General features: G+C 35.8%; 41 protein-coding genes and 1 pseudogene. 30 read left to right on the top strand and 12 right to left on the bottom strand.

Translation table 11 applies throughout. The features are described from left to right. Positions 1-1,194: hypothetical protein (locus C9E89_RS23330; RefSeq protein ID WP_171405168.1), on the top strand; the 1,194-nt coding region annotated here is incomplete at its 5' end. Between the two features lie 83 nt (positions 1,195-1,277). On the opposite strand, the gene gigC is transcribed toward C9E89_RS23330, so the two are convergent. Continuing rightward, positions 1,278-2,168 carry a LysR family transcriptional regulator GigC gene (gigC, locus tag C9E89_RS17475; RefSeq protein WP_107009647.1) on the bottom strand — a complete coding sequence of 297 codons (891 nt, stop codon included), beginning with the start codon at positions 2,166-2,168 and terminating at the stop codon, positions 1,278-1,280. Between the two features lie 168 nt (positions 2,169-2,336). Here gigC and C9E89_RS17480 point away from each other — a divergent pair, with 168 nt between their 5' ends. Next, positions 2,337-3,098, top strand: a complete 762-nt coding sequence (locus C9E89_RS17480; protein WP_107009646.1) for a ferredoxin--NADP reductase — start codon at positions 2,337-2,339, stop codon at positions 3,096-3,098. A gap of 59 nt (positions 3,099-3,157) precedes the next feature. On the opposite strand, the gene C9E89_RS17485 is transcribed toward C9E89_RS17480, so the two are convergent. Further along, the gene (locus C9E89_RS17485) at positions 3,158-3,580 is read right to left on the bottom strand and encodes a hypothetical protein (protein ID WP_107009654.1); all 423 of its coding nucleotides are present in this window, start codon (positions 3,578-3,580) and stop codon (positions 3,158-3,160) included. Positions 3,581-3,817: 237 nt separating this feature from the next. On the opposite strand from C9E89_RS17485, the gene C9E89_RS17490 reads away from it, so the two are divergent. The 3 genes from C9E89_RS17490 to C9E89_RS17500 all read left to right on the top strand — a co-directional run bounded on the left by C9E89_RS17490 (position 3,818) and on the right by C9E89_RS17500 (position 6,228). After that, a complete protein-coding gene (locus tag C9E89_RS17490) occupies positions 3,818-4,099 on the top strand; it encodes a hypothetical protein (RefSeq protein ID WP_107009645.1) in 282 nt (93 codons plus the stop codon). Between the two features lie 207 nt (positions 4,100-4,306). Next, the gene (locus C9E89_RS17495) at positions 4,307-5,950 is read left to right on the top strand and encodes a mechanosensitive ion channel (protein WP_107009644.1); all 1,644 of its coding nucleotides are present in this window, start codon (positions 4,307-4,309) and stop codon (positions 5,948-5,950) included. 86 nt (positions 5,951-6,036) lie between these two features. Further along, positions 6,037-6,228: a hypothetical protein gene (locus C9E89_RS17500; RefSeq protein WP_107009643.1), complete on the top strand. Its 192-nt coding sequence runs from the start codon at positions 6,037-6,039 to the stop codon at positions 6,226-6,228. A 34-nt stretch (positions 6,229-6,262) separates the two neighbouring features. On the opposite strand, the gene C9E89_RS17505 is transcribed toward C9E89_RS17500, so the two are convergent. Further along, positions 6,263-7,462 (bottom strand): BaiN/RdsA family NAD(P)/FAD-dependent oxidoreductase, encoded by a 1,200-nt coding sequence (locus tag C9E89_RS17505; RefSeq protein ID WP_107009642.1) that lies wholly within the window; start codon positions 7,460-7,462, stop codon positions 6,263-6,265. 188 nt (positions 7,463-7,650) lie between these two features. On the opposite strand from C9E89_RS17505, the gene C9E89_RS17510 reads away from it, so the two are divergent. Then, a complete protein-coding gene (locus C9E89_RS17510; RefSeq protein WP_107009641.1) occupies positions 7,651-7,989 on the top strand; it encodes a DUF4870 family protein in 339 nt (112 codons plus the stop codon). Between the two features lie 24 nt (positions 7,990-8,013). Here the strand turns inward: C9E89_RS17510 and C9E89_RS17515 are convergent, their stop codons facing one another. The 4 genes from C9E89_RS17515 to C9E89_RS17530 all read right to left on the bottom strand — a co-directional run bounded on the left by C9E89_RS17515 (position 8,014) and on the right by C9E89_RS17530 (position 12,352). Beyond that, positions 8,014-8,892, bottom strand: coding sequence for a 1-aminocyclopropane-1-carboxylate deaminase/D-cysteine desulfhydrase (locus C9E89_RS17515; protein WP_107009640.1), 879 nt, complete (start codon positions 8,890-8,892; stop codon positions 8,014-8,016). Positions 8,893-8,951: 59 nt separating this feature from the next. Further along, entirely contained in the window at positions 8,952-10,076 is a 1,125-nt protein-coding gene (locus C9E89_RS17520; protein WP_107009639.1) for an HlyD family secretion protein, read from the bottom strand. A gap of 71 nt (positions 10,077-10,147) precedes the next feature. Next, positions 10,148-11,797 carry an MFS transporter gene (locus C9E89_RS17525; RefSeq protein ID WP_107009638.1) on the bottom strand — a complete coding sequence of 550 codons (1,650 nt, stop codon included), beginning with the start codon at positions 11,795-11,797 and terminating at the stop codon, positions 10,148-10,150. Positions 11,798-11,803: 6 nt separating this feature from the next. Next, entirely contained in the window at positions 11,804-12,352 is a 549-nt protein-coding gene (locus C9E89_RS17530) for a TetR/AcrR family transcriptional regulator (protein WP_107009637.1), read from the bottom strand. A gap of 197 nt (positions 12,353-12,549) precedes the next feature. Here C9E89_RS17530 and C9E89_RS17535 point away from each other — a divergent pair, with 197 nt between their 5' ends. From C9E89_RS17535 to C9E89_RS23855, 6 genes are all read left to right on the top strand, one after another. Continuing rightward, a complete protein-coding gene (locus tag C9E89_RS17535) occupies positions 12,550-13,224 on the top strand; it encodes a D-Ala-D-Ala carboxypeptidase family metallohydrolase (RefSeq protein ID WP_228199061.1) in 675 nt (224 codons plus the stop codon). 6 nt (positions 13,225-13,230) lie between these two features. Continuing rightward, on the top strand, positions 13,231-13,863 hold the full coding sequence (locus tag C9E89_RS17540) for a hypothetical protein (RefSeq protein ID WP_107009636.1): 633 nt from the start codon (positions 13,231-13,233) through the stop codon (positions 13,861-13,863). 136 nt (positions 13,864-13,999) lie between these two features. Then, the gene (locus tag C9E89_RS17545) at positions 14,000-14,179 is read left to right on the top strand and encodes an NF038215 family lipoprotein (protein WP_107009635.1); all 180 of its coding nucleotides are present in this window, start codon (positions 14,000-14,002) and stop codon (positions 14,177-14,179) included. Between the two features lie 84 nt (positions 14,180-14,263). Next, complete coding sequence (locus C9E89_RS17550; protein ID WP_107009634.1) at positions 14,264-14,887, top strand: LysE family translocator; 624 nt, start codon at positions 14,264-14,266, stop codon at positions 14,885-14,887. A 60-nt stretch (positions 14,888-14,947) separates the two neighbouring features. Then, on the top strand, positions 14,948-15,085 hold the full coding sequence (locus tag C9E89_RS23335; protein WP_171405169.1) for a P-loop NTPase fold protein: 138 nt from the start codon (positions 14,948-14,950) through the stop codon (positions 15,083-15,085). A gap of 324 nt (positions 15,086-15,409) precedes the next feature. Next, positions 15,410-16,831 (top strand): hypothetical protein, encoded by a 1,422-nt coding sequence (locus C9E89_RS23855; RefSeq protein WP_228199062.1) that lies wholly within the window; start codon positions 15,410-15,412, stop codon positions 16,829-16,831. A 49-nt stretch (positions 16,832-16,880) separates the two neighbouring features. Here C9E89_RS23855 and metG read toward each other — a convergent pair whose 3' ends face one another. Further along, complete coding sequence (metG, locus tag C9E89_RS17560; RefSeq protein ID WP_107009633.1) at positions 16,881-18,938, bottom strand: methionine--tRNA ligase; 2,058 nt, start codon at positions 18,936-18,938, stop codon at positions 16,881-16,883. Between the two features lie 194 nt (positions 18,939-19,132). Between metG and C9E89_RS17565 the strand changes: the two genes are divergently transcribed. The 3 genes and pseudogenes from C9E89_RS17565 (at position 19,133) to C9E89_RS23860 (ending at position 20,927) form a co-directional block, all read left to right on the top strand. Beyond that, positions 19,133-19,948, top strand: coding sequence for a hypothetical protein (locus C9E89_RS17565; protein ID WP_378227408.1), 816 nt, complete (start codon positions 19,133-19,135; stop codon positions 19,946-19,948). A gap of 87 nt (positions 19,949-20,035) precedes the next feature. Beyond that, positions 20,036-20,551 (top strand): hypothetical protein, encoded by a 516-nt coding sequence (locus C9E89_RS17570; RefSeq protein ID WP_107009631.1) that lies wholly within the window; start codon positions 20,036-20,038, stop codon positions 20,549-20,551. 70 nt (positions 20,552-20,621) lie between these two features. After that, positions 20,622-20,927: pseudogene (locus tag C9E89_RS23860) on the top strand (putative quinol monooxygenase). A 3-nt stretch (positions 20,928-20,930) separates the two neighbouring features. Here the strand turns inward: C9E89_RS23860 and C9E89_RS17580 are convergent. Then, a complete protein-coding gene (locus tag C9E89_RS17580; RefSeq protein WP_107009629.1) occupies positions 20,931-21,149 on the bottom strand; it encodes a DUF6500 family protein in 219 nt (72 codons plus the stop codon). Positions 21,150-21,417: 268 nt separating this feature from the next. Between C9E89_RS17580 and C9E89_RS17585 the strand changes: the two genes are divergently transcribed. From C9E89_RS17585 to C9E89_RS17595, 3 genes are all read left to right on the top strand, one after another. Continuing rightward, a complete protein-coding gene (locus C9E89_RS17585; protein ID WP_107009628.1) occupies positions 21,418-21,915 on the top strand; it encodes a hypothetical protein in 498 nt (165 codons plus the stop codon). 241 nt (positions 21,916-22,156) lie between these two features. Further along, on the top strand, positions 22,157-23,434 hold the full coding sequence (gene apbC, locus C9E89_RS17590) for an iron-sulfur cluster carrier protein ApbC (RefSeq protein ID WP_107009627.1): 1,278 nt from the start codon (positions 22,157-22,159) through the stop codon (positions 23,432-23,434). A gap of 66 nt (positions 23,435-23,500) precedes the next feature. After that, a complete protein-coding gene (locus C9E89_RS17595) occupies positions 23,501-23,857 on the top strand; it encodes a hypothetical protein (RefSeq protein WP_107009626.1) in 357 nt (118 codons plus the stop codon). 8 nt (positions 23,858-23,865) lie between these two features. On the opposite strand, the gene C9E89_RS17600 is transcribed toward C9E89_RS17595, so the two are convergent. Continuing rightward, positions 23,866-24,405, bottom strand: a complete 540-nt coding sequence (locus tag C9E89_RS17600) for a DUF2062 domain-containing protein (RefSeq protein WP_107009651.1) — start codon at positions 24,403-24,405, stop codon at positions 23,866-23,868. 356 nt (positions 24,406-24,761) lie between these two features. Between C9E89_RS17600 and C9E89_RS17605 the strand changes: the two genes are divergently transcribed. The 8 genes from C9E89_RS17605 (at position 24,762) to C9E89_RS17640 (ending at position 35,313) form a co-directional block, all read left to right on the top strand. Then, positions 24,762-25,355, top strand: a complete 594-nt coding sequence (locus tag C9E89_RS17605) for a LysE family translocator (protein ID WP_107009625.1) — start codon at positions 24,762-24,764, stop codon at positions 25,353-25,355. A 110-nt stretch (positions 25,356-25,465) separates the two neighbouring features. Continuing rightward, positions 25,466-26,035 (top strand): dCTP deaminase, encoded by a 570-nt coding sequence (dcd, locus tag C9E89_RS17610; RefSeq protein WP_005008040.1) that lies wholly within the window; start codon positions 25,466-25,468, stop codon positions 26,033-26,035. A gap of 348 nt (positions 26,036-26,383) precedes the next feature. Further along, entirely contained in the window at positions 26,384-27,745 is a 1,362-nt protein-coding gene (locus tag C9E89_RS17615) for a hypothetical protein (RefSeq protein WP_107009650.1), read from the top strand. Positions 27,746-28,024: 279 nt separating this feature from the next. Then, entirely contained in the window at positions 28,025-29,386 is a 1,362-nt protein-coding gene (locus C9E89_RS17620) for a hypothetical protein (protein WP_107009624.1), read from the top strand. Between the two features lie 9 nt (positions 29,387-29,395). Beyond that, entirely contained in the window at positions 29,396-30,055 is a 660-nt protein-coding gene (locus C9E89_RS17625) for a hypothetical protein (protein WP_107009623.1), read from the top strand. Between the two features lie 51 nt (positions 30,056-30,106). Continuing rightward, entirely contained in the window at positions 30,107-32,425 is a 2,319-nt protein-coding gene (locus tag C9E89_RS17630) for a DUF6160 family protein (RefSeq protein WP_107009622.1), read from the top strand. Positions 32,426-32,641: 216 nt separating this feature from the next. Beyond that, positions 32,642-34,027, top strand: a complete 1,386-nt coding sequence (locus C9E89_RS17635; RefSeq protein ID WP_213069651.1) for a hypothetical protein — start codon at positions 32,642-32,644, stop codon at positions 34,025-34,027. A gap of 176 nt (positions 34,028-34,203) precedes the next feature. After that, complete coding sequence (locus C9E89_RS17640) at positions 34,204-35,313, top strand: hypothetical protein (protein WP_107009621.1); 1,110 nt, start codon at positions 34,204-34,206, stop codon at positions 35,311-35,313. A 56-nt stretch (positions 35,314-35,369) separates the two neighbouring features. Here the strand turns inward: C9E89_RS17640 and C9E89_RS17645 are convergent, their stop codons facing one another. After that, positions 35,370-37,085 (bottom strand): proline--tRNA ligase, encoded by a 1,716-nt coding sequence (locus C9E89_RS17645; RefSeq protein WP_107009620.1) that lies wholly within the window; start codon positions 37,083-37,085, stop codon positions 35,370-35,372. Between the two features lie 201 nt (positions 37,086-37,286). Next, complete coding sequence (locus C9E89_RS17650) at positions 37,287-37,931, bottom strand: hypothetical protein (RefSeq protein WP_373431847.1); 645 nt, start codon at positions 37,929-37,931, stop codon at positions 37,287-37,289. 285 nt (positions 37,932-38,216) lie between these two features. On the opposite strand from C9E89_RS17650, the gene pilG reads away from it, so the two are divergent. From pilG to C9E89_RS17670, 4 genes are read left to right on the top strand one after another with little or no spacing between them, the layout of a single operon-like run. Beyond that, complete coding sequence (gene pilG, locus C9E89_RS17655) at positions 38,217-38,594, top strand: twitching motility response regulator PilG (RefSeq protein WP_107009619.1); 378 nt, start codon at positions 38,217-38,219, stop codon at positions 38,592-38,594. A gap of 27 nt (positions 38,595-38,621) precedes the next feature. After that, positions 38,622-38,990: a response regulator gene (locus tag C9E89_RS17660; protein WP_107009618.1), complete on the top strand. Its 369-nt coding sequence runs from the start codon at positions 38,622-38,624 to the stop codon at positions 38,988-38,990. 2 nt (positions 38,991-38,992) lie between these two features. After that, entirely contained in the window at positions 38,993-39,526 is a 534-nt protein-coding gene (locus C9E89_RS17665) for a chemotaxis protein CheW (RefSeq protein WP_107009617.1), read from the top strand. A 48-nt stretch (positions 39,527-39,574) separates the two neighbouring features. Next, positions 39,575-41,647, top strand: a complete 2,073-nt coding sequence (locus C9E89_RS17670) for a methyl-accepting chemotaxis protein (protein WP_107009616.1) — start codon at positions 39,575-39,577, stop codon at positions 41,645-41,647. Positions 41,648-41,777 lie beyond the last annotated feature (130 nt).

Genomic DNA, 41,777 nt, shown 5'->3' on the forward strand with positions numbered 1-41,777 from the left:
TCTGTGGAATCTGTGGAATCTGTGGAATCTGTGGAATCTGTGGAATCTGTGGAATCTGTAGCTTTTACGTTATTAGAACTCGAAGATCAGCAACTTAATGCTCAAGAATTACAAGCTGACCCGATGGTGATTGAATGGGAGCTTGAGAAAAATGAAGAGCAACACGCTACAAATATAACACCTGAAGTTGTTGAATTTACTGATGTGAGTACGCAAGAAATTCATGAAAGCCAAAATGAGGAACTTGAAACCTCTTTTAATATGATCAATGATGTTGAGGACGCTAAATCAGAAGATCATTTTTCTTTAGCTACAGCACCTTTGCCTGAATTAGATCAAAATCAGTTGCAACAGCAGGAAATGAGTGAAACACTGCAAATTGATCATGAAAATGACTCAACTCTCATCGAAACTGCGATTTCATCTGATATTTTGACTTTGGATCAAACACAAGATGAAATTGCTCAACAAAAAAATCAGCAACAATCGGTTGTTTATGCAGATGATTCAGCAGATTTGCTTGAGCCACTCAGTCAAGAACATCAAAAGATAGATATAGAAGAACAACAAACATGTGATATTTCCGAAAAAATAGATTTAGTGACAACAGAACATCAAATATTCACAGAACCAGAAGATTTAATTGAACAAAAAAATAGCATTCCAGTATTGCCTGAATCTCAAGATATTGATGAAAAGTATAGTAATTTTTCATTAAATAAAGCGATTAATTTGCATGATCAATCAAGTGAAGATAAAGAGCAAAAACAGGAACATTTAGAAGAGAATGATCAAAAAATATCATCTACATCACAAAGCTCCCAAGCATTGGTGACTCATGAAAAAGTAGAGCAAGATTCACTTTTAGCAACTGAACCCGTAGATTCAAAAGTGGAGTTTCAAGAAGAGCGAGAAGGATCCAGTTTTAAAGAAAACTCGATGTATTTAAATTTAAAAACACAAATATTATATGGAAAATGGAAACCCGTAAAAGAAAAGAAAGAGCATAAATTTTATATTAATCCATTATATGTGATTGGTGTGATTATTTTGTTATTAGGTACAAATGTTGCCTATCTAGCTTATGGTAAATATAAGAAGTATCAGCAAGAACAAGAGGTTAAGCTACATTTGTATAAATTGGAACAAGAAAAGAAAAATGCTGCACAAAAAAATGCTGCTTTAAGGAAGTAATATTTTGGCAAAGTCTTTTAAATAAAAACCGTGTACTTGAAGCCACGGTTTTTATATTGAGCATGCTTATGATCGTAAGGTTTTTATTTACCTGTTTGATTTTCGCAAAACTGTAAAAAAGAACGTAAACCAGGACCTTGATATTTTTGTCGGTGTACGAGCATATAGAGTGGGCGTGTTAATGTCCAAAATGGAGTATCTAAGACAACGAGCTGCTGTTTTTCTAATAACGGATCAATCGCTAATTTAGAAATACATGATACACCTAAACCACCTGCTACAATTTTTAGAATAGCTTCATTATGCCCAAGCGTTAAACGTATATTGGCATCAGGAATATCTTGTAAGATGGCATTATCGAAGACTTCACGTGTACCTGAGCCTTCTTCACGTAAAATCCATTCTACATGATAAAAATCTTCAGGCGTTAATGGTCGCTTTAACTGAGCTAAAGGATGGCTAGGAGCACAACATACAGCTAATTCATCATCACGCCAGTGAATACATTGTAATTGTGGTAAATGACAAGAACCTTCGATCATCGCTAAATCAAGTTGGAATTGATTTACTGCTTCAATCATTTGGCGAGTATTACCTACTTGTAACTGTAAATGAGCTTGTGGGCGAATTTGTAAAAAATCAGCCATTAAATCTGGCATCAAGTAGTCACTGATGGTGAGCGTTGCCCCAATACGTAAATCTATACTTTGGAATTCACCTTTTGCAGCCTGTTCAAAAGCTTCGCAACGACCTAAAATTTCAAGTGCTTGCGGAAGAAGAAAACGACCTAAATCATTTAATTGTAATCTTTTTCCAAGACGGTCAAATAGGGGAGCTCCGAGTCCATCCTCTAAGTCTGCCAAAGCCATGCTTGCAGCACTTTGAGTCAATCGAACTGCATCGCTGGCTTTGGTCACAGTGCCTTCTTGAGCGACTGCTACGAAAACAGCCAATTGGCGTAAAGTCATGCGCATGTAGATAGCCTTAACATTAAACGTCTTTCATATAAACTTTAGACCTTTTAATTTTCTCTTTTTAGAGGAAAAAAAGGAGGAGGATGAAAGAGGTCTATTTAAAATAAATATTAATAAATTATGTTGACATGCTACCATGAGCATAGTCATTCATGCCACGTTCAAATCATGTCAATTGAAAAATTTAGCGTAGAAAAGGTTTTATCTGTACACCGTTGGACCAATACCTTATTTAGTTTTACCATGACAAGACCTGCTCATTTCAAATTTACCGCAGGGCAGTTCGCCCGTATTGGGTTAAAAGTTGGAGATGATCTTGTTGTACGAGCATATTCTGTTGTTTCTTCGCCTTTTGATGAAACCTTAGAATTTTTTTCTATTGTTGTGCCAGATGGTGCTTTTACCTCAAATTTACAGCATCTCGAAGTTGGGGATGAATTATATTTAGAAAAAGTTCCTTATGGTTTTTTAACCTTAGCACGTTATCAATTACCATTACCCAAAGATTTATGGTTATTAGGAACAGGAACAGGCTTAGCTCCATTTATTTCAATGTTACAAGACTTTGAAACTTGGTCAAAATATCAGTCAATTACCTTGGTATATAGTGTGCGTACAGCATCTGAACTTGCTTATGTAACACGTATTGAGGAAATTGCACAAACCTTTGGTGAAGGACATACAGGTTTTAAGTTTGTACCTATTATTACCCGTGACCCACAGGCAACTTTACATGATCGCTTACCGATTTTAATTGAAAATGGTGAATTAGAAAAAACGGTTGGTTTAGCATTAAATCCTGAAACAACACATGTGATGTTATGTGGAAATCCACAGATGGTTGATGATACTAAAGATGCTTTAAAAGCACGTGGTTTAACCATGAATCGTCGTGGTGAAGGAAATATTGCAGTAGAAAATTACTGGTAAGTTGTTTCAGTATCAACATTTTTGATTAAAAAAATCCTCTATTGATTAGAGGATTTTTCTTAATGAACAAACATATCCATAAATTCACGTAGCTCATAAATTGCTGAGTCTAGATCTGTGCTGAGCCATGTTGGTTCAAAAAAACCTGAGTAAAACTCAAGACGCTCTGACGGGACAATAATTCGAATCGGACATTCTTCTTCGACTAAGCGCCAAGGAATAATGGGAACTTCTTGATCTAAAAAAGGTTCAATATTTCGAATATCTATAATCATCGCATTAATACAGTCAGGAAAAGGCATGACTGACAATTCTTCTGTGCGACGACGAAAATACTCAAGGTCTCCCCATTTTAAAACATCACTAGGTTTATTGAATTCGATAATTCCAATGAAATGTTCATCACGAGTGGTATGCAAAAAGCATTGATGAGTGACATCTGTGTCTAAATCGAGTGAGACACTTTGCCGTTGATAAGCCATATTTTCCATAGCCCAATAAGAGGGTCGATATTATAGCTCAAATTAACTGCAAAAATTTTTAATTTCAAAATTTCATGATTCTCTATTTAATTCTCTTTATTTCAAAATAACAGTTATTAGTCTGATTAAATAATAAGCAAGACTAACTTACTAAGATATAAAATTTTTTACACAATACTACAATAGAGCTTGTTAGTATAAAAAAACACCAATCACGTTAATAAGGGGGAGAAAACCATGGTTCATGATTTTACTAAGCCACCCCATGTCGAGGGTGCAGAGGAAAAACAACAAAAAAGACGTTTACCCGTCTATATATTGATTATTGTTGGTATTTTTCTGGCAGCTCTGATTTTTTATATGTTTGCAGATATCAATCCTAAATCGGGAGAAATTCCTGCAAATCAGTCCATTCCTGCTGTAAGTGAACACGATTCAAATCGACAGCAAGATACTATTGCAACAGCAACCGATGAAACAGCAGAAGCAACTGCAACTGGAGCACGTGATTCTCAATAGAGTCGCGTGGGTTTTATGTTGAGATGAAAATTTTTTTCATTTCAACATAAGCCAATATGTTGTTTAAGCATACATCTAAAAGTATCTGATATATAAATCATTTTCATATATCTTAAATATTTTAGTCAGAAACATGACATAAAAAGATGACGCTATTCACAAGAAAATCATGATCTAAAACGAGCAAGATGAATAGAGGACATAACAATGAATGAATATCTAGGTTCACGTGGTGGTCGTTTTGATGCCATGTATTATTGGGAACAATTCCAACCCATTATTGCTGCAATTGTAATTTTGTTGGTGGGTTGGATCCTTGCGCTAATTATTGCAGCAGGAATTAAGAAAATACTGACTAAATTAGGCACAAATCAAAAATTGTCTAATGCAACAGGACATCGCTCAAATATTGAAAATATAGTATCCAGAGTTGTTTTTTGGGTGGTCATGGTTATTGCCGTGATTGGTGCATTAAATGTACTGAATTTGAGTAGTATCAGCAGTCCTTTTAGCAACATGATTCAGCAATTCCTGTTGTTTATTCCTCAGCTTCTTGCTGCTATTGCAATTGGTTTTATTGGATGGATTGTGGCAAATTTGGTCAAAGTTGGGCTTAAAAACTTATTAGACCGCACACAACTTGATGAAAAACTAAGTGCAGAAGTTGGCGTCAGTCCAATTAGTCATAATATCGCAGATATTGTTTACTGGCTGATTTTACTCTTATTTTTACCAATCGTATTGTCTATTTTAGGTTTGCAAGGGCTATTAATACCTGTGCAAAATATGCTGAATGAGGCAATATCTTATTTACCAAATATCTTCATTGCTGGTGTGATTATTTTCGTGGGTTATATTTTAGCGAAAATTGTCCGCGGTATTGTTGAAGGCTTAAGTAATAGTTTAAATTTACAAGCGCAAGCAGAAAAAGTCGGTTTATTTAAAAATTCAGAGCAAGGTTTACCTAAGTTTTTAGGCTCTTTTGTCTTTGCTGTGGTCATGATCACTTCATTGATTATTGCGTTTGAAGCGTTGGGAATTCAAGCAATTTCGCAACCTGCAACAGCTATGCTTGCTGAAATCATGTTTGCGATTCCACATATTATTGCAGCAGGGCTGATTTTAATCGTTGCTTATGTCGTTTCACGTTTTGTTGGACGTTTAGTAGCTGAACTGATTGCAGGTACAGGCGTTGACCAAATCCCCGCTAAACTTGATATACAGCGCTTTTTAGGGGAAACCAAAGTTTCGTGTGTTGTGGGTTATCTGATTGTATTCTTTACGATGCTTTTTGCTGTATCAGAAGCAGCAAACCGTTTAGGATTTGACCAAATTAGTGACCTTATTGCGATGTTTATCCAGTTTGGTGCTGACATTTTACTGGGTGCTGTGATTCTTGTGATCGGTTTCTGGCTTGCAAATGTTGTTGCAAATGTGGTGCAGCGTGGTGAATATAATAGTTCGCGTTGGCTTGGAAACTTAGTTCGTGTACTGATCATGGGCTTGGTGATTGCAATGGGACTTCGAGCAATGGGTATTGCTGATTCTATTGTGAATTTAGCATTTGGTTTAACTTTAGGTGCTGTTGCTGTTGCCTTTGCACTTGCCTTTGGTTTAGGTGGGCGTCAACCAGCAGAACGTGTATTGACAGACCTCATTGATAAAGCTAAAAAAGAAGGAAATCAACCCAATCCTTTAGCACAGAAAGCTGCGGAAAATGAGCATTCTGGATTAGTGACAGCAGATCAGGTGACTGCAGACTCTCCAATCGTTGAATCTGAATATCAAGCTCCTTTAGATCAGACATTTGATATAAAAACCGATCATCCGTTAAAAGATGACCCGAAATAACCTGTAATTTATGATAAAGATCGATCAGGATTTACTGGTCGATCTTTTTTATTTAAATAATGAAAACATGAATGAGGAGAACCCATATGACAAAAAAGCAACCCAATAAGTTTATAGCTCCTATAGTGATTGCAGGTATTACCATTGGATTTTTAGCCAGTGCTTATAAATTTGTTTTTGCAAAGCCAAAATCAGCAACAAAGCCAGATTTGGCAGCGCAAAAAGAGCTTTCTACAGAAACAGTAGAGCAAAATAGCTCAGATCATCAAACTCAGTAGTAAAATCGTGGGCTAATCTGCTTATGTAAAATGATTAAACATATTCAGACGCGGCATGTGCAGATGCCCATGCCCATTGAAAATTAAAACCGCCTAAATGTCCTGTGACATCTAAAATTTCACCAATAAAAAATAAGCCTTTTTGTTTCTTACTTTCCATTGTCTTAGATGAAACCTCTGTGGTATCTACACCACCAAGAGTGACTTCAGCAGTACGATAACCTTCAGTTCCAGAAGGTTTGACTTCAAATTGATGCAGTTTTTGTGCAATATTTTCCAGTTTTTCATCACTGAGCTGTGCAATTGCAGTTTCAGCGAATTCTGCCCAGATTAAGCTTTGTAATTCTAAAACAACACTTTTTGGCAGTAGTTCACTCAGCAAGGTACGAATGAGAACTTTTGGTTGACTTTGTTTCTTGGCTTTAAAAAATTCAAAAAGTTCTTTTGATGGTAAAAAGTCGATTTTGAAACTTTGCCCAACATCCCAATAATTCGATAATTGCAAAGAACTTGGACCACTTAAGCCTCGATGGGTAAATAATAAAGCTTCTGTGAAACTGTTTAATTCATTGGATAAGGTTGCTTCAACAGCATTGCCACTGAGGCGAGTTGTGACTTCTTTAAACTGGTCTGAAAATGTAAATGGCACTAAGCCTGCACGGGTTGGGTAAATGTGATGCCCAAATTGTTTCGCAATTTTATAGCCAATATCTGAACCACCTAAAGTTGGAATCGACAAACCACCTGACGCGACCACAACCGATGTTGCCTCAAAGTAGCCAAGATTGGTTGCCACTTGAAAATGTTGTTCATCGATTGCAGTGACTGCTTTGACTTCACAACTGGTTTTGATGTCAACCAATTGAGTTTTTTCACACTCATTGAGTAACATCGCTAAAATTTCTTTAGCACCATTTAAAGTAAACAATTGCCCATGTTTGCGCTCTTCATAGTCAATGCCATATTCACAGACCATTCCTATAAAGTCCCAATTGGTATAGCGCGTTAATGCTGAAATAACAAAATGGGGATTATGCGAAATGAAGTTTTCAGGCTCTACATAGAGGTTGGTAAAGTTACATTTACCACCGCCAGACATCAGGATTTTTTTACCGATTTTATTGGCTTTTTCCATGACCAAGACTTTACGACCACGTGCAGCCGCTTTTGCTGCTAGCATTAAACCAGAAGCACCAGCACCGAGAACAATGACATCGTATTGATTTGTAGACATGGGAAACTCGTGAGGAAGGAAAGCAGGGCATTATAGACAAAATGAGATGAAAATTCAGGTACTATAAGCAAGTAACTATAATTTAAATCGGTAAAGAAAAATTAAAAAATTGTATTTTGTAAGACAGCTTAAATGAAACTTAAAAAAGAAATATAGTATAAATAATAGACATAAATAGAGGTAATAAAATGAATAATTTAACAAAAACTGAAACCGAAATCGCAGCTTTAAAACAATATAATCAAATCACTTATATTTTATATCTTGCAGGTTATCTCGTTGGTTTTACATGGCTTATTGCAATTATTATGAACTATGTGAAACGTGATGATATGCGTGGTACATGGTTAGAAAGCCATGTTAATTATCAAATTAAAACTTTTTGGATTAGTTTTGTCGGCTATATCGTTGGTGCGCTTTTAGCGATTGTAGTGATTGGATTTGTTATTCTATTGGCAGTTTTTATTTGGGATGCTTATCGTCTCATTAAAGGTCTGATCGCATTAAATGATAATAAACTGGTATAAAGCTATAATCATAGACAGTTTGGGTTATGGGGTTGCGGTGTCTAAGCGACCTTGTAATCCACCGCTATGAATCACTAAAATTCGTGTGTTTTCTTCAAAACATTCTTTTTTAATCAGATCTAAAATTCCAAACAGCATTTTTCCTGTATAAATATGTTCAAGCGGAATTGGATGTTTTTGTTCAAATTTTTCAATAAACTGGAGTAATTCAATAGTCGTTTTTGCATAACCACCACAACAATAGGCATCCGTAATTTCCCAGTTTTTTTTATGAGTTTTTAAAGCAACTTCCTTTGCTAGAAAATCACCTTTTAATGCAGAAAAGCCTAAAATTTGTTGATGTTCTGCACTTGCTTCAATTAAGCCTGTAATTGTGCCACCTGTGCCTACAGCACAACAAATCACATCATAATGTTCTAAATCACTCTGAGAAAGAATTTCTTGGCAGCCTTGTATCGCCAAGGTATTTGTTCCTCCTTCAGGAATAATATAGCTCTCAGGATAAGTTTGTTTTAATGCTTGTATAAATTCCTCTGTCTCTTTTAATCTGTATTTTTCACGTGAAACGAACTCAAGCTGCATACCAAAATGTTGTGCGGTGGAAAGTGTATGATTCAGTGGACAATTGACGAGTTCTTCCCCACGAATGATTCCTATACTTTGAAACCCAAATAAATGTGCAGCATATGCCGTTGCAGCAATATGATTGGAATAGGCTCCACCAAAAGTGATGATGTGTTTACAGCCTCGTGCCTGAGCTTCTAGAAAGTTATATTTGAGTTTAAAAAACTTATTGCCTGAAATTTGTGGATGAATCTGGTCAAGACGTTTTATGGTCACATGTACAGGTGCTTTTAGGTCAAGCTTATGATATTGAACAGTTTCGGCAATACGATCAAACATTGGATAATTTTAAATACAAGGATTGATACGTATTGTACCTAAACGGATTTGATATTGAATTAATTTTGACTGGTATCTACCGAAGTAATAACAGACATCCCAGGTCTTAAAAACTCAAGTCCTTTTTGATTTGGGTCAATGGCAATCCGTACAGAGATCCGTTGCACCACTTTGGTAAAATTGCCTGTGGTATTGTCAGGTTTGAGTACACTAAATTCTGCACCCGCCGCAGGTGATATTTGTTCAACTCGTCCAGTAAATTTTTGATGTTTCATGGCATCAACAGTGAAAGAGGCTTTTTGCCCAATTTTCATGTCTGCAATTTGAGTTTCTTTAAAGTTTGCAATTACCCAAGTTTGCTTTGGAATGAGATACATCAGTTGTGTACCTGCTGCTACATATTGTCCAACACGGGGCGTAACTTCACCTAATTGTCCATCCATAGGCGCAGCGATAACGCTGTAATCTTTGGTCGTTACCGCTTGATCAAACTGTGCCTTGGCATTGGTCACTTGAGCTTTTAAACCTGACTCAGCCACTTGCGCAGTTTTTAATGCTTCTTGTGCTACAAGAACATTGGCTTCAGCTTGTTTGAGTAGAGCTAAATTATTTTTTGCATCTGCTGCGGCTTTATCTTGTTCTGTTTTTGAGGTTGCACCACTATTTCCTAATTGTTGATAGCGATTTAACTGTGCATTTGAAAGTTCGTAGCTGGCACGTGCTTGATCAACTTTGGCTTGTGCAGCAACAATATCAGCTTTACGTTGCTCAATCGCTTGAGTTTGATTGGCTAAAGTCGTGTTGGCTTGATCGACACCAGATTCAGCTTGAGTGATTTTTTGATCATAGGTCGTCGTATCAATATGCATTAAAACTTGACCTTTTTTCACATGGTCAAAGTCAGTCACCATGACATCTTTGACATAACCATTGATCTGTGAAGAAAGAACAGTTGTTTTACCTTTGACATAACTATTTTCGGTAGATTGCAGCGTATTTTCAAAAGGTCCAATTTGCCAAGCCCACATCATCAGGCTAATGCCAAGTAATAAAACCAAGAACATGAAAACCAAAGTACGTTTCGCCGTTGGAATTAACTTACTGGATGGCGGCGGAGCAAGTGGTGTAATTGGCGTTGGTGTAGGTTCTGTTTTTGGTTCTGATGGTTTTGAATCTTGTGACATAGGATCATCTCAAATTTTTAATACATAAAGTAACTAGCCATAATTGTGTTGAACGTGCGTATTAAATGAGGCTAACTTGAATTCATCATCTGCTGTTTTCTAATTTGATATTTTGCCCAAAAAATATTCAACATACTCCAAATAAATAAAATAATCGCAAAAATGCCATTCATTGCAATAACATCATTGTAGGCACGAACCTGTGCCTCTTTGGTTACCCCTTGATTGAGGTTTTGCAGTGCTTGATTCTGTTGTAAATGCTGATCTAAAGTATATTTACTGGCACTTTGTTGGTAAGTGTGAATACGTTGATATACGATTGGGTCAGTTGGAGACAGGTCACTAATAATTTCAGCACGGTAATTCTGAGTTCGAACTTGCTGATAGGTAGAAAAGAATGAGTTACCTAATAAACCACCAAAACTTTGGGTTGCCGAAAATAAAACCACAAAAGTGACCATGTGTGATGGACCTTTTTGCAAGGCTTGAATAATGCCCGTAAGTAATAACGGACCAATAAACATACCACTGGCAAAACCGACAATAAATTGACTACGGTAAAAATTTTCAGGTCGAACATCACTAGTAAGATGATAATCAAGCGTACACGCAAATAAAATCAATACCACAGCACCAGCCAAATGCCATGGAATGCGCTCACGTTTAAAGGTTACAGCACTAAAGATTGTCCCAGATGCAATTCCTAAAAGTATCACAACATACAAAGGAACGAATTGGTCTGGTCCCATTCCCATGGTTTTGAGAAAATTGACTGCGGCATAACTTTGTTCTGACATGAGCAAACGAATTGCCAATGCTCCAAAGATAAAGTTCAACGTCGTTGCCGAACCAAGCCAACGCGTAATCAATAATGGATTGACCCGATAATGCTCATAGGTAAGCCCAAGAATAATTAAGCTAAAACCTGCAATGAGTGCATAGCCCAACCATTTCGCTTCAAACCACCATAAAATAGGACCTTGCGTGAGGACAATACAAATGAGGGCAAAACCGGGAGCAAGCAGTGCAAAAGTAAAAAAATCCTGCTTTTCAAACACAGCAATACGTAAGCTGCGAGGAAGTTTCAGAGAAACCACCATTGCCAAACAACAAAGTGCTAAACCTAGTTCAAAAGTATATAAAATTGACCAATCATTGACATCGACAATATAAGGCGAAATGATCCAAGCTAAAGGAATACCAAGTTGTTGAAAACCTAATGCCAAATAAATACCACGTCCAAAATTAGCACGTTTAAAGGCTTGCATAATATAATACATACCCAGTGAACTGAGTGGTGCAGCCACTAAGCCACTGATAATACGGACTAATAATGCCATTTCAAAGGTTTGCACAAAAATATGTAAAATGAGCACACAGATAAATAGGACTAAACCAATTTCTGAAAATAGTCTTAAACCATATTGCTGCCTTGCTTTAAATAACAATAAATTTGAACTGATATTTGCCATGACATAGGCTGCTGGAATCCAAGCTGCTTCAGCAGGAGTCAGTGAATATTCACCTTGAATTAATGGCAAGTTAGCCGTAATAAAACCGTTGCTCAGACTGCCTGAAATAGCCACCACTAGACCGATAAAAAAATAAATCAGTTTTTTGGGCGTAGAATGAGCGATTGCAGCAGGAGAGCCCGGCAAAGTAGGACGTTCTTCGGGAGTCCAATCTGGTGCAGGTTCAAGGAGGCGTGGTGTTTTATCCATTTTTAACTACGCTTTCATACCATCGATGAGTAAGTCAACTGCGCGCGTTGCTAAAGCAACTTGTTCCGCATCAGTCATACCTTGAAATGCGGCTCTTAAAATCCCTGTAATCAAAGCATAATCTTTCGTTGTTAAATCTGCACGGCAAATCTGATGAGTGATCGCTTGATCAATCAAGGGTTGTAAAATAGCATCACGACGTAAATAAATATCCACCATAATTGGGTCATCACGATCAATCACGCGCCAATATTCCATTAATGCGGTGAGAAGTGGAAGATTATCGACATGACTGCGTATCAGTCGAATCATGCCATCTGGATATTGTGCATAATCTTTTGCTTTTGCTTCTAAACGCGTTAAAGCTTGTTCCATCAGGGCGATCACCAGTTCACGACGATCTTTAAAATTTCGATAAAATGTTGCACGTCCAACACCTGCTTCACTGATAACTAACTGTAAGGGTGCACGTATGCCTTGTTGGCGAAATATTTTAAGTGCAGCAGAAAGTAAGTCTTCACGGTTTTGTGCAGCAAGTTGTTGGCGTTTACGCATGATATGAAAGCAAAATAGGACTTAATAATATTTAACGGACATTTTTGTCCGTTGTAAAATCCTGCGTTGTTGATTTTTTGTAATCTGCCATATTCTTTGTATAAATCTCGCTAAAATAACGAAACCATCACGCTATCATTCATCTTGATAGAGGACTGATAAAAAATAATGTTTTTTAATATGAAGAATAAAGGTTAATGCAAAATATTTTTAAAAAAATTAAACCAAGTTTTATGGGGATCTTGTGCACCCTGATTTTATTCAGTGGATGTGAAAAGTCTGAACAGAAAAAAGCACCAGAAAATAAAAATAAAGATCCACTGAAGCAGCAATTTGAACAGTGGAAATCTCAACAAGATCCGAAATTATTAAATGAATACTATGAATTTATGACACAGTATTTAAAACATCCACCAAGTTTGATGGAACTGACTACGACTCGAAACTATATGCCTGAGCAGTGTTATTCCAAGCGTTTTGCCATACCTCCCAAAAAGTATTGGGAAAATGTAGTCGGAAGTTTAAAGCTGGTTGAAAAACTCAATCAAAATGACTTTTATCAGCATTATACCATCACGGCAATTTATCGTAATCCTGAACTTAATCAATGTGTAAAAGGCGCTTTACGTAGTAAACATTTATATAATTATGCCGTCGATTTTCATGTGTTAGCACCGAAAGAGACAGATCAAAAAGCACGTGAGGGATTGGTCAAAAAAATGTGTCAGTTTTGGCAGAAGGAAGGGAAAATTTTTAAAATGGGTTTAGGTGTTTATGGTAATAATCGCTATCATATTGATACGCAAGGATATCGTACATGGGGTAAAGACTATAAATCGAGTAGTTCACCATGTTTGAAGACAACGAAGTAGAGCAACATGACATTCAATTCTTATTTTAAAATTTTACTGTTTTCAACAACTGCATTGCTGAGTATGTTGAGTTATGCAAATGATGACGAAGCTGATTTAAAAGATAAAATTCTTGGTTCAGCAGGAAAAATTAAAATCAAACAAGAGCGTTGTAATCGTGACAATGGTGAATGTGATTTTGTGCTTTATGATGCAAAAAATAAAAAGCAAACGCTGCTAAAACAATGGAATAAAACCGCAGTTGTGTATCAGTTTACGCCAAACCTAATGGGTTTTATGATTGGTGCAACAGGTACAGACCATAATTTGATGGTGGTTAATGATCAAAACCAACAGAAAAATTTTGGTAGTTTTTTAGCAATCAATCAAAATAAAACATGTATTGTAACTTATGAATCAAATGTGAAAAATATGCCTGATTCACTCGTGTTTTATAGCGTACCTGACTTTCGGGTTCGCCAAGTGATCAACCAAAAAGTACCTCAATTTAATCAATTCTCTTATCCAATGGATCAAGGTTTTGAAGATGATGGCAGTTATGCTTTTGGTTATATCGCAAAATTTGATGGTGAAATGGACATGCAAAGTGTGGTCATTCAAAACCCATGTCAGTCAAATTATCGGATTATTATGAATTAAGTTTAAATGTTTATTTACGTGAATTATTTTAGAGAATACCTAATATTGAGATGAAATAAATCGTCGCAAAATAATGCTGTTTTTTTAGGCAAAGCTGTTATGCTAAAAAGAATAAAAATAATGAAGAGGATATGCCATGAATTTTTTTTGCATAGGTCTCAGTCTCATCATATTGGGTACATTAGTAGGATGTGACCACAGTAAGCCTAAGCCCACGACGACAGAAGTTCGTACCATGATCATTGGTGGTATGCCTGTACATGAAAGAGATTATCGCTTAACAGCTCAAGATCATTTAAGAAATACAGTTGAGTAAAATATTGAACTTTGTTTAAAGTATTCGATTTCTTTTTTGATCTGATCAGTTAGAATGCCTGCAAACTTTGTTTAGGTATATATTGTGGAATCTTTATTGATTTTAGGCTCAATTGCTTTAGCGTTAATGCTCGGTGCAATCAGTCCAGGTCCTACATTTATTTATGTAGCGAAAAATTCAATTGCGATTTCACGTAAACACGGTTTGTTTACGGCTTTGGGAACGGGTACAGGTGCAGCCTTATTTGGCTTTCTGGCTGTCATGGGCTTACAGGCTGTTTTGTTGGCAGTGCCTTCAGCATATTTAGTTTTGAAAATCTGTGGTGGTCTGTATTTGCTGTGGCTCGCCTATAAAATTATTAAACATGCTAAAGACCCAATGGAACAAGCTGATGGGGAAACTCAGGTGATGAGTTATGCTCAGGCATATCGTTTGGGATTTATTACTCAAATGAGTAATCCGAAAATTGCCATTATTTTTGCCAGTGTTTTTACTGCACTTTTACCAAAAGAAATACCAAGTTATTTTTATGCAGTTTTACCGATGTTGTGCTTTTTTATTGATGCAGGTTGGTATTCGCTGGTGGCTGTTGCGTTGTCTGCGGAAAAGCCGCGCCGTGTGTATTTGAAGTTTAAAAAAGTGTTTGACCGTGTTGCAGGTGGGGTGATGACGGTGCTTGGCTTGAAATTAATTTTTGGGATGAAGTGATTTACAACTGAGTTATAAAGAAATATATTAAAATACAATTATTTATTTTTAAATTTTAAAATGTCACAAGTATATATTTCAGAACCTAATAAGCACATTGAAGAATATTTCGATTATTACTTTAATACTAAAAAGAATTTTGAATATGCTGTACTTTTAAATGGTGCATGGGGAAGTGGAAAAACTTGGTTTATTTAAAAATATATAAAAAAGATTGAGAGTATAGATAAAAAGGTAGCTTATGTAAGCTTAAATGGATTATCAAAAACCTCAGATATTGATGATGAAATTTTTCGATGCATTCATCCTAAGTTAGCAAGTAAAGGAGCTAAAATTTTAGGAAAGGTTGCTAAAGGAGCATTAAAAGCAGCTTTTCGCTTTGATTGGGATGGAGATTCTAAACCCGATGGTCAGCTAAGTGTCTCTGCTCCAGATATTAATATTCCCGAGTATTTAACAGTTTCTAATAAGTTTATTTTAATTTTTGATGATTTAGAACGTTGTGAGTTAAAGAAGGAAGAAGTGCTTGGCTATATTAATTATTTTGTAGAACAGGAAAATATTAAGACGCTGATCGTATCGAATGAAGAAGAAATTAAAGATAATGATGATTATGCTAGAAAGAAAGAGAAGTTAATTGGTGCGACTTTTAACTATACAGAAGATCAAAATTTAGCAATACAGAGTATTCTTGATGAAGTTGGTAAGGATGAATTGAAGGGGCGATTAATTGAGACTATTGATCTAATAACTCAAACATTTAATCAGGTCGGTTATAAAAACTTAAGATCATTTAAGCAGACAATTTTTTCTTTTGAAAGGTTTTATAAAAAAGAATATTTTGAGGGGAATGGTTTTTTTGACAAAGAAATTTTTGGAAGAATATTGAAATCTTTCATAATTTTATCACTTGAAAATAAGAAAGGATATTTTGAAAGAACAATATTAGAATTTAAAAAAGATGAGAAAGTAGACGATGGAGAAAAGGCAAATGCTCAATCTAGAATCTTAAAATCATTTCGTAGTATTAGTAGTACTGATTCTGAAAAGTTTATGAATAAATATAATTGCTCATTAAATGATTTCATATTTTCATCTAACTTATGGAATGAAATTTTAAGTTTAAATATTATTGAAGTTTCAAAAATTAAAGAAGAATTATATGAAAAATATTTTAGATTAAAAGGAGATCCACCTACTTGGTTTAAATTAATGGATTTTTGGGATTTAGATGAATTATCTTTTGATACTTTAATTAGGAAAGCACAAAATGAAATTGAAAATAATACCTTAATAGATGCTACGGATGTGCTTCATACAATAAGCATGCTAATTTATCTCAAAGAAAAAAACCTGATCTTCTTCTCAGTCAGTCCTTTATTACCAATAGCTAAAGCTCATTGGAAAAGTCTTACAACGGTTGATGAAAGAATGAAAAAAATAATAGATTTTAGCTTTATTGAATATTCTGGTTCATATGGCTTTTATGCAAACGGAATAGGGGAGTTTGATCAATTTATAAGGGAAGTAAGAGATTCATATGAGGATAAATATAAAGAAAATAATATAGAAAGAATAAAAGAGCTGTTAGATTTAATGGAAACAAATGGCATGCTTTTTGCTCAACGTATTAGCCTGACAAATAATGAAGAAAACTACTATTATGACTATCCAATTTTAAAAGAAATAGATTCTAAAATATTTGCAAAAAAACTTTGTGATATCAAAAGGAATCATTCGAATAGTATTCTTTATGGGCTTTCAAATAGATATACAGTACAAGCACCATTTAATATGTATAACGAAGAAAAAGAATGGTTCCATGCAGTAGAAAATTATATTAAATCAGAAATTTTATCTTCAGCTGATAGAATTTTGAAAGCTAAGATTAATCTAAAAATTTTACCAAAGATTTCAGAAATTAAAGAAGCAGTACAAGAGTAATAAAAAATCCGCTTCGAAAAGCGGATTTTTTTATTAAATATTTTAGAGATTAAGAAACCTTATCACCCGCTTTAGCTCCAGTTTCAGGTGAAATTACCCAAACACCTTCACCATTACCCGCAGCTAAAACCATACCATTTGAAATACCAAAACGCATTTTACGCGGTGCAAGATTAGCGACCATCACCACCAATTTACCTTTTAAATCTTCAGGTTGGTAGAACTCACGAATACCACTAAACACATTGCGAGGTTCAGCTTCACCGACATTTAAAGTCAATTGAAGAAGCTTGTCAGAACCTTCAACCGTTGCAGCATCTAAAACTTCAGCTACACGAAGATCAATTTTCATAAAATCTTCAATGCCGATGATCTCTGCTTCACCCACTTTAGGTTCAGGTTTTTTCTCAACTTTCTTTTCTTTCTTCTTCTCAACTTTTGCAGGTTCAGCCGCAGCCGCCAAAGAATCTTTAGAAGCATCGACCATTGCAGCAACCGCTTTCGGGTCTACACGTTGCATCAGTGGTTGGAACAAAGCAATTTCATGATCAAGTAAAGCCGTTTTGCTCGATACAAAATCAAAAGATTCAAGTTTTAAGAAGTCTTGAACTTGGCTTGCAAGTGTAGGCAGTACAGGCGCAAGATAAACTGCCAATTGACGGAACAGGTTAATACCAACAGAACAAACGTCATGAACTTGTTGTTCTTCGCCTTCAATTTTCGCAAGCGCCCAAGGTTTTTTCTCATCAATATATTGATTAGCTTTATCTGCAAGTGCCATAATTTCACGGATTGCAGTAGAGAACTCACGCGCTTCATAGGCTTTGGCAATCGAATCACCTGCATCAATAAAGCTTTGAACGAGTTCAGGTTCTGCACAGGTTGCAGACAATTTATTGTCAAACTTGGTGTTAATGAATTTTGCACAACGACTCGCAATATTCACCACTTTACCGACTAGGTCAGAATTTACTTTTTGTACAAAATCATCAAGATTCAAGTCAGAATCTTCAACTTTATCCGACAACTTAGATGCAAAGTAATAACGTAAATATTCAGGGTTTAAATGCTGTAAATAGGTTTCCGCTTTAATGAATGTGCCACGAGATTTCGACATCTTCTGACCATTGACTGTCAAGAAGCCATTTACAAATAAACCTGTTGGCGTGCGGTAGTTTGCACCTTCCAACATTGCAGGCCAGAACAGTGCATGGAAATACACGATGTCTTTACCAATGAAGTGATAAACTTCATTTTGAGAATCTTTTTTCCAATAATCGTCAAAGTTTAAGTCAGGACGTTTGATTTTGACATAGTTTTCAAAACTTGACATATAGCCAATTGGCGCATCGACCCAAACGTAGAAATATTTATTTGGTGCATCAGGAATTTCAAAACCAAAATAAGGTGCATCACGGGAAATATCCCAATCATTCAAGCCATTATCAAACCATTCGTCTAACTTATTTGCGATAGAAACAGGTAAACGACCTTCATCACGTGTCCATTTCTGCAAATATTCTGCAAAGTTTGGCAGTTTAAAGAAGTAGTGATCTGATGATTTTTCTACAGGGGTTGCTCCGCTCAAAGTAGAGCGTGGGTTTAATAATTCTGTTGCGTTATAGGTTGTACCGCAAACTTCACATGAGTCGCCATACTGATCTTCCGCTTTACATTTTGGGCATGTGCCTTTAATGAAACGGTCTGAAAGGAACATTTGTTTTTCAGGGTCAAATAACTGTGTTACAGGACGAATTGCAATATTGCCTGCTTCACGGTTTTTGATATAAATTTCTTCTGAACGGGCTTTATTTTCATCACTATTGGTTGAGTCATAGTGATCGAAATGCACACCAAAACCGTCAAAATCACGAATATGCTCTTTTTGAACATTGGCAATTTGCGCTTCAGGTGTGATGCCATTGGCTTCAGCACGTAGCATGATCGCTGTACCGTGTGCATCATCCGCGCAGACATAAGTCACATTATGACCCATTGCACGCATGGCACGAACCCAGATATCTGCTTGGATGTAACCGAGTAAATGACCCATATGAATAGGACCATTTGCGTATGGAAGGGCGTTAGTGACTAAAATATTTCGCACGGATATAACTCTCTTTCTCAAAGTTAATGCAAGGGCAATGATTTTAGCTTAATTGCGATCAAGATGCATGACAGAATCTGTGAAATATTTTCATATGTAGATTTTATGCAATTTCCTCATTTTCAATGATTCATTCAGCTAGAATAGCTTTGTTTCTTTCCCAAACTGTAATTGCCAAGAGTGACAGCACGATGATGCATGAAAACGATTTTGATATTGATCCTTATGACGATGAGTTTGATCGTGAAGTCACCCGTATTCCACAAAATAAAGGCAGTCAACAACTTGAGAAAAATGTCTTAAAAGAAGCACAGATTTACCTTGAAGATATTTCGGAAGATGAGCATTCATTTTTAATCAAAACCTTGCATCAACTTGCTAAAGAAGAATCGTACTTCAATGTCTTGGCAGATGATCTTGAACAGCCTATCGGGGCAAAATTTGCCAATGATGCATTGAATTTAATACATTTTTGGAAACTCATTCATGATGTGGAAGATGTTAAAACCTTTAATTTGTTGGATGTGATCCACGGAGAATTTTTTCAATCTGAAATGTTGAAAGCCTTCGATGAATTGGAAATAGGCGATCAGAAAGTACAGTATCGTGAAGTTTTACAGCAAAGTTTTAAGCTGTATGAAGCTCAGTTTTATGCAGGATGTGTGCCTTTGCTTTATGCACTTTTGGAAGGTTTGCTGACTGCTGTATTGCTTCAACATGGTTATTTAAAACAACAAGACACTAAATTTGTCGATGTCTATAAAATCGTACCGGGCTTAAAAGGCAATGAAATTAAGAGTTTGTGGCACAAGGCAAAAATTGCTCATGAAATGAATCCGTATTTCTCAGAACTTGCAGCCTATAAAATGGATAGTAGTTCCACCGTCACAGCGACACGGCATAATATTTTACATGGCACAGATCTGAATCATTTCAATCAAGGTCGTTGTTTTATCTTGTTTATTTGGTTGTTTGGTGCAGTGAGTTTTATGGGAAATGTGAGGTCTTAAGCAACTTCACCTAAATTTCACATTTCTCTCATATAAATCACAATTCATTGCGGCACAATAAGACCAAGTTCAAAAAGGATCATAAAAATGAGATCTTGGTCATTATTATTTTCGGCGCTTTGCGCCAGTATCGTGTCTGTGCTCAGTCTGGTTCTTCCATTTTGTTTATTTTTAAAGCTTTATCATGGTGATTTGTTCGTAGCAGCTTCAGAACGTAGCGCACAACGGGGTATAGAAGTCATGCTCTATCTCACCCCTTTTTTAATGATCATGGCATTTGTTGGTTTTTGGCTGATATTCAGATTTTTAAGAACACCGCATAAAATGTTTGAAATACAACGTTTTTTCACTGTTATACGTTGTTTGGGCATCGTTTGGCTAGGTTTGATTTTTTTGTGTCAATTTCTTGATGGCAGAATGGCTGAAATTATGGAAAGCCTGATTTTTGCGATCATCAGTCTGAGTGTTTTTGCTGTACCCTTGTTGATTGGTATTTGGAGTGGAAATTATATCTATTTGAAAAAATTAAATAAAAAGTGGAAGTTTAAACCTGCTTTACCATTGTTCCGAAAATATAAACGATTACAGTTTCCACCTTTATAAAAATTTTAAAATAAACACAGCCTTATTTCAGCTAAAGTATAAATTAATAAAAATATTCAAGGTGTTATCCATGTTGAAACTCATTGCAGAAGACTTTATTCAGGTGGATAAAATAGCTGAAGTCTTGCCTTTATATGCTGAACTGATTGAAAAAACCAAACAGGAACAAGGTTGTATCGCCTATGATCTTTATCATGATTTAAAAAATAAAGGGTATTTTGTTTTTATTGAGTAATGGATTGACCGTGCTGCATTGGATGCACATGTACAATCTGAACATTTCCAACGCTTAGTCCCTCTAATTGATGCTCATAAAAGACAAGAGGGTGTATTTACCCATATGCAAAAGTATGATGAGTTATTTTCAACACCATAATATTTAGCATTCATTTTCAATCATCTGTTTAATTTTGATGGCTTTTTCAAAATGATCTAATTTATGGGTTTGAATCCACCATGTTGCAACTTGCATGAGTGTTTCAGGGTCATCATTTTTATTGGCAAAAAATGCATAAAATGACAGACCAACACTGTCACCTTTTTTCGCAATTTTTTCATTGCAAATGGTGATCATTTTGCGAGTCATTTCGGGTGTCATTAGATCTTCCATTATTATTGTATACATACGATTTGGCATCTTATCTGAAAACTGAAAAAGTTCAGCGCAATAAATGATTCGTCAATAATTTAAAAATAGATTATAAATAATAGAGTGGCAAAAAGTTCCATACGTAACATTGCGTATGGTATTTATTGCAAATTGCTGTGTAATAATTCACCATTAAAAAATCGGTGTATAACTAAATCATTGATAAGCTTAGCTGAGCTTAAAATTACGCCATACCTATACTTCAGAGGATCAAGACATGACAATTGAAAAAAAAGTGGACGATTTAAAAGAAAAAGCATCTGAGTTAGGAGATGATCTCAAGCTGAAAGCAGATGAGGCAAAACTTGCAGGGGAAAAAGTGATTGATGATGTCAAGCATGAAGCAAAGGCAGCACAACTTGCAGGTGAGGAAAAAATAAATGAGTTAAAACATGATCTTAAAGAAGAGCATGCAGAACAGTCAGACGCTGCACATTCACAATTAGATGATGCTAAAGCCAAATGGAGTGATGCACAGCAGCAGGCACAGGAAAAGCTAGAGCATTTGAAAACTGAAGCATCACATAAGTTCGAAGAGGCTAAACTCAAAGCCAATGAACTCAAGCAAGAAGCATCGGTTAAGTTTGATGAACTTAAAGCACAAGCAACAACGAAATTTGATGAATTAAAAAAAGCTGCAACTGAAAAAATTAATTCATTCAAAAAAGATGATTCGGCAAAAGTGGATGAGCAAGATAAAGATCAACAAGTTTAGTGTGAAATTTGCTGAAGCGATTTAAAAAATGCACTTTATTGAGATGGATGAAGTGCATTTTTAAAGACTAAGAATTTAATTTTTATTTATTTTTGTTGATTAAAATGAGATTAAAACCAACTAAATGACTAAGATTTATAAGTACATTCAAAAAGCTTGATACAACTTGACTTAACCTAAGCGTCATTTACAGATAGACTATAGGCGTTTTAGGTGCATTTTCACTTTTTGGAGCAAATATATGTCGTGGCTTTCTTCTTTAAAATCGGTTTTTTCTCCTGCACAAGAGGTGAAAGAGGAAGAAATCCAAAATGTGCTTCAAAATTATATTTTACCAAACTCAAAAAACGCCTTAAAAGATCGTATTACACAGGTCAATGTACAAGGGCGAGTTTTACAAATCACGATTAATACTTTTCCTGAAGAAGCTGAGCATTTACAAAAAATTCATGATGATTTGGCTGATGCTTTGGAAAAATGTGGTATTCAAGAGTTGAATATGCATGTGATCCAACAAAAAATTCAACATGACCATAAACATGGTCATAGCTGCTCAAGTGATCAACATGGCAAAGAAGGTCATAGCTGTTCTTCTAAGCCACAAACACAAACTCAGAATCAAAGCCAAAAGTTACCGCCTGTAGTCGATGCTTCAGCACCACAATCACAAGCTGAAACTGATCCAAATAATCCACCTATTCAAAAAGCTGCACCCCAACAACGTGATGTGCCTAAACATCCACGGATTCAAAATGTCATCTTGGTGTCTTCAGGTAAAGGTGGTGTAGGTAAGTCTACCACGACTGTAAATTTAGCTTTGGCTTTACAAAAATTAGGGCTAAAAGTCGGTGTGCTCGATGCGGACATCTATGGACCAAGTATTCCTACTATGCTTGGAAATTCGGGGCAAACCCCAATGATTGAAGCTGAAAATTTTGTCCCGCTTGAAGCTTATGGCATGGCAGTGCTGTCTATTGGGCATTTGATTGGTAAAGAAAATACACCTGTCGCTTGGCGTGGACCAAAAGCAACAGGCGCTTTAATGCAGCTCTTTAACCAAACATTATGGCCTGATTTAGATGTACTTATGATTGATATGCCACCAGGAACAGGGGATATCCAATTAACGCTGGCACAGCGTATACCTGTGACAGGTGCAGTGATTGTAACAACACCGCAAAACGTCGCGTTAATGGATGCGGTCAAAGGCATCGAGTTATTTAATAAAGCACAAATTCCAGTGATGGGTGTAGTCGAAAATATGTCTACACATATTTGCTCGAACTGTGGTCATGAAGAGCAAATCTTTGGTACAGGTGGCGGTGATCAACTTGCTGAACAATATGACATTCCACTGCTTGGGCGTTTACCTTTAAATGTGCAAATTCGTGAAAATGTAGATGCAGGTAAGCCTTCTGTGGTGGCTAGTGATGATGCAGCGCCTCACTATATTGCGATAGCAGAAAAAATTGCCCAATCGCTCAATAAAGTTGAAAAAGACCCACAAAGAATTTTCTAATAGTGTCATCCTACGCCTTGCTTTTTTGGCATGGCGTAGGAAAATGATGACTTGGGGAGTCAGACGATGAAAAATTTAAATTTACTCAATAATAAAGTATTTATGAGCCTTGCTAATACAGCGAATGGCGACGTAAATGGCGCAACACGTTTTTATTACACACAAAAAGGCAAAGTCATTACCGCAAAATATGAGGGTGGTGTGGTACAGATTGGCTCGATTATCGGGCAAATGCTGTCTGATGATCACTTTGAAATTTGTTATCAACATTTAACAGTTACTGGCGAATTACGTACAGGGCAATGCAAAACCAAAATTGAATTACTAGAAAATGATGTCATCAAACTGGTTGAAAATTGGCAATGGTTAAATGGTGATTTATCCACAGGATATTCTGAATTGATTGAAGTGGTCTTAAATTAAAAGTCCGTTTAACTTAAATGCCGATTTTGCCATTTGCGCACCACACTCCAACGCCAATAAATACGAGTACCGAGAAAAAATAAAATCGCAAATAATAAAGCTTCAAAAAATAAACCTGTGGCTAAAATTTTAGCTAAACTAAAATCAATATGCCCATGACCAAAGTTTTGAATCCAATGAATAATTTGATGGAATACACCTAAGAGCATATCTTGATTGATCATTTGCACCTGATAAATTTTTGCACCAATCCAAAAAGCAAAAATAAGAATAGGAACAATCGTGAAGGGGTTCATAATCCATGCCAAAAGTAAGGCAATAGGTAAATTCGCCTCAAAAATTAAGACTGTTAATACAATCAAAGCGCTATGTAAGGGGATCGGTAAAATACCCCAAAATGTACCAATAAACATCGCATTGGAAATAGAGCGACGATTCACATACCAAAGCTGTGGATTTAGTGTGTGTTGACCAAAAAATTTCATAATTTTCAGATGATTGACTTTTTCGGGAGAAGGAAGCCATGATTTGAAAAAATGTTTTGCCATAATCATTGAACGTAAATCATAAGGGGTTATTGTGCATGATTGTTTATAAAAACAACAGGAAAATGATATTTTGTTAAAAAAAGATGAAGAGACAATACCAAGCTCAACTGAAAAATGGCTTAAAAGCACACAATGTTGAGTATATTTGCATAAATAATATTCAAAAATAAATGCTTATCTAAATTATTGCAATAAAATGACTTAAAAGTAATAAATTGTAAATTGTTTTTATTTTGTTGATATTTAATGTTATTTTTATTATTTATAGCGGTTTTATATCTCTACTTACAATTATTTTTTTGATAAGTCTGAGCAACTGATTTAATCTGCGCTCAATCATTTGATGAGGTCATTTAATGATTTCATGGTTCTTTATTGGTCTTGTGACCACAATTTTATTGACTCCTGGTCCAACCAATACTTTATTGGCTTCTTCAGGTATACAGGTGGGTATCCGCAAATCTCTAGGACTCATTCCTGCCGAAGCACTTGGTTATTTTATCGCAATTACTGTTTGGGGAACGTTGATTGGTGGTTTGTCTAAACAATTTCCAATGATTCCTGTGATATTAAAACTATTTAGCGCTGCTTTTATTATTTATTTGGCATTTCAGTTGTGGCATAAAGCACAGCCAAATCCTGACTATAATCAAGCTACGATACGTCCAAGATCGTTATTTTGTGCAACTTTACTCAATCCGAAAGCTTTACTTTTTGCTTCAGCAATTTTTCCGACTCATGTTTGGCATAATACGTCTGCTTATGTAACACATATGCTCACTTTTTTAATTTTGATTATTCCTATTGCATTTTTTTGGATATTTTTGGGTAAAAAGCTGACATCAAATAAAATCTCTTGGTTAAATCCGTTTAATATGCAACGTACAGCTTCTTTAATTTTAGTCGGTTTTTCCGTTCCTATTTGTTATTCTGCACTACTGAGCTTTTAGTTCATGATGCAATAAAGTAAAAACGAGTTTTAAACCCAGTGACATTTCAATCAAAGCTATTTTCAGTTAAAGTAGGCACAGTTTTGAGTTAAGCATTTTTGGAAAAATACATGGCAATTAAGTCTGATCGTTGGATTCGTGAAATGAGCGAAAAACACGGTATGATCGAACCGTATGCTGAGAACCAAGTTCGTTATGACGAAAATGGGGAAAAGTTGATTTCATATGGTGTATCAAGCTACGGTTATGATGTTCGTTGCGCACGTGAATTTAAAGTATTTACCAATGTGCATTCTGCAATTGTAGACCCAAAAAATTTCGATGATAAAAGCTTTATCGATATTGAATCTGATGTTTGTATTATTCCACCTAACTCCTTTGCTTTAGCGCGTACAGTAGAATATTTTCGTATTCCACGTAATGTTTTGACGGTTTGCTTAGGAAAATCGACCTATGCACGTTGTGGCATTATTGTGAATGTCACACCATTAGAACCTGAATGGGAAGGTCATGTGACCTTAGAGTTTTCAAATACGACAAACTTGCCTGCACGCATTTATGCGGGTGAAGGTGTTGCGCAAATGTTATTCTTTGAATCTGATGAAGTGTGTGAAACATCTTATAAAGATCGTGGTGGTAAATATCAAGGTCAAACAGGTGTGACTTTGCCTAAGGCATAAAATCCTTTAAATTTGATTTAGAGCTTAAAAGCAAGTGTTAATCACTTGCTTTTTTTATTGCTAAAAATAATGTGAGATATTTCTCTTTATTTTAACTTTAAATGTGGTGTTTTTCATTATTATTAATATTGCTTTAATCCTTTATTTAGGTTTATTTAAGATAATGTTTTTTATCTGAAAATGTTATCAAATTTCAATTTTTTTGATTATCTTGTCGCTGAAAATGTAAATATTTCCCTATTTTATTGGGGTGATTTTCCTGTTTTTTGTATCAGTATTTTTAGTGTAGAAATAAAATTTAAACCGACTAAGGATAGAGGCGTGAAATTTCAATTAAAATATTTAGCAATGTTGTGCGCATTAAGTAGTCTAGGGAATGGAGTTTCTCATGCAGCACCATTACAACCGTTGACTGATGAGCAGTTATCAGCAACGACAGGTCAGGCTTTGATGAGTTTGAGTTATGTTTCACCAACAGATGTAAGGAATTTAGAGACAGGTCGCAAAGGTGATACCACAATAGGTTTTTATAAACTCAGTATGGAAGCCAACTTAGAACTAAACTTAAATATTAATAAACTACAACTTGGCTGTGGTGGAAATAACAGTGCGGTAGCGGGTAAGGGTGGGCTGTGTGATATTGACATTGATAATATCAGTTTAAGTGGCTTAGGGAATACTGCAACATCCAATACAAACAGTGAAAGTGATCGTGCAGCAAGAGCGGGTTCTAGTGCAGTTTTATCAAATCCATTTATGGAGTTTGCGATCAAAAATCCAGATAAAGCCTCACAGCGAGAACTAGTCGGAGTTCGATTAAGTGCCGAAAAGGCATTAGGCTTAATTTCTTTTGGTAAGGAAAACTTAAAAGATAATAATAACAATGGGATACCAAATGGTATCAATAGCCTGAGTGGTTATATGGAAATTGCACCACAAAAAGGCTCAGCAACCATTAATCCTATTACAATCAGTCAAAATGGCACAATGAATCCCACAGACGTTGCTTTGAAAGGTAAGGCTTGTGATACGTTACTTATTTTTGGCGGATGTGGCGTGCTCAGACCTAATTATGTGACCACAAGTTATGATATTACTTTAACCCCTCAGTCTGTTGCGACTTTAGATTTGCCTCAGCAAATCATTACAGGGAAAAGAATTAATTCAGCGACGTTGAATGCTAGTACAACAGTGAATAATATTCTTTTATCAGGTAATTTAGCGGCAGATACTGATTTACTGGGGATAAAAATCTCAGGTAAGACTTCAGGTGTGCTTAATAATCTAAAGGTAAATGCGATTATTGATGAAAATTTAGGTCTATTTCATAAAGCAAGTTTAAATGGAACTTCTGCATCATTATCTTTACAGTCTAAAGATATTCAGTGGACAGGTGCAAAGTCAGTTGCTCAAAAAGGTTGGTGGCTTGAGTTTTCAAACCCAATTGATATTGGGGATATTACTCCAAATAAAAATGTAGATATTGCTATGCCGACTATTAAAGATGCTCTAGCTGAGGTGAATAAATATTTAGGGGCAAATTATGTACAATGTGGCACACTAGCAACAAGTTGTTTATTAGGTAATATTCCGTTAGGAACTGCAAATTTACCCAATAACGCTAATCCTGTTAATATGGATATGACAAATCTATCCTTAAAAAATCAGGACTTCACACCTAACTGTTATGGAACTTTAAAGTTCTGTTAAAGATACAGAACATTACAAATATTTTTAGCTGAGTTTTAAACTAACCAATTGAAAAAATTGAGTTAAAAAACAGAATGCTCCACATTCATCGGAAAAATAAGTCTACGGGCTTATTTTTTTTGCATTTGCTAAAATTTTAAGCATAATAGAAAATGAGAAAAGGTTGGCAAAATTGGATTATTGCCGTAGTTGAACAAAATTAGTGGTCATTTGTTCAAAAAAGAGTGTTTAGAAAAATAAAATATGGTGCGGAGCATCGTATAAATTAGGAAGGTCAAGATGACTCAGTTTAGTTATACGGTAAAGTTGAAAAAGACGGTGCTGGCTTCACTGTTAGGACTTGGTTTGACACAGTCATGCTTTGCATTGGAAGCATTGACAGATGAGAACTTAAGTGAGTCTACAGGTGAAGGAATTGCATTTTTACCTGAAAATGTAAAAATGGTTTTCCAAGCAGCAAATGACGGTTTAGTCGATGCCAAAGCAGATTGGGCAGATCGCAAAAAAGACACAGGTCTAATTCGTATGATCCCTGTGGGACCATTAACTACAGTAGCTGCAAATGCTGGTGCAAAAAAAGCAGATATTTTCTTATATGGTTTAGCGCTGTCTCGTACCGATGGTAATTTGAATTCACGTTTTAGTAATATTGGTGCAAGTTCTGGTAGTGAAAGTAATCCTTGGGTGATGAGTGTTGAGACACAATCTATTCCAAACTTTGCAGGTGTTTCTAAACCTTTAAGTTATTTACAATTAGAAGCACCATTAGCAAAACAAGGGCTTTATCTTCCACCCGAAACTATAAAATTAGGTTTATGGGGGGATGTTTTTGCAAGAGATGCATCTGTTGCTAAAACTTTTGATGTAAGCAAAGGAGCACCTGAGACAAATGCTGGTCTAGTTGAAAAACTACGCTTACAAGTCATTGCAAATGGACTTTATTTAAATGGTTCACAAGCCCGTATTTTTCAAACATTAGATGGTGCAACCACAGGTGTAGGTGGATTGTCTGCGAGTTATAATAATACTTTAGGTCTTGGTTTATTGTTAAGACTAAATACAGATTATGATTCTCACATTGCAAATAATTGGTCAGATAAAGTTTTACGTATCAGTACACGTGAAAAAGCAGGAACAGCTAAAGATTTAACAACACCTGCAATTAATGGTGGATCTGCTCCAGATTTCGATGATACAGAGGGGCTTTATATGTATAGCCCAAATATTAACTTAGTTTTAGGCAATATTTATCAACCTCTTATCATTGATACTCCTGACGGTAAAAACTTAACACTCGAAGTGACCCGTATTCCAAATCAAGCGAGTGTCTATAAAAATATTTATACAGACTATTCAGGAAGTGATACTAGTTATAAAGGTTCCACTTGTAATGTTCGTTCTTGTGGTGATGTTAGAACAATTGCAGGTACTTCATATCAAGGTACTAATGCAACGCATAGTAGTATCTCGATTGGTAAAGTTGGTTTTGATGCTGCAAATAAAAATCTTAGTATCACAGATAAATCAACGAGTGCAACAGGGGTTTTAATGCGAGGACCAAGTGGCGATGTCAACTTAGGTTCAGCTGCAATAGATGGTTTATTGATTCAGCACTTTAAAATCACGACGACAGGTTTATAGGAGCTTTATATGAAATTAATATTAGGTTCTTTATTGCTTTTAGCAACATCGGTTCAAGCAGGTTTGGTGGGTTTGGATAATGAGCAGTTAGGTGAGGTCAATGGACAAGGTGGGGCTGATTTAAGCTGGACATTATCTTTAAACCACAAAGCTACTTCAGATGGAACGCTATCTCGAGAATATGAATGTAGCAATAATCTTTATTGTCGTTTAGCAATTTCACCCAATAACCGTAAAGATGCTGCTGGTAATATGTACTGGTTGGTATTTAAACAATTACAAGGCACATTACAGTTGGATAAATTTCAACTAGATGGTGTTCCTGTGAGTGTTGGTGCACCTTCTGCACCAGTCAATCGAACTGCTTTGCAGCTTACATTTGGTATTGGTAAAGATAGTGCAGGTGCTGAGACTTATTTTCAACCGCTCAAAATTCGTAACTTTGGTTATGCTGCATTACAAATTGAAAAAGATGCGGATGGTGGCACAAACCCAGCAACAAAAGGGTATTTAAATAATATTAGATATCCAGATACGATAGCATCGGTTTATGACCGTGGTCAGGAAACGGGCTTTACGGGATTAAATATGCATGGAAATCTTGCGCTTGCAGGAACATTAAAAGTTTTTGGATGTAGTGGTAATACATCGGGTGCATCACGTTGTTAAAAACTGTCTTATAGTTTTAAGATGGACAATAATCACAGGTAGGAATAAGTGATGAGAAAAAAAATAATACAGTTAAATCTATTAACTTTGAGTATTTTATATGCTCAGCATGGTTTTGCTTTACAGGAACTAGAAGATAGCTCTTTAAGTCAGATCTCAGGTCAAGATGGGATCAGTCTGCAAATAGATGCAACCAAAGTGCAAATTGGTCAGGTCAATTGGAAAGATAGTACTCAAACTTCAACAGGCGCAAATAGTGTCCTTAACGTCAATATGAGTAATATCGAAACCACACCTTATAAGTCTGGTGGACTTAAGGCAGCATTTACAGCAGACGTTGGCGGAAAACCTGGTGCTAGTGCTGCTGCATCAAATGGATTACGTTTAGGTGCAGTATTTGGTCCAGCAACCATGAATATCAAGAGTTTAGCTGTTTGTCCTAATGGTGCAGGTATTACTGCCGACTGTAGTGGTGCAAATAGTCAATCTTTGGGCGGGCTAACTTTTCAAAATCGTAAAGACTTAACATTTTCACTTGAAACTCAAAGTGGTCTATTTAATGGTGGAAGTTTAGCAAGTTTAGGCTTCGGTCTTAAAAATGCTAATCTTTTTTACACCCTAGATACAGGTTCGTCATTTAACCAACTTATTTTAAAAGACTTTAACTTTAACTTTGCAGGTAATGGTTATTTATATTTAGATCCAGCAGATGGTTTAGTATTATCAACAAATAAAAAAGGAGAAACTTCTAGTGCGAACACTGTAGTCCTAGGTGATGTTGATGATCCAGATTTTAGTGGGAAAAAACAGTCTGGTTTAAATGTCGATTTACGTTATAAAACCAATGTAGGTTCAGACTATACCAAATACCAAGCAACAGGCACGGATACTGATATTTTAAGTTTTGGTCGAATAGGTGCTTCTGGTACGCTTAAAAATGCGTATATTAAGGTTAATGGTGATGCTCCCACTACTTTAGGTGCTTCAACAACAGGAACAACTAATACAGGAACAGGTAGTTTAGCGGGTAGTGGTGGTTTGCATATGCAAATGAAAGCCGACTTTGCGAAAGATACAACTAATCCAGCAGATCAAAAAACCTATTTTGATTTAGGATTATCTGGAAAAAATGCTTATGTATTGCGCTATGGAAATTTAACAGCATTACAAGTTCGTAAGGATACAACAAATAGTCCAACAGTGCTGAATACAGATTTACCCTATATTAATTTTGGTCATGTTTATATTAATGCAGCACAAACCAATACAATTGATTTTCCTATTAGTGCTTTGTTGAATAAAGTTTATGCAGGTAATTTTTCATCTTCGGTTTTAAAAACAGCTTTATATAATTCACCAAGTACGACGCCTTCTAATGCCTTAGTCGTTGCCGTGCGTGGGATGGATTTTCAAGCAATTGCTCGTCAGGGTTCATTATTCCCAGATAATAGTATTGTAAATCCAGTAACTAACTCAGGTGGTACATGGGGATTAGGCTTACCTATTTATAACTTGAATAGTAATGTTGGTCTCTATGGTATTAAAGCTGCTAATAATACAGAGCAAAAACTCGGTTTTGGTATCTCAATGAGTACGGAAGGTCGTGATAGTATAGGCTCAAAAACAACCTCTATTATGTTGATCGATGGTGCAATTAATCCTAACAATAGTAGTGAGACAGTTAACTACTATGCAGGATTAAGAAATATTAATTTATTTGCAAACTTAACAGGCACATTGGGTTTTGTAGATAGCGGTTTATGGCTTTATGTACCTAAATTAGTAGCTGCTTTAGATGCTGAAGTGGCAATCGGTCAGTTGCCTGGTTCTCGTATTGTATCTAGCGCATGTACAACTCTTTCAACAAGTAATTGCTTTGTTCCAAGTAATAACTTTACTAATTATAATGATGTTTTATTTGGTATATCAGCGCGTATTGATGGCTCAGCTAATTTGATTTTAGCACCAAATACAGGAACTGGTTTGGTTATTTATGGTGATATTACACTAAATGCAGGAACTATTGGTACAGCTCCTAATCAAGTTCCAGCAAACTATTTACGAATTAGTGATAAATCAGGCAGTGGTCAATATGACTCCCCATCACAACTAGGAATTGATGGACTATCAGGAAAGTTTAACTTAAATAGTCGAATAGGTATGGATGCAAAAACTATAACTTTTACAAATACTATGAAAGTAAATGCTACTAGTAATCCAACAGATGTCCTAAAAGCAGATGTAAATTTATATCCAAAAGTGTTAGGTACATCGGCTAGTCCAGCAGTATTGCCTGCACCACAAACATTAGGACAGATGGTGATGACAGGCGGCAACATTCGTAGCACATTTGGTATTACACCACGCTGATTTTTATTTAAAAATATTTAAAGCGCCGAAATGGCGCTTTTTTATTGTTAAGTTTTATTAAATATTGATTGATTGTTTTTTGACTTGCATTGGTTTAAGTTTTTGAATTTTATATTTATTATTATTTTTTAATGTGTCTTAAATGTGTTAAAATATGTACTATATCTCGTGATTATGAAATAAATTAATTAAATTAATACAAAAATGGGGATGGGGATGAAGTATTTATATTTTTTTGTATTATTGCTCATAAGCTCCTGTATTTACGCAGATACAGAGAATCAAGTTATCACAGAAGCAAAATTACAGGATCATAATTTTGCACAGATGAGTTCACTTGTTGCAATGACTGATGAGGAGTTGTCTGAAACACAAGGTCAGGCATTATATTCTTTAAATCGACAGGATCAGGGAGGATTATCCTTTTATACTTTGGGGATGGAGGCAAATATTGGCTTAAATGCGAATATTAAAAACCTGCAACTTGGTTGTGGAGGGGTGAATAGTGGTAGTAAGGCTGGATGTGATATTGATATTCAAAATGTTTCATTTGGATGTATTGCGAACGCTTCTGGAACATGTATTACCATACCAAAAAGTGACTCACGTCAACCAGATGGGGCAGTACAAGAAGCTCAAGCGGGTGATAAAGCTCAAGGTCAAATGAAAGATTTTAATTTAACCAATCCTTTTTACCAATTTGCGATCAAAAATGCTGATTCAGCTTCTACACGTGAAGTGGTTGGGGTTCGTATTGGTGCAGCAGAAGTTGAAGGTCCATTAAGTTTTGGTAATCTAGCTAGTTTTAGTGGTTATTTAACAGGAACTGCGAATCTTACAATGCGGGGAGAAACGGATGTATCTCCTACATGTAAAGCTCCTGCAAACTGTGCTACGAGTGCCGGGCGTAGTCAATATACTGATGCAAGTGCATATTTGGGGCTTAATGATGCTGAAATTTTGAACTGGGGGGTAGCTTATGTAAGTTATCGTAATATTACAGCAGATTATGGGCAGGGGAAAAATGGAAATCCCAGTGAAATTTCAAGAAAAAATTTAATTGTTTCTGTGAATGGTAATAGAGTAACTCAAGCACAGATTGCTGGAATTAAGCTAGGTGGGGTTGTGGATGATATTATTTATGGAAGCGCAACAACTGATCCTTTAGCATTAAGGAGAAGAGATATTGGTGGTATATTAGGTTGGTTAGCAAATGGTTTTGCTGATGCACTATTGCCGCTATTGCGTGATGGTGTTGCTAATTATATTAAAGATCAATTAGCAACTGGTTTAGGAACCACCAAAGCACAATTAGATAGCTATGTTTTGCCATATAACTTGAGTAATGTTCATCAATTGAATGTGAAATCTAATACATTTGGCTTGGCTTTATCAAAACAAGCCATACAATATCCTGGTTACGTTCAAGCTGTCAATGCGGGTTGGAGTATGTATATTCCTAATGGATTTGAATTAAATATTAATCAAAAAACAAGTTCTTTAGTTGCAAATATAGCAGGTAGTGCAGATGCTAGAAATGGGAACATCACAATGCTGGAAGCTCCTTATCGTAACTGTTATGGTTCACTAACATTCTGCTGATTGTTCTGTTGTTAACCTTTAAGCGCCATTTTTGGCGCTTTTTTTGTAATTCATCTGAAATAATAATATTTTCTGTTTTAGTGTTTTTAATAAATGATATTATTTTTGTGTGAAAAATAATCAACTGTCTATGTGTTTAGACAAAAATAAAAAAATATATAGGGATAGGTGATCACATGAAAGGTTTACCCATATTACTTTTTTCAGCATTTACATCATTTGCTTATGCAAATGTAAATAATGTTGACAATGCTCATCTAGAAGCTCTACCAAGTATAAGTACGACCATTGGAAAAGAAAATCATATGGTGTCTTTGAATGATGAAGAATTGTCAGCAGTACAAGGACAGGCTTTGATGAACCTAACTAGAACGAATGATACAAGCCAAGGACTTAATTTTTATCGTTTAGGAATGGAGGCTGAGATTGAACTAAATGCTAATATTAAAAAGTTACAATTAGGATGTGGTGGTGTAAATGGTGCAGGAAACTGTGATATTGATATTGATAATTTAGCATTAACAGGGGTTAACCCAGTCAATGGTGAATATGCAGCAAGTGACGCTAAGCTTACCAATCCTTTTATCGAGTTTGCTGTAAAAAATGCAGATAATAGTGCAACTCGAGAAATAGTAGGATTCCGCTTTGGATCATTAGAAGCATTAGGTAAGCTTTCATTAGGAACAAATAATAATACCTCAACTCCTAATGATGATACTGGTATTAATTCGATATCAGGGGATTTAAATTTAAATTTAGTAGGTGCTTATATTTCAGATATTCGTGTATGTGTTGGTCTGTTTACTTGTATATTAAATATTCCTACAAATGCTCTTGTGGATGATACTGTAGTTCCCTTAGTTTTAAATAGGGCATCGGTAGTAAATGATATTGGTCCATTGGTTGCTAATGCAAGTTTAGGGATTACTTTAAAATTAGACAATGTGCATTTGGTGAACCAAAGTGTAAAAGCAATTCATGAGATTATATTACAAAATTCTAATGGGACGGGTGGAACAAAAGACTTTTATCTAAGTTTACAAAAGCAAAGTGTTAAATGGCCTTCAGTTGCATCTCCTGGAACATTTCGTAGTGTAGCAGCACAAAGAGGTTGGTGGTTATCTCTTCCTGATGTGACGATCAAGGACCCAGTAATTACGCAGAGAATCGAACTTTCTGTTTTAACTGCGGGTGTTGGATTGTTTGGGGGGAGAGTTGATATTCAAGGAATAGATTTAGGACAAAAACCTGCGAAAAACTGTTATGGTACATTAACATTCTGCTAAAACTTAGCATAAAAAATCCCGCACTCAGCGGGATTTTTTATATTTCCATTTAAAGATTATTTAGAGATTTTTGTCAATAATTCTTCTTTAGAAATATTTACAGATTCGCTATCACGGCGACCTTTATATTCAAAAGTACCAGCATCTAAGCCTTTTTCACCAATTACAATGCGATGCGGAATACCTGTCAACTCTAAGTCAGAGAATTTCACACCAGGACGTTCATTACGGTCATCAAGTAGCACATCGTAACCCGCAGCTTGTAGCTCTGTATAAAGTGCTTCTGCTGCTTCTAGGGTACGAGGAGATTTGTGTGCATTCATTGGAACAATCGCAATTTCAAAAGGTGCAATTGCGGTTGGCCAAATAATACCTTTTTCATCAAAGTTTTGTTCAATAGAAGAGGCAACAACACGAGTTACACCAATACCATAACAACCCATTGTGACAACTAAAGGTTTGCCATCTTCACCTAGGACTTTACAACCCAGTGCTTCAGAGTATTTTTGCCCAAGTTGGAAAATATGCCCAACTTCGATACCACGTTTAATTTGTAAAGTACCCTGACCATCTGGAGATGGATCACCCTCTACAACATTGCGTAGATCATAAACTTCAGTAAATTGTGCATCACGCTCCCAGTTCAAACCAGTTGCATGTTGGTCTATTGCATTTGCACCTGCAACAAAGTCAGATAATACAGAAGCAGCACGATCAACAATAACCGTTAAACCTTTTTCAACTAAGCCCTGTGGACCACAGAAACCAGCAGTTAAGCCATATTCTGCAAGCTGTTCTTCTGTTGCAAATGTTAGTGGAGATGCAATAAGTGGATGTTTTTCTGCTTTGATTTCATTAAGTTCATGATCGCCACGTAAGAATAAAGCAATAACAGGTGTTTTACCTTGTTCATCTGCAATACCTTGAACCAATAATGCTTTTACAGAATGAGCTGGATCAGTATTTAAAAATGCAGAAACATCAGCAATTGTTTTTTGATTTGGAGTTTCAACAATGCTTAATTCTTGTGTTGGAGCAGCGCGTTCACCCACTAAAACAGCTTCAGCCATTTCTACGTTTGCAGCATAGTCTGAGGCAGTTGAAAATGCGATATCATCTTCACCACTAGAAGCAAGTACATGGAACTCATGAGAACCTGAACCGCCAATAGAGCCTGTATCTGCTTGAACAGGGCGGAAATCTAAACCTAAACGTGTGAAAATACGACAATAAGTGTCATACATAACATCATAGGTTTCTTGTAGTGATGCTTGGTTTACATGGAAAGAATAAGCATCTTTCATAATAAACTCACGAGAACGCATTACACCAAAACGAGGGCGAATTTCATCACGGAATTTTGTTTGAATTTGATAAAAATTCATTGGAAGTTGTTTATAACTTTTTAGCTCATTACGTGCTAAATCAGTAATGACTTCTTCATGTGTTGGACCAAGCACAAAATCATTGGTGTGACGATCTTTAAAACGTAAAAGTTCAGGACCATATTGTACATAACGTCCTGACTCTTCCCAAAGAGATGCAGGCTGTGTTACGGGCATGAGTGTTTCCAATGAGCCAGCACGATTCATTTCTTCACGAATGATGGCTTCAACTTTATTTAACACACGTACACCCATTGGCAACCAAGTGTATAACCCTGAAGCCAATTTACGAATCATCCCAGCACGTAACATGAGCTGATGAGAAATCACCTCAGCATCGTTTGGGGTTTCTCTTAACGTTGCAAATAAAAAGCGACTCGCGCGCATGGAAACTGTCCTAAAAATTTAAGCATTAAAGAGGAGATTATACGATAAAAAAAACAAGGCAACATTTGATAATGTACTTTTGAGGGAAATTATTATTGAAGATGTTTAATTTGAAAGAATATCGTGCTGATGTGGGGCGTGGAATTAAATAAATGCACAAAACAAGATTTAGAATTGTGCTGGGTATGATTGTATTTAAAATTATTCTAGGGATTGTAAACGATGAATAATATCATCATAAAAAGTTTGGGTTTTACGATAACTATTTTGTAGGTTCGTAATATTATTCTTGGTTTGGTTGATATTTTCACTATTATATTGGATCGCTTGTTTAAGCTCGATGGGCACAGTTGTCCCTTTACGGAAATGTTCAATTTCTTGTCGTTTTAATATAATTCGGTCATTTTGTAAAAGCTTCAGTCGTGCTTGCTGCGTTGAAATTTGTTTTTTGATACTTGCAAGGTGTTCATTTTTCTTATTGGTCGCAACAGTGCTATTACTATAAGCTCGTTTTAGTCGTGCATTTTGTTCATAGCGTTGTGCTTGCTGGGCGCGAGCACCTGCTTGTTGTAGGTCTTTTTCAGCATTATAGGGATGAGCCCGTCGAATCACTTGCATATTAATATCAAGTGCTTCATAGCCATGACGAATATGAGCAGGTGTAATGGAGCTACTGATATTTGCAACACCTTGATCATAATAACGGTACCATACTGCTTTAGGCTGTGTCTCAGCCGCAAAACTATGCGACAGTAATATGATATTTAAAACCCCAAAAAATAATGCTAAAAAGCTTTTTTTGAAAGATTTTTTATAGAGCATATATTTAGAAATTAGTTGTTGCATCCCTTTTTTCCCCAAATAAAGCGACAACATCACTCAATAATTTTTTTAATAACTTAATTGAATCGTATATAAATCTAATGATGCATTCTAAGAATATATAAGTTCTCTAATCAACTGTAAATTAGCATTTACTCGGCTTTTATCACTGTTTTTCGGCATATTCCTAAGTTTCTTTAAATCTTCATTGATAAAGAGAGCAAATGTATGTTAAATAAGGCTGATAAATTTCAAAAAATAAATGTATTCAGAACTTCATATCTCTGAATTTATGGGGAAGGGCATTAAATGGAAGAGAAATTCCAAAATTTAAAAGTCATGGTCATTGATGATTCTAAAACAATTCGTCGAACGGCTGAAACGCTTTTACAACGTGAAGGTTGTGAGGTGATTACTGCTGTTGATGGCTTTGAGGCGTTATCAAAAATTGCTGAAGCAAATCCAGATATTGTATTTGTTGATATTATGATGCCACGTTTAGATGGTTATCAAACGTGTGCACTGATTAAAAACTCTCAAAATTATCAAAATATCCCTGTAATTATGTTGTCAAGTAAAGATGGTTTGTTTGATCAAGCAAAAGGGAAGGTGGTTGGTTCTGACGAATATCTAACAAAACCATTTAGTAAAGATGAATTATTAAATGCTATTCGGAAGCATGTTTAAAAACGAAATTCTGAATGGGAGTAAAAAATGGCACGAATTTTAATTGTTGATGATTCTCCTACAGAGATGTATCGCTTTAAAGAAATTTTAAGTAAACATGGCTATGAAGTTTTAGAAGCAAATAATGGTGCAGATGGTGTCACACTAGCACAAGCTGAACAGCCAGACTTAGTTTTAATGGATGTAGTTATGCCTGGCGTTAATGGTTTTCAGGCAACACGACAAATTGCACGTGGCGCAACAACGAAACATATTCCCATTGTAATTGTAAGTACCAAAGATCAGGACACCGATCGTGTTTGGGGAAAACGCCAAGGTGCTTGTGATTATTTAACCAAACCAATTGACGAGAATGTCTTAATCAATGTGATTAAACAATATCTCAATGTGGGATAATTATGGCAGCAAATGGATTTATCGAACTACTTCGGCTGTCAAAGCGTGGTAATCAAAACTATGCAGACAAAGAAAATGAAGTAAATAGATGGTCAGGCATTGCATTTGAAATTATGGGGCAATATTTTGTTGCTCCATTAGGTGAAGTCACCGAAGTTATTTATCCACCTAAATGTACACCTGTTCCTAATGTACAAAATTGGGTGAAAGGATTAGCTAATATTCGAGGGCGTTTACTGTCTGTTTCAGATCTAACATTTTTTATTTCTGGACAACGAAGTCAGTTCTCACCAACACAAAAAGTTTTATGCATAAGCCATAATGATCATTATGTCGGGCTGGTTGTAGATCAAGTTTTAGGTATTCAACATTTTAATAAAAAAGGTTTTTTTTCAGAGAATAACAATTTAGAAAAAAATCTAAAAACATATTGTCAGGGATATTTTCAACAGCATAATCGTGCATGGAATATATTCTTGTTTAGTCAATTGTTGAATGATCCTAAGTACATGAATGCATCGGAAAAATTTAAATAAATGAGTTTCTACGCTCAATGACAGTTACGCGTTTCGGGGAGAAGCTGAATGGGCTTTAAGCTAAAAAAGAAAAATACATCTGAGAATACGCAGAAAGGTAGTCCAGTTGTAGTGTCAAAACTACAATCTAGACTTGATCACTTTTCAAAGCTATTCGGTGATAGTGAAAAATCCAAGCCGTATATTATTATTGCTTTTTTAACAATTGTATTGGCGCTTATTTGTTTGCTTGCATTGTTATATAATGTTCCACGAAACAATGATTTAACGCGTAGTGTTGGTGAGTTAAAGCTCTTATCACAAAAAATATCACGTCAGGCAACTGAGGCAACTGCTTCAGGTAAAGAAGATGCGATCAAAGAACTGGTTGCTTCACAAAAAAGATTTGATGAAAACCTAGAAATTGTTGAGGATATTCATCCAGCAAATAAAGAAATGCAAGTGGTCAGTCAGTTATGGGCTAAGGTATCTGATGATATTAATTTAATTGCTTCTGAACAGAAAGTAATTAACCACTTATATGATACAAATATTACAATGGAAGAAGCGATTCCTGGGATCCAAGCGGAATATAACCTCATGGTAAACCAAATGGCACGTGAAAATATGCCAGCTTCTCAGGTTGTTATTGCAAAAAACCAAGTATTCATTGCTGAACGTATTTTACGTTCTATTTCCTCAGTATTAAGTGGTTCTGAAAATGCACGTGCATCAGCAGATGACTTTAACGCGGATACAGAAACTTTTGGTGCTTATTTAGAAGCGCAGTTAAAAGGAAATTCGGAACTTGGTGTATTGCGTATTGAACAACCTTCTATGCGTGAATCATTAGAAAGTATTCAAGCGGACTATAATGATATTTTAAAATCTGCATCTAACTCAATTTTAAAAAATTCATCAAAAATTGTTAAAGTTCGTCAAGCATCTTCTAATATTTTTTCACAATCAGATCAGTTGTTAAAAGACCTCAATAATTTAAGTACCAGTTCATGGGCGAAAACAGTTATTCCAGGTATTTTTTTAGTTTTAGCCTTGGCTGGGTTCTTATTTTCAGTGATTAAATTGCTGAACTTGCGTAGTGTTTCAGATAAAGTTCGTGTAACACGTTTACAAGATGAATATGACCGTAACCAAAACGCAATTTTACGTTTACTTGATGAGATTGCAGATTTGGCAGATGGTGATTTGAGTTCGTATGCAACAGTATCTGAGGACTTTACAGGTGCAATTGCCGACTCGATTAACTTCGCAATCGACCAACTACGTGATCTTGTATCTCGAATTAATGAAACCTCACAAGAAGTTGCAAACTATACCCAAAATACTCAGACCATTACGAACCAGTTGGCTGAAGCTTCTGAGCATCAGGCTCAAGAGATTGCTGGTGCATCTACAGCGATTAATGAAATTGCTCAATCTATTGAACACGTATCTGCGAATGCCACTGAGTCTGCGGATGTAGCACAACGTTCTGTACAAATTGCTTCAAATGGTGCAGAAGTTGTAAATCGTTCAATTGAAGGGATGGACACGATTCGTGAGCAGATTCAAGAAACATCTAAGCGTATTAAACGATTAGGTGAGTCTTCTCAAGAGATTGGTAATATCGTCTCTCTAATTAATGATATTGCAGACCAAACAAACATTTTGGCTTTAAATGCGGCAATTCAAGCATCTATGGCAGGAGAGGCAGGTCGAGGTTTCGCAGTTGTAGCCGATGAGGTACAGCGTCTTGCTGAACGTTCAGCATCAGCAACGAAACAGATTGAAACTTTAGTAAAAACCATTCAAACAGATACAAATGAAGCCGTTATTTCCATGGAGCAAACGACTTCTGAGGTTGTACGTGGTGCTCACTTAGCAAAAGATGCGGGTGTTGCTTTGGACGAAATTCAAAGTGTATCAACAAGCTTAGCGAAATTAATTGAAAACATTTCAGATTCAGCAAAATTACAGTCAGCTTCAGCAGGTCATATTGCGAATACGATGAACGTTGTACAAGAGATTACATCTCAAACCACAACGGCAACATTTGATACGGCACGTTCGGTCTCTGAATTGGCAAATATGGCAGACTCTTTACGTCAATCTGTATCTGACTTTAAATTACCAGAGCAATAAATCAGCTACTCAAGGAAGAATATTTATTTTAAATATTCTTCAGAGTGTTAAGTACACTTGGATCACTTAATTTTATTAAAATTAAGATGTTGATAGGTTTTAGTCCTGTAAAGGAACTAACATAGAAGCC

This window comes from Acinetobacter sichuanensis (assembly GCF_003024515.2).
GTDB classification, from domain to species: domain Bacteria; phylum Pseudomonadota; class Gammaproteobacteria; order Pseudomonadales; family Moraxellaceae; genus Acinetobacter; species Acinetobacter sichuanensis.

Bases quoted from the DNA above. Each gene is read 5' to 3' on its own strand.
- gigC (WP_107009647.1), bottom strand. From the start codon at position 2,168: ATGCGCATGACTTTACGCCAATTGGCTGTTTTCGTAGCAGTCGCTCAA.
- C9E89_RS17480 (WP_107009646.1), top strand. From the start codon at position 2,337: ATGTCAATTGAAAAATTTAGCGTAGAAAAGGTTTTATCTGTACACCGT.
- C9E89_RS17485 (WP_107009654.1), bottom strand. From the start codon at position 3,580: ATGGCTTATCAACGGCAAAGTGTCTCACTCGATTTAGACACAGATGTC.
- C9E89_RS17490 (WP_107009645.1), top strand. From the start codon at position 3,818: ATGGTTCATGATTTTACTAAGCCACCCCATGTCGAGGGTGCAGAGGAA.
- C9E89_RS17495 (WP_107009644.1), top strand. From the start codon at position 4,307: ATGAATGAATATCTAGGTTCACGTGGTGGTCGTTTTGATGCCATGTAT.
- C9E89_RS17500 (WP_107009643.1), top strand. From the start codon at position 6,037: ATGACAAAAAAGCAACCCAATAAGTTTATAGCTCCTATAGTGATTGCA.
- C9E89_RS17505 (WP_107009642.1), bottom strand. From the start codon at position 7,462: ATGTCTACAAATCAATACGATGTCATTGTTCTCGGTGCTGGTGCTTCT.
- C9E89_RS17510 (WP_107009641.1), top strand. From the start codon at position 7,651: ATGAATAATTTAACAAAAACTGAAACCGAAATCGCAGCTTTAAAACAA.
- C9E89_RS17515 (WP_107009640.1), bottom strand. From the start codon at position 8,892: ATGTTTGATCGTATTGCCGAAACTGTTCAATATCATAAGCTTGACCTA.
- C9E89_RS17520 (WP_107009639.1), bottom strand. From the start codon at position 10,076: ATGTCACAAGATTCAAAACCATCAGAACCAAAAACAGAACCTACACCA.
- C9E89_RS17525 (WP_107009638.1), bottom strand. From the start codon at position 11,797: ATGGATAAAACACCACGCCTCCTTGAACCTGCACCAGATTGGACTCCC.
- C9E89_RS17530 (WP_107009637.1), bottom strand. From the start codon at position 12,352: ATGCGTAAACGCCAACAACTTGCTGCACAAAACCGTGAAGACTTACTT.
- C9E89_RS17535 (WP_228199061.1), top strand. From the start codon at position 12,550: ATGCAAAATATTTTTAAAAAAATTAAACCAAGTTTTATGGGGATCTTG.
- C9E89_RS17540 (WP_107009636.1), top strand. From the start codon at position 13,231: ATGACATTCAATTCTTATTTTAAAATTTTACTGTTTTCAACAACTGCA.
- C9E89_RS17545 (WP_107009635.1), top strand. From the start codon at position 14,000: ATGAATTTTTTTTGCATAGGTCTCAGTCTCATCATATTGGGTACATTA.
- C9E89_RS23335 (WP_171405169.1), top strand. From the start codon at position 14,948: ATGTCACAAGTATATATTTCAGAACCTAATAAGCACATTGAAGAATAT.
- C9E89_RS17565 (WP_378227408.1), top strand. From the start codon at position 19,133: ATGCATGAAAACGATTTTGATATTGATCCTTATGACGATGAGTTTGAT.
- C9E89_RS17570 (WP_107009631.1), top strand. From the start codon at position 20,036: ATGAGATCTTGGTCATTATTATTTTCGGCGCTTTGCGCCAGTATCGTG.
- C9E89_RS17580 (WP_107009629.1), bottom strand. From the start codon at position 21,149: ATGACACCCGAAATGACTCGCAAAATGATCACCATTTGCAATGAAAAA.
- C9E89_RS17585 (WP_107009628.1), top strand. From the start codon at position 21,418: ATGACAATTGAAAAAAAAGTGGACGATTTAAAAGAAAAAGCATCTGAG.
- apbC (WP_107009627.1), top strand. From the start codon at position 22,157: ATGTCGTGGCTTTCTTCTTTAAAATCGGTTTTTTCTCCTGCACAAGAG.
- C9E89_RS17595 (WP_107009626.1), top strand. From the start codon at position 23,501: ATGAAAAATTTAAATTTACTCAATAATAAAGTATTTATGAGCCTTGCT.
- C9E89_RS17600 (WP_107009651.1), bottom strand. From the start codon at position 24,405: ATGGCAAAACATTTTTTCAAATCATGGCTTCCTTCTCCCGAAAAAGTC.
- C9E89_RS17605 (WP_107009625.1), top strand. From the start codon at position 24,762: ATGATTTCATGGTTCTTTATTGGTCTTGTGACCACAATTTTATTGACT.
- dcd (WP_005008040.1), top strand. From the start codon at position 25,466: ATGGCAATTAAGTCTGATCGTTGGATTCGTGAAATGAGCGAAAAACAC.
- C9E89_RS17615 (WP_107009650.1), top strand. From the start codon at position 26,384: ATGTTGTGCGCATTAAGTAGTCTAGGGAATGGAGTTTCTCATGCAGCA.
- C9E89_RS17620 (WP_107009624.1), top strand. From the start codon at position 28,025: ATGACTCAGTTTAGTTATACGGTAAAGTTGAAAAAGACGGTGCTGGCT.
- C9E89_RS17625 (WP_107009623.1), top strand. From the start codon at position 29,396: ATGAAATTAATATTAGGTTCTTTATTGCTTTTAGCAACATCGGTTCAA.
- C9E89_RS17630 (WP_107009622.1), top strand. From the start codon at position 30,107: ATGAGAAAAAAAATAATACAGTTAAATCTATTAACTTTGAGTATTTTA.
- C9E89_RS17635 (WP_213069651.1), top strand. From the start codon at position 32,642: ATGAAGTATTTATATTTTTTTGTATTATTGCTCATAAGCTCCTGTATT.
- C9E89_RS17640 (WP_107009621.1), top strand. From the start codon at position 34,204: ATGAAAGGTTTACCCATATTACTTTTTTCAGCATTTACATCATTTGCT.
- C9E89_RS17645 (WP_107009620.1), bottom strand. From the start codon at position 37,085: ATGCGCGCGAGTCGCTTTTTATTTGCAACGTTAAGAGAAACCCCAAAC.
- C9E89_RS17650 (WP_373431847.1), bottom strand. From the start codon at position 37,931: ATGCAACAACTAATTTCTAAATATATGCTCTATAAAAAATCTTTCAAA.
- pilG (WP_107009619.1), top strand. From the start codon at position 38,217: ATGGAAGAGAAATTCCAAAATTTAAAAGTCATGGTCATTGATGATTCT.
- C9E89_RS17660 (WP_107009618.1), top strand. From the start codon at position 38,622: ATGGCACGAATTTTAATTGTTGATGATTCTCCTACAGAGATGTATCGC.
- C9E89_RS17665 (WP_107009617.1), top strand. From the start codon at position 38,993: ATGGCAGCAAATGGATTTATCGAACTACTTCGGCTGTCAAAGCGTGGT.
- C9E89_RS17670 (WP_107009616.1), top strand. From the start codon at position 39,575: ATGGGCTTTAAGCTAAAAAAGAAAAATACATCTGAGAATACGCAGAAA.